The organism is Arenibacterium sp. CAU 1754, from assembly GCF_054482635.1.
Window position 1 is genome coordinate 336,276 of the sequence record NZ_JBTLRG010000002.1, and the last position, 55,168, is coordinate 391,443.

General features: G+C 59.6%; 64 protein-coding genes and 1 tRNA gene (2 of these 65 only partly in view). 56 read left to right on the plus strand and 9 right to left on the minus strand.

Annotated elements, in window-relative coordinates; all coding sequences use genetic code 11:
* Both ACXYMO_RS08325 and ACXYMO_RS08330 read right to left on the minus strand, forming a co-directional pair.
* Positions 1-155: the beginning of an SDR family NAD(P)-dependent oxidoreductase gene (locus ACXYMO_RS08325; protein ID WP_458878233.1), read on the minus strand. It extends 673 nt beyond the left edge of the window; only the first 155 of its 828 coding nucleotides appear in the window; the start codon lies at positions 153-155; its stop codon lies off the left edge, out of view.
* A gap of 224 nt (positions 156-379) precedes the next feature.
* Complete coding sequence (locus ACXYMO_RS08330) at positions 380-1,048, minus strand: SH3 domain-containing protein (RefSeq protein ID WP_458878234.1); 669 nt, start codon at positions 1,046-1,048, stop codon at positions 380-382.
* Positions 1,049-1,278: 230 nt separating this feature from the next.
* Between ACXYMO_RS08330 and parC the strand changes: the two genes are divergently transcribed.
* From parC to ACXYMO_RS08355, 5 genes are all read left to right on the plus strand, one after another.
* Positions 1,279-3,597: a DNA topoisomerase IV subunit A gene (gene parC, locus ACXYMO_RS08335; RefSeq protein ID WP_458878235.1), complete on the plus strand. Its 2,319-nt coding sequence runs from the start codon at positions 1,279-1,281 to the stop codon at positions 3,595-3,597.
* A 244-nt stretch (positions 3,598-3,841) separates the two neighbouring features.
* Complete coding sequence (locus tag ACXYMO_RS08340) at positions 3,842-4,462, plus strand: hypothetical protein (RefSeq protein ID WP_458878236.1); 621 nt, start codon at positions 3,842-3,844, stop codon at positions 4,460-4,462.
* A gap of 285 nt (positions 4,463-4,747) precedes the next feature.
* On the plus strand, positions 4,748-5,350 hold the full coding sequence (locus tag ACXYMO_RS08345) for a hypothetical protein (RefSeq protein ID WP_458878237.1): 603 nt from the start codon (positions 4,748-4,750) through the stop codon (positions 5,348-5,350).
* Positions 5,351-5,459: 109 nt separating this feature from the next.
* A complete protein-coding gene (gene tuf / locus ACXYMO_RS08350) occupies positions 5,460-6,635 on the plus strand; it encodes an elongation factor Tu (RefSeq protein ID WP_458878238.1) in 1,176 nt (391 codons plus the stop codon).
* A 124-nt stretch (positions 6,636-6,759) separates the two neighbouring features.
* Positions 6,760-8,085 (plus strand): tetratricopeptide repeat protein, encoded by a 1,326-nt coding sequence (locus ACXYMO_RS08355; RefSeq protein ID WP_458878239.1) that lies wholly within the window; start codon positions 6,760-6,762, stop codon positions 8,083-8,085.
* On the opposite strand, the gene ACXYMO_RS08360 is transcribed toward ACXYMO_RS08355, so the two are convergent.
* A complete protein-coding gene (locus tag ACXYMO_RS08360) occupies positions 8,082-8,795 on the minus strand; it encodes a lysophospholipid acyltransferase family protein (RefSeq protein ID WP_458878240.1) in 714 nt (237 codons plus the stop codon). The two genes, ACXYMO_RS08355 and ACXYMO_RS08360, sit on opposite strands and share 4 nt — an antisense overlap.
* Before the next feature lie 128 nt (positions 8,796-8,923).
* Between ACXYMO_RS08360 and ACXYMO_RS08365 the strand changes: the two genes are divergently transcribed.
* The 11 genes from ACXYMO_RS08365 to ACXYMO_RS08415 all read left to right on the plus strand — a co-directional run bounded on the left by ACXYMO_RS08365 (position 8,924) and on the right by ACXYMO_RS08415 (position 23,219).
* Positions 8,924-8,999 (plus strand) — tRNA-Trp (locus ACXYMO_RS08365).
* Between the two features lie 150 nt (positions 9,000-9,149).
* Positions 9,150-9,344 carry a preprotein translocase subunit SecE gene (gene secE, locus ACXYMO_RS08370; RefSeq protein WP_458878241.1) on the plus strand — a complete coding sequence of 65 codons (195 nt, stop codon included), beginning with the start codon at positions 9,150-9,152 and terminating at the stop codon, positions 9,342-9,344.
* 220 nt (positions 9,345-9,564) lie between these two features.
* Complete coding sequence (gene nusG, locus ACXYMO_RS08375) at positions 9,565-10,098, plus strand: transcription termination/antitermination protein NusG (RefSeq protein ID WP_458878242.1); 534 nt, start codon at positions 9,565-9,567, stop codon at positions 10,096-10,098.
* A gap of 123 nt (positions 10,099-10,221) precedes the next feature.
* Positions 10,222-10,647 (plus strand): 50S ribosomal protein L11, encoded by a 426-nt coding sequence (gene rplK / locus ACXYMO_RS08380; protein ID WP_458878243.1) that lies wholly within the window; start codon positions 10,222-10,224, stop codon positions 10,645-10,647.
* Position 10,648: 1 nt separating this feature from the next.
* Positions 10,649-11,347, plus strand: coding sequence for a 50S ribosomal protein L1 (gene rplA / locus ACXYMO_RS08385; protein WP_458878244.1), 699 nt, complete (start codon positions 10,649-10,651; stop codon positions 11,345-11,347).
* A 250-nt stretch (positions 11,348-11,597) separates the two neighbouring features.
* The gene (gene rplJ / locus ACXYMO_RS08390; protein ID WP_458878245.1) at positions 11,598-12,113 is read left to right on the plus strand and encodes a 50S ribosomal protein L10; all 516 of its coding nucleotides are present in this window, start codon (positions 11,598-11,600) and stop codon (positions 12,111-12,113) included.
* Between the two features lie 73 nt (positions 12,114-12,186).
* Entirely contained in the window at positions 12,187-12,564 is a 378-nt protein-coding gene (gene rplL / locus ACXYMO_RS08395; RefSeq protein WP_458878246.1) for a 50S ribosomal protein L7/L12, read from the plus strand.
* A 245-nt stretch (positions 12,565-12,809) separates the two neighbouring features.
* Positions 12,810-16,943: a DNA-directed RNA polymerase subunit beta gene (gene rpoB, locus ACXYMO_RS08400; RefSeq protein WP_458878247.1), complete on the plus strand. Its 4,134-nt coding sequence runs from the start codon at positions 12,810-12,812 to the stop codon at positions 16,941-16,943.
* A 49-nt stretch (positions 16,944-16,992) separates the two neighbouring features.
* Positions 16,993-21,234, plus strand: coding sequence for a DNA-directed RNA polymerase subunit beta' (gene rpoC, locus ACXYMO_RS08405; RefSeq protein ID WP_458878248.1), 4,242 nt, complete (start codon positions 16,993-16,995; stop codon positions 21,232-21,234).
* A 296-nt stretch (positions 21,235-21,530) separates the two neighbouring features.
* Positions 21,531-22,337, plus strand: a complete 807-nt coding sequence (locus tag ACXYMO_RS08410; protein ID WP_458878249.1) for a glycosyltransferase — start codon at positions 21,531-21,533, stop codon at positions 22,335-22,337.
* A gap of 3 nt (positions 22,338-22,340) precedes the next feature.
* The gene (locus ACXYMO_RS08415) at positions 22,341-23,219 is read left to right on the plus strand and encodes a DMT family transporter (RefSeq protein ID WP_458878250.1); all 879 of its coding nucleotides are present in this window, start codon (positions 22,341-22,343) and stop codon (positions 23,217-23,219) included.
* Here the strand turns inward: ACXYMO_RS08415 and ACXYMO_RS08420 are convergent.
* Both ACXYMO_RS08420 and ACXYMO_RS08425 read right to left on the minus strand, forming a co-directional pair.
* Positions 23,194-24,249 carry a hypothetical protein gene (locus ACXYMO_RS08420; protein WP_458878251.1) on the minus strand — a complete coding sequence of 352 codons (1,056 nt, stop codon included), beginning with the start codon at positions 24,247-24,249 and terminating at the stop codon, positions 23,194-23,196. The two genes, ACXYMO_RS08415 and ACXYMO_RS08420, sit on opposite strands and share 26 nt — an antisense overlap.
* Before the next feature lie 125 nt (positions 24,250-24,374).
* Positions 24,375-25,184 carry a putative rhamnosyl transferase gene (locus tag ACXYMO_RS08425; protein ID WP_458878252.1) on the minus strand — a complete coding sequence of 270 codons (810 nt, stop codon included), beginning with the start codon at positions 25,182-25,184 and terminating at the stop codon, positions 24,375-24,377.
* Between the two features lie 347 nt (positions 25,185-25,531).
* Here ACXYMO_RS08425 and rpsL point away from each other — a divergent pair, with 347 nt between their 5' ends.
* From rpsL to rplP, 14 genes are all read left to right on the plus strand, one after another.
* Entirely contained in the window at positions 25,532-25,903 is a 372-nt protein-coding gene (gene rpsL / locus ACXYMO_RS08430) for a 30S ribosomal protein S12 (RefSeq protein ID WP_007118826.1), read from the plus strand.
* A 12-nt stretch (positions 25,904-25,915) separates the two neighbouring features.
* Entirely contained in the window at positions 25,916-26,386 is a 471-nt protein-coding gene (gene rpsG, locus ACXYMO_RS08435) for a 30S ribosomal protein S7 (protein ID WP_458878253.1), read from the plus strand.
* 21 nt (positions 26,387-26,407) lie between these two features.
* Positions 26,408-28,528, plus strand: a complete 2,121-nt coding sequence (gene fusA, locus ACXYMO_RS08440) for an elongation factor G (RefSeq protein ID WP_458878254.1) — start codon at positions 26,408-26,410, stop codon at positions 28,526-28,528.
* Between the two features lie 6 nt (positions 28,529-28,534).
* On the plus strand, positions 28,535-29,167 hold the full coding sequence (locus ACXYMO_RS08445) for a hypothetical protein (RefSeq protein ID WP_458878255.1): 633 nt from the start codon (positions 28,535-28,537) through the stop codon (positions 29,165-29,167).
* Between the two features lie 24 nt (positions 29,168-29,191).
* Positions 29,192-30,367, plus strand: a complete 1,176-nt coding sequence (gene tuf / locus ACXYMO_RS08450; RefSeq protein WP_458878238.1) for an elongation factor Tu — start codon at positions 29,192-29,194, stop codon at positions 30,365-30,367.
* A gap of 80 nt (positions 30,368-30,447) precedes the next feature.
* Positions 30,448-30,762: a 30S ribosomal protein S10 gene (gene rpsJ / locus ACXYMO_RS08455; RefSeq protein WP_008756422.1), complete on the plus strand. Its 315-nt coding sequence runs from the start codon at positions 30,448-30,450 to the stop codon at positions 30,760-30,762.
* 18 nt (positions 30,763-30,780) lie between these two features.
* Positions 30,781-31,506, plus strand: a complete 726-nt coding sequence (rplC, locus tag ACXYMO_RS08460; protein ID WP_458878256.1) for a 50S ribosomal protein L3 — start codon at positions 30,781-30,783, stop codon at positions 31,504-31,506.
* Positions 31,503-32,123, plus strand: coding sequence for a 50S ribosomal protein L4 (rplD, locus tag ACXYMO_RS08465; RefSeq protein ID WP_458878257.1), 621 nt, complete (start codon positions 31,503-31,505; stop codon positions 32,121-32,123). The genes rplC and rplD overlap by 4 nt, the downstream gene beginning before the upstream one ends.
* On the plus strand, positions 32,120-32,416 hold the full coding sequence (locus ACXYMO_RS08470) for a 50S ribosomal protein L23 (protein WP_458878258.1): 297 nt from the start codon (positions 32,120-32,122) through the stop codon (positions 32,414-32,416). The genes rplD and ACXYMO_RS08470 overlap by 4 nt, the downstream gene beginning before the upstream one ends.
* A gap of 711 nt (positions 32,417-33,127) precedes the next feature.
* A complete protein-coding gene (gene rplB, locus ACXYMO_RS08475; protein ID WP_458878259.1) occupies positions 33,128-33,970 on the plus strand; it encodes a 50S ribosomal protein L2 in 843 nt (280 codons plus the stop codon).
* 3 nt (positions 33,971-33,973) lie between these two features.
* A complete protein-coding gene (rpsS, locus tag ACXYMO_RS08480) occupies positions 33,974-34,252 on the plus strand; it encodes a 30S ribosomal protein S19 (RefSeq protein ID WP_458878260.1) in 279 nt (92 codons plus the stop codon).
* Positions 34,253-34,255: 3 nt separating this feature from the next.
* Positions 34,256-34,636, plus strand: coding sequence for a 50S ribosomal protein L22 (rplV, locus tag ACXYMO_RS08485; RefSeq protein ID WP_458878261.1), 381 nt, complete (start codon positions 34,256-34,258; stop codon positions 34,634-34,636).
* Complete coding sequence (gene rpsC / locus ACXYMO_RS08490) at positions 34,636-35,346, plus strand: 30S ribosomal protein S3 (protein ID WP_458878262.1); 711 nt, start codon at positions 34,636-34,638, stop codon at positions 35,344-35,346. Before rplV ends, rpsC begins: the two co-directional genes overlap by 1 nt.
* 12 nt (positions 35,347-35,358) lie before the next feature.
* Entirely contained in the window at positions 35,359-35,772 is a 414-nt protein-coding gene (gene rplP, locus ACXYMO_RS08495; protein ID WP_458878263.1) for a 50S ribosomal protein L16, read from the plus strand.
* A 141-nt stretch (positions 35,773-35,913) separates the two neighbouring features.
* Here rplP and ACXYMO_RS08500 read toward each other — a convergent pair whose 3' ends face one another.
* Complete coding sequence (locus ACXYMO_RS08500; RefSeq protein ID WP_458878264.1) at positions 35,914-36,318, minus strand: DUF6636 domain-containing protein; 405 nt, start codon at positions 36,316-36,318, stop codon at positions 35,914-35,916.
* A gap of 175 nt (positions 36,319-36,493) precedes the next feature.
* On the opposite strand from ACXYMO_RS08500, the gene ACXYMO_RS08505 reads away from it, so the two are divergent.
* Positions 36,494-37,117 (plus strand): 2OG-Fe(II) oxygenase family protein, encoded by a 624-nt coding sequence (locus ACXYMO_RS08505; protein ID WP_458878265.1) that lies wholly within the window; start codon positions 36,494-36,496, stop codon positions 37,115-37,117.
* Positions 37,118-37,160: 43 nt separating this feature from the next.
* Here the strand turns inward: ACXYMO_RS08505 and ACXYMO_RS08510 are convergent, their stop codons facing one another.
* Positions 37,161-37,706, minus strand: a complete 546-nt coding sequence (locus ACXYMO_RS08510; RefSeq protein ID WP_458878266.1) for a peptidoglycan-binding domain-containing protein — start codon at positions 37,704-37,706, stop codon at positions 37,161-37,163.
* A gap of 297 nt (positions 37,707-38,003) precedes the next feature.
* Here ACXYMO_RS08510 and rpmC point away from each other — a divergent pair, with 297 nt between their 5' ends.
* The 11 genes from rpmC (at position 38,004) to rpmD (ending at position 42,274) form a co-directional block, all read left to right on the plus strand.
* Positions 38,004-38,207, plus strand: a complete 204-nt coding sequence (rpmC, locus tag ACXYMO_RS08515) for a 50S ribosomal protein L29 (RefSeq protein ID WP_458878267.1) — start codon at positions 38,004-38,006, stop codon at positions 38,205-38,207.
* Between the two features lie 15 nt (positions 38,208-38,222).
* Entirely contained in the window at positions 38,223-38,453 is a 231-nt protein-coding gene (rpsQ, locus tag ACXYMO_RS08520) for a 30S ribosomal protein S17 (protein ID WP_458878268.1), read from the plus strand.
* Between the two features lie 67 nt (positions 38,454-38,520).
* A complete protein-coding gene (gene rplN / locus ACXYMO_RS08525) occupies positions 38,521-38,889 on the plus strand; it encodes a 50S ribosomal protein L14 (protein WP_458878269.1) in 369 nt (122 codons plus the stop codon).
* Positions 38,890-38,891: 2 nt separating this feature from the next.
* Entirely contained in the window at positions 38,892-39,203 is a 312-nt protein-coding gene (gene rplX, locus ACXYMO_RS08530) for a 50S ribosomal protein L24 (RefSeq protein WP_458878270.1), read from the plus strand.
* Positions 39,196-39,759 (plus strand): 50S ribosomal protein L5, encoded by a 564-nt coding sequence (gene rplE, locus ACXYMO_RS08535; protein WP_458878271.1) that lies wholly within the window; start codon positions 39,196-39,198, stop codon positions 39,757-39,759. Before rplX ends, rplE begins: the two co-directional genes overlap by 8 nt.
* Positions 39,760-39,777: 18 nt before the next feature.
* Positions 39,778-40,083, plus strand: coding sequence for a 30S ribosomal protein S14 (gene rpsN, locus ACXYMO_RS08540; RefSeq protein ID WP_458878272.1), 306 nt, complete (start codon positions 39,778-39,780; stop codon positions 40,081-40,083).
* A gap of 13 nt (positions 40,084-40,096) precedes the next feature.
* Complete coding sequence (rpsH, locus tag ACXYMO_RS08545) at positions 40,097-40,489, plus strand: 30S ribosomal protein S8 (protein WP_458878273.1); 393 nt, start codon at positions 40,097-40,099, stop codon at positions 40,487-40,489.
* An 11-nt stretch (positions 40,490-40,500) separates the two neighbouring features.
* Positions 40,501-41,034: a 50S ribosomal protein L6 gene (rplF, locus tag ACXYMO_RS08550; protein WP_458878274.1), complete on the plus strand. Its 534-nt coding sequence runs from the start codon at positions 40,501-40,503 to the stop codon at positions 41,032-41,034.
* A gap of 11 nt (positions 41,035-41,045) precedes the next feature.
* Positions 41,046-41,405: a 50S ribosomal protein L18 gene (rplR, locus tag ACXYMO_RS08555; protein ID WP_458878275.1), complete on the plus strand. Its 360-nt coding sequence runs from the start codon at positions 41,046-41,048 to the stop codon at positions 41,403-41,405.
* A gap of 98 nt (positions 41,406-41,503) precedes the next feature.
* Positions 41,504-42,073: a 30S ribosomal protein S5 gene (rpsE, locus tag ACXYMO_RS08560; protein ID WP_458878276.1), complete on the plus strand. Its 570-nt coding sequence runs from the start codon at positions 41,504-41,506 to the stop codon at positions 42,071-42,073.
* Between the two features lie 12 nt (positions 42,074-42,085).
* A complete protein-coding gene (gene rpmD, locus ACXYMO_RS08565) occupies positions 42,086-42,274 on the plus strand; it encodes a 50S ribosomal protein L30 (protein WP_458878277.1) in 189 nt (62 codons plus the stop codon).
* 77 nt (positions 42,275-42,351) lie between these two features.
* Here rpmD and ACXYMO_RS08570 read toward each other — a convergent pair whose 3' ends face one another.
* The gene (locus ACXYMO_RS08570; RefSeq protein WP_458878278.1) at positions 42,352-43,092 is read right to left on the minus strand and encodes a hypothetical protein; all 741 of its coding nucleotides are present in this window, start codon (positions 43,090-43,092) and stop codon (positions 42,352-42,354) included.
* A 245-nt stretch (positions 43,093-43,337) separates the two neighbouring features.
* On the opposite strand from ACXYMO_RS08570, the gene rplO reads away from it, so the two are divergent.
* From rplO to rplQ, 7 genes are all read left to right on the plus strand, one after another.
* Positions 43,338-43,811 (plus strand): 50S ribosomal protein L15, encoded by a 474-nt coding sequence (gene rplO / locus ACXYMO_RS08575; protein ID WP_458878279.1) that lies wholly within the window; start codon positions 43,338-43,340, stop codon positions 43,809-43,811.
* 109 nt (positions 43,812-43,920) lie between these two features.
* The gene (gene secY, locus ACXYMO_RS08580; protein WP_458878280.1) at positions 43,921-45,288 is read left to right on the plus strand and encodes a preprotein translocase subunit SecY; all 1,368 of its coding nucleotides are present in this window, start codon (positions 43,921-43,923) and stop codon (positions 45,286-45,288) included.
* Positions 45,285-45,929: an adenylate kinase gene (locus ACXYMO_RS08585; protein WP_458878281.1), complete on the plus strand. Its 645-nt coding sequence runs from the start codon at positions 45,285-45,287 to the stop codon at positions 45,927-45,929. The genes secY and ACXYMO_RS08585 overlap by 4 nt, the downstream gene beginning before the upstream one ends.
* 197 nt (positions 45,930-46,126) lie before the next feature.
* Complete coding sequence (gene rpsM / locus ACXYMO_RS08590; protein WP_458878282.1) at positions 46,127-46,495, plus strand: 30S ribosomal protein S13; 369 nt, start codon at positions 46,127-46,129, stop codon at positions 46,493-46,495.
* A 14-nt stretch (positions 46,496-46,509) separates the two neighbouring features.
* A complete protein-coding gene (rpsK, locus tag ACXYMO_RS08595; RefSeq protein WP_458878283.1) occupies positions 46,510-46,899 on the plus strand; it encodes a 30S ribosomal protein S11 in 390 nt (129 codons plus the stop codon).
* 115 nt (positions 46,900-47,014) lie between these two features.
* Positions 47,015-48,031, plus strand: a complete 1,017-nt coding sequence (locus ACXYMO_RS08600) for a DNA-directed RNA polymerase subunit alpha (protein WP_458878284.1) — start codon at positions 47,015-47,017, stop codon at positions 48,029-48,031.
* Between the two features lie 137 nt (positions 48,032-48,168).
* Positions 48,169-48,591: a 50S ribosomal protein L17 gene (gene rplQ / locus ACXYMO_RS08605; RefSeq protein ID WP_458878285.1), complete on the plus strand. Its 423-nt coding sequence runs from the start codon at positions 48,169-48,171 to the stop codon at positions 48,589-48,591.
* Between the two features lie 65 nt (positions 48,592-48,656).
* On the opposite strand, the gene ACXYMO_RS08610 is transcribed toward rplQ, so the two are convergent.
* On the minus strand, positions 48,657-49,103 hold the full coding sequence (locus ACXYMO_RS08610; RefSeq protein WP_458878286.1) for a host attachment family protein: 447 nt from the start codon (positions 49,101-49,103) through the stop codon (positions 48,657-48,659).
* 140 nt (positions 49,104-49,243) lie between these two features.
* Between ACXYMO_RS08610 and ACXYMO_RS08615 the strand changes: the two genes are divergently transcribed.
* The 7 genes in view from ACXYMO_RS08615 to ACXYMO_RS08645 are tightly spaced (at most 34 nt apart) and all read left to right on the plus strand, a layout consistent with a single transcriptional unit that may run on beyond the window.
* Positions 49,244-50,626: a trypsin-like peptidase domain-containing protein gene (locus tag ACXYMO_RS08615; RefSeq protein ID WP_458878287.1), complete on the plus strand. Its 1,383-nt coding sequence runs from the start codon at positions 49,244-49,246 to the stop codon at positions 50,624-50,626.
* A 4-nt stretch (positions 50,627-50,630) separates the two neighbouring features.
* Positions 50,631-51,953, plus strand: a complete 1,323-nt coding sequence (locus ACXYMO_RS08620) for a replication-associated recombination protein A (RefSeq protein ID WP_458878288.1) — start codon at positions 50,631-50,633, stop codon at positions 51,951-51,953.
* A 34-nt stretch (positions 51,954-51,987) separates the two neighbouring features.
* The gene (locus ACXYMO_RS08625; protein ID WP_458878289.1) at positions 51,988-52,521 is read left to right on the plus strand and encodes a hypothetical protein; all 534 of its coding nucleotides are present in this window, start codon (positions 51,988-51,990) and stop codon (positions 52,519-52,521) included.
* A 31-nt stretch (positions 52,522-52,552) separates the two neighbouring features.
* A complete protein-coding gene (gene crcB / locus ACXYMO_RS08630) occupies positions 52,553-52,933 on the plus strand; it encodes a fluoride efflux transporter CrcB (RefSeq protein WP_458878290.1) in 381 nt (126 codons plus the stop codon).
* Entirely contained in the window at positions 52,930-53,973 is a 1,044-nt protein-coding gene (locus tag ACXYMO_RS08635) for an RluA family pseudouridine synthase (protein WP_458878291.1), read from the plus strand. The genes crcB and ACXYMO_RS08635 overlap by 4 nt, the downstream gene beginning before the upstream one ends.
* Positions 53,970-54,656: an HAD-IA family hydrolase gene (locus tag ACXYMO_RS08640; RefSeq protein WP_458878292.1), complete on the plus strand. Its 687-nt coding sequence runs from the start codon at positions 53,970-53,972 to the stop codon at positions 54,654-54,656. The genes ACXYMO_RS08635 and ACXYMO_RS08640 overlap by 4 nt, the downstream gene beginning before the upstream one ends.
* A protein-coding gene (locus tag ACXYMO_RS08645; protein WP_458878293.1) for an ATP12 family chaperone protein crosses the window boundary here: on the plus strand, positions 54,653-55,168 show its 5' portion. The gene runs 195 nt beyond the window's last position; only the first 516 of its 711 coding nucleotides appear in the window; its start codon is at positions 54,653-54,655; its stop codon lies beyond the right edge, outside the window. Before ACXYMO_RS08640 ends, ACXYMO_RS08645 begins: the two co-directional genes overlap by 4 nt.

Sequence of the window (55,168 nt, forward strand, 5' to 3'; positions counted from 1 at the left end):
ATGCGGGGCGCCTCGAACCCCTGTGCGATCAGCCGGTCGCAATCGGCCTGCTGGCGGCAGGATGCGAAAACGCGCCAGCCCCGGTCGCGCAACCCAAGGGCGGCGTCCTCGCCGATGCCCGAACTGCATCCGGTTATCAGAATGGATTTTTGCATTTCGCGGCTCCCGATTGGCTGTGCGCACAGCTATTGCCGGGAAAACGCGGCAAATGCAAAGGGGTGTCATATGTTGGTGTCAGCAAAGCCGTTGGTGTGCCCCTGATACACGAGCTTGCGTCGGGTCGTCGCAGGAAAAGGCCCGCCAAAGGGCGGGCTGGTCCAAAACGGCGTAACGTCAGCGGTGCGCCTCGCCGCCTGTCAGATTGGCAGGGCGCGTCGCCTTAGCGGGTTGGTTCGCTCAGCAGGCGGGCGGCAATCCAACCGACACGGTCACCGGGCAGGGTGCGCAGGCGCAGCCATCCGTCGCCATTGTCCGTGAGGACCTCGACCTTCTGACCGCGGGAAACGCGGGTGATGATGCCATGGGACGTGCCCGGACCGGCGCGCATGTTGACGCGTGTGGCCAGAACCTCGCGCAGGTCAGTGCCTGCGACGACAGGTGCGCGCACGGCTGTTTCAACAGGCTCGACATTGGCATCCGATGCAATCGACGGGGTCGCCAGAGAGGCCAGTTGAATTGTACCGGTGCCGGTGCCCTGATCGATCAGCGGCAAGCCCTGTTGCAGGCTGGCGCGGACCTGAACCAGTTTGGCCTCGTTGTCGGCGGCCGCAAATGCCGCGGCGTTGTCCTTGAGAACATCGGCGGGGTCAGATTTTTTGATTTTTGCTAGGCTTGTTTTGATCGCGGCCTTGGTGACCAGTTTCTTGGCGTCGTCGCGGTTGACTTGCGTCACCAGAATCGGGGCCGGCGCGGCGCGTGCCGGAACAGTCCGGTCCTCGGTCACATCGGCAGTTTGCATGGCAGAGCGCGGTTGGAAATCAGCGCCGCCGCTCATTTCGTAGAACGCCCACCCCATGATGAGAAATGAAAAAATGATATAGCGCGGCATGCTGCACCCCCCTGAACAGATCAATCGTAATTGCTAAACCCAAACCGCAGCAGTTTGGTTCGATAACTGTAGCAGATTCGCGCATCTGGTGCATGGGTTTCGATTCCGCAAAACTTCCCCTGTGGCGGATGAAACGCAGTTCGGGGCCCCGATGACGGTCGTGCGAATTTCACGTTGAAATGCTTCTGCGCCATCTTGCTGCGATCGCGCGGCGCGGCTACACACGATCTATGACCGATTTGGTAGATGACCCCAACATCGAGCGGGACGACAACCCCTCGGAAGTTCTGGAACCGCTGCGCCGCGCGATCGGCGAGCGGTACCTGACCTATGCGTTGTCCACCATCATGCACCGCGCGCTGCCCGATGCGCGCGACGGGTTAAAGCCGGTTCACCGTCGGATCCTTTATGCGATGCGGGAATTGCGGCTGGCCTCGAACGGGGGATTCCGCAAATCTGCCAAGATCAGCGGCGATGTGATGGGCAACTATCACCCGCATGGCGACGCCGCGATTTACGACGCGATGGCGCGTCTGGCACAGGATTTCAACGTGCGTTATCCGTTGGTCGACGGGCAGGGCAATTTCGGTAACATCGACGGGGACAACCCGGCCGCCAGCCGATACACCGAGGCGCGGATGACGGTTGTGGCCGAGGCGCTGCTGGAAGGTCTGAACGAGGACGCGGTTGATTTTCGCGACAACTATGACGGCACGCTGACTGAACCGGTCGTTCTTCCGGCGCAGTTCCCGAACCTTCTGGCCAATGGGTCTTCCGGTATCGCCGTGGGCATGGCAACCAACATCCCGCCCCACAACATTGCCGAACTATGCGATGCCTGCCTGCACCTGATCAAGACGCCCGACGCGCGCGATGACACGTTGCTGAATTACGTGCCGGGCCCCGATTTCCCCACCGGCGGCGTGATTGTCGAACCGCCTGAAAACATCGCCAATGCCTATCGCACGGGGCGCGGATCATTCCGCCTGCGCTGTAAGTGGGAGGTCGAGGATCTGGGCCGAGGCCAGTGGCAGATCGTCGTCACCGAGATTCCCTATCAGGTTCAGAAATCCAAGCTGATCGAAAAGATCGCGGAACTGATCCAGACCAAGAAGATCCCGATCCTCGCCGATATCCGCGATGAAAGCGCGGGTGACGTGCGCATGGTGATCGAACCGCGCAGCAAGAATGTCGATCCCGAGGTTCTGATGGGCATGCTCTATCGCAACTCGGACCTCGAAGTGCGGTTCAGCCTGAACATGAACGTGCTGATCGACGGGCTGACCCCCAAGGTGTGCAGTCTCAAGGAGGTTCTGCGCGCATTTCTTGATCACCGGCAAGAGGTTCTGTTGCGCCGCAGCCGCCACCGGCTGGCCAAGATCGATCACCGCCTTGAAGTGCTGGAAGGTTTCATTGTTGCCTTCCTGAACCTGGACCGGGTGATCGACATCATCCGCTATGACGATGATCCCAAGGCCGCGCTGATGCGCGAAGACTGGGGCGTGGCGCACAAACGCGCGATGGATGAGGCGGATTACGTTCCGCCCGCCCCGTCGAGCGAGGAATCGCTGTCCGAAGTTCAGGTCGATGCGATCTTGAACATGCGCCTGCGGTCGCTGCGCCGCCTGGAAGAACTGGAACTGCTGCGCGAACAGTCCGAACTGATGGAAGAACGCGCCGCACTTGAGGACCTGCTTGAGGACGAAGGCCTGCAATGGGCCAAGATTTCCGAGCAGCTGAAAGAGACCAAGAAGCAGTTCGGCAAAGATTACGAGGGCGGCGCGCGCCGCACCCGGCTGGAAGAGGCGGCCGAGGTCGAGGACGTTCCGCTTGAGGCGATGATCGACCGCGAACCGATCACGGTTGTGTGCAGCCAGATGGGCTGGATCCGGGCGATGACCGGTCACATCGACCTGACGCGCGAATTGAAATTCAAGGATGGCGACGGGCCAAGGTTCATCTTCCATGCGGAAACGACCGACCGGCTGCTGGTCTTCGGCTCGAACGGGCGGTTTTACACGCTCAGCGCGGCCAACCTGCCCGGCGGGCGGGGCATGGGCGAACCGCTGCGCCTGATGGTCGATCTGCCCAACGAGGCCGAGATCGTCGATCTGTTCATTCATGTGCCCGATCGCAAACTGCTGGTGGCGTCCTCGGCAGGGGATGGGTTTATCGTGCCCGAGGCCGAAGTGCTGGCCCAGACCCGAAGCGGCAAACAGGTTCTGAACGTGCGCGGCGACGTGCGCGCCAAGGTTTGCCGCCCTGTCACGGGCGATGCGATCGCCGTGGTCGGCGAAAACCGCAAGGTTCTGGTGTTCATGGCCGATGAACTGCCCGAAATGGGCCGGGGCAAAGGCGTCCGGTTGCAGAAATACAAGGACGGTGGCCTGAGCGACGCCACCAGTTTCACCCTGTCCGAAGGGCTGAGCTGGCTGGATCCGGCCGGGCGCACACGTACCGAAACCGAACTGGCCGAATGGGCCGGTAAACGTGCCAGCGCCGGGCGCATGGCGCCGCGCGGCTTCCCGCGGGACAATACGTTCACCTGATACCGAGCCGCGCACCTTTGACCTAATGGCGGCTTTGCGGACGGAGCTGCCTTTCGCTGCATTCGCTCGAACGTCTGCTTCGCTAAACTATCTCGAAGAGGCTGGCATTGCTGATCCCACCAAAGGCTGAATTCGCTACGGCCTTACTTCCCGTGGGGCACTGAGACATTCCTTTGATTGGCCATTTTTCAAACACAAACTTTGGCAAATCTGCAATTGACATAGCTTTCAAACCGAGGTGGACATGCCAACCGAAGCCTACATTGTTCAATCTGAATGCAAATTTCATGCAGTTGTGACAGCTTCCAGTATCGCCCATGAGAGTGCTCTCGACGAAATCCTTGTCGATTTGGACCGAGCGCTGGATATCCTGAAAGACAACCTTGAGACAGACGGTGTCCTGGCCCATGCGCTCTGCTTGCAAGTTGCCGGCATTGAACCAGACAAGGGCGCCTATAAAAGTGAGGGGATGGGCGATGAATTGCATGATCCGTGGACATCCTTCTGCCCAGCATTCTGGACGAAACTCATAGCCACACCATCGCTGGAGCCAAGACTTGCACAGTTTCTGGAAAAGCTCCGAGGCCTTTTGGAATACGGCAACAACACTTTATGTTTTCCAATGTCCGAAGGCGACGAGACGCAATTTGGAGAGCCACTTTTGGCCCATCTCACACTAACAGATCCTCGTTTTATTCCCAACTACATGGCATTTCTGCGGCTTTGGGACATGGACCACGAGGTCGAAATCTCGGGCGCTATTCTTGAAATTCTTGAAACTTATCCGGACGACGCCAATGCGAAAGCGTTGCGGGAATACTGCTTGGAAGTGTTTGCTGGTACGGATCTTGCCGAGCAGCTTTAGCATGCGGCTTAGCCTTGTGGTGGGGCTCCACGAAGACAAGCCAATTTAGCAGCAAAGAGCGAAGGCGGACATTTGCGTGGTATGCAGAATTCGAGACTTGGGCTCAAACCAGACATTGGGCACTTCCCCGCAGCATAGGTCAAAACCATGTGGCGTTCTCGATCTGGCGCACCAGGTGCTGCTGATCCCAGTTTGGCATGAAATCGCGTGTGTCGGTGGCTGCGGGTTTGCACGGCGCCACGCGGTGGTCTATCAGCAGGTCAGACAGGCCAACGAGAGTGACAAATGACCCGCTTTTTTTCCTTGCTGCCCGTGCTGGGCCTTCTGGCCGCATGCGCCACGACCGACATCAACACCGCGCCGCTGGCCGATCTGGGCGCTTACCGGCTGGGTCATAACGTGGTTGTCGCCTCAAAGGCGCAGCAAGGTCCGATTTCGCGTGATGCCACGCCCGAGGAATGGGTCAGCGTCATGAAATCGGCCGTTGCCAATCGGTTTGGCCAGTATGAGGGCAACCAGCTTTATCATTTCGGCATCAGCGTCGAGGGCTACATGCTGGCCCCGCCGGGCGTGCCGCTGGTTTACAAGCCGAAATCTGTTCTGATTCTGAACGTTACCGTCTGGGATGACGCGGCCAACAAGAAGCTGAATGAAAAAGTGCACCAGATCACGGTGTTTGAGGACACGACGGGCGAATCCTTTCTTGTCGGTTCGGGCCACCAGCGCACCAAGGAACAGCAGATGGCCGGGCTCGCCGCCAATGCGGTCCGTGAAATCGAAAAATGGATGGTCGAGCAGAAAAAGGAAAATGGCTGGTTCCTGCCGCGTCCCGGGGCGGCGACCACCGCGATTGTCGAACGGACCGAAGGCACAGCCGTGCAAGAGTAATCGCGCAAACCAACGTCACTCTTGATTTTCCCAACCGAAACTCATATGTGGCGCGCGCAGAGACAATAACCGGGTCTAGAGACCCCACATTTGAAAAAGGCGCCACGACATGGCAAAGGAAAAGTTTGAGCGTACGAAACCGCACGTGAACATCGGCACGATTGGTCACGTTGACCACGGCAAGACGACGCTGACGGCTGCGATCACGAAGTATTTCGGCGACTTCAAGGCCTATGACCAGATTGACGGCGCGCCCGAAGAGAAGGCCCGCGGGATCACCATTTCGACGGCACACGTCGAGTATGAGACCGAGAACCGTCACTATGCGCACGTCGACTGCCCCGGCCACGCTGACTATGTGAAGAACATGATCACCGGTGCGGCGCAGATGGACGGCGCGATCCTGGTTGTGAACGCGGCCGATGGCCCGATGCCCCAGACGCGCGAGCACATTCTGCTGGGCCGTCAGGTCGGCATCCCGACCATGGTTGTCTACATGAACAAGGTCGACCAGGTTGACGACGAAGAGCTGCTGGAACTGGTGGAAATGGAAATCCGCGAGCTGCTGAGCTCGTATGATTACCCCGGCGACGACATCCCCGTGATCCCCGGGTCGGCCCTGGCCGCCCTGGAAGGTCGCGATCCGGAAATCGGCGAAGAATCGATCCGCAAGCTGATGGCCGCGGTTGACGAATTCATCCCGACGCCCGAGCGCGCTGTTGACCAGCCGTTCCTGATGCCGGTCGAAGACGTGTTCTCGATCTCGGGTCGTGGTACGGTTGTGACCGGCCGTGTCGAGCGTGGCGTGATCAACGTTGGCGACGAGATTGAAATCGTCGGCATCCGCGACACACAGAAAACCACCTGCACCGGTGTGGAAATGTTCCGCAAGCTGCTGGATCGTGGTGAGGCCGGCGACAACATCGGCGCCCTGCTGCGCGGCATCGACCGCGAAGGCGTTGAGCGTGGCCAGGTTCTGTGTAAGCCGGGTTCGGTGACACCGCACACCAAGTTCGAAGCCGAAGCCTATATCCTGACCAAGGATGAAGGTGGCCGTCACACGCCGTTCTTCGCGAACTACCGTCCGCAGTTCTACTTCCGGACGACCGACGTGACCGGCACCGTGACGCTGGCCGAAGGCACCGAGATGGTGATGCCCGGCGACAACGTGTCGTTCGGTGTTGAACTGATCGCGCCGATCGCAATGGAGCAGGGCCTGCGCTTTGCCATCCGCGAAGGCGGCCGCACCGTCGGCGCCGGCGTCGTGTCGAAAATCGTCGAATAATCGGTTTCGGCAGAAGCCGAACCTGATCTTGAACCGGAAAGGCCGCGCACCCAGCGCGGCCTTTCTTTTTGTCGGCCCGGGTGCAGTGTTGAAATCATCCAAAAACCCCGTAACCTGATTTTCCATGTTTTACGGTATTTCTGAACGTCTCGGGGCCCGCATTCTGGCCGTCCTGATCTGCCTTTCACCGGTGCAGGGTCTGGCCAAGCCTTTGCTGAGCAATTCGCAAGACACCTACGCGACCGCCTGCCTTGCCTTTGAAGAAAGCTATGACCGGCTGCGTGACATATGCCTGCAGGCGCTGGAACAGCCCGGCGCATCGCAAGACCAGACGCTGGATATCATGGATTCGCTGGCCTGGGCCTATTACAGACTGGATGACGATGAGGCCGCCGAGGCGGTGTTTCGCGACATCCTGGAAATCAATCCGCAGTCCGAGGACGGGCTGACCGGGCTGGCATGGATGGCCTATGACGACAGCGACTATGACACGGCCGCTGACATGTTCGAGCAGGCCATGAACCGATCCCCCAATGCCGAGGTTCTGGCGGGCCTGGGGGCAAGCCTGTTCTATGCAGATCGCGCCACGGCAAGCGAGGCTTTGACCTATCTGGATGCGGCACTTGCGATCGACCCGGACTATATCTGGGCCTTGCGCCGCAAGGGGTGGGTCTTGACCGATAGCGACCAGCTGTCCGAGGCCGAGGCCGCCTTCCGCACCGTTCTTGACCACAAGGCTGACGATGCAAGCGCGCTCTATGGTGTGGCCTATGTTCTGTCCGAGCGGGAGAAATGGGCCGAGGCGCTGCCTTTCGTGACCCGTGCAATCGAGGCCAGCCCGAATTACATCAGCGCGCTGTCGCGGCGGTCGCTGATCCTGTATTATCTGGACCGGCCCAAACGGGCGCTGAAAGACGCGGATGCGGTGATCAGCGCCCGGCCAGACTGGCACGAAGGATATGTGCGCAAGGCCCGGGTTCTGGCGTCGATGGGACGGCGCGCTGATGCGCTATCGTTGTTGGAAGAGACAGATGAGAAGCTGGGTCACAACGCGTTTCTTGTCTATTGGCGGGCGCGCCTGCTGTTGGACGACGGGCGCAACCGGGATGCGCTGACGCAGATCGACCGCAATCTTGCGTTGGACGGGGCAGACCATTTCGACAACATGTTGCAGGTGCGGATCGCGCTTCGGCTGGAAGATGTCGCATTGGCGCGCAAGGCCATCGACCGCACGCTAAAGATGCGCCCGAAATGGCATTGGGTGCTCTATTACGATGCGTTGGTTCTGGTTGAAGAGGGAAAATACGAAGCTGCCGAAACCCGGTTTGATGCTGCCGTCGACGCGGGTCTGACCCGCGAAAAGCTGCCGGATTTCCTGAAGGCGCTGATCGGTCAGAGCCAGTTCACCCAGGCGGTCCGGATGCGCGCGCGGTATCTGACCCGGGATTAGGGGTAATCCGGTGCGCGCCCGACCGCGTGGTCGCTGGCGTCTGTCACCTCGTTCAGGGCGGCCTGCAGTTGCAGGCGCAAGTCTTCGGTCTGCGACTCGTCCATCTTGCGCGGGACCTCGATATCCCAGGGGCGGCACATCAGAACGCCACGGGTAAAGGGCAGCGGCAGCATGATCTTGTCCCAGGTCGGAAAACGCATGACCCGGCGGGCGGCAAAGGACAGCACGAAAATGCGCTTGCCCGATGCCCGGGCCCAGACCAGCGGCACGGTCGAGGCCTGACGCGCAGGCCCGCGCGGGCCGTCGACCGCGATGCCGACGGTATATCCATCGTTGATCCGGCGCAGCACTTCGCGCGACAGGGACACGTGACGTTTGTGGCTCGACATGGGGACGGTATCAAACCCGAACCGGCCCAGGATCTGCCCCGCCAGCCGCCCGGCCCGTGCCGATGACGTCAGGGAACAGAATTTGCCCAGCGACGTGTCAAACATGTAGGGGGCCATCAACAGGCGCTGATGCCAGAGGGTAAAGATGACCGGCTCGCCTTTGCGCAGCTCATCCTCCATCGCCTCGAATCCGGATTTCTCCCACCGCGAGGTGGCATAGGCAAAGCGGATGTAGGCGGCGAAGGCCCCTTCGACCGCGCGATTCACACGGGGACTGTCTGCTATTTTCTTGCGCAGGCTCAACCTGGGTCCCTCGTCCATTTCATCAATCACGGTGCCATGACGGCATGCACGGCAGCGTTACTACGGGAAATCGGAGCGCAGGCAAGGGGAGGGCGCAATTATCTCTTGCCCCTTTCTGCGCGCTGTCATAGGACATGCGCGGCCTTAGGGGTATAGCTCAGTTGGTAGAGCGACGGTCTCCAAAACCGTAGGTCGCGGGTTCGAGCCCTGCTGCCCCTGCCATTTTCCTTCAGAACAGTCTGCTTGCGCCTTTCCGACTCGACCCCTTGGGCAACAAGGCACCGGGCCGGCGGGCATGTCGATCTGAACCCTTGAATTTGGCGGGCAGGGCCGTTATGTGGCGCCTTACCCGAAAGAAGAAAGAGCCCCGATATGGCCACCAATCCGATCCAGTTCGTCAACCAGGTCCGCGCCGAAGTTTCCAAGGTCGTTTGGCCAACGCGGCGTGAAGTTTTCCTGACGACAGTCATGGTCTTCATCATGGCGGCGCTGACGGCTGTCTTCTTTGCGCTGGTCGATCTGACGATCCGCGGCGGTCTGCAGGCCCTTCTGGGGATGTTCGGCTGACATCGGCACGGCGTTGCCCGCGTGGCCGAAATGCGGCCAAGGGTCTTGAACTATTGGCAATTGGCGGTTAGGTGACAGCCTACCTTGGATAATGGCGTGCGGCGATTCGTGTTGCGCGCCGCTTTTTATTCCGGGCAGTGACGGTTTAACCGTTTGAAAAATCTTAAAGAAATCGGTGCTCCTGCGGGATTCGCCGAACAGAACAAGGACGGCACACGTAATGGCGAAGCGGTGGTATTCGGTCAGCGTTCTCTCGAATTTCGAGAAGAAGATCGCAGAACAGATCCGGACATCGGTTGCCGAGCAGGGCCTTGAAGATGAAATTGACGAGGTTCTGGTGCCCACCGAAGAGGTGATCGAAGTGCGCCGGGGCAAGAAGGTCACAACCGAGCGCCGGTTCATGCCGGGCTATGTTCTGGTGCACATGGAAATGTCGGATCAGGGCTATCACCTGATCAACTCGATCAACCGCGTCACCGGTTTTCTGGGCCCGCAAGGCCGCCCGATGCCGATGCGCGATGCCGAGGTCAACGCGATCCTGAACCGCGTGCAGGAAGGTGAAGAAGCGCCGCGCACGCTCATCCACTTTGAAGTGGGTGAAAAGGTCAAGGTCAACGATGGCCCGTTCGAAGACTTCGACGGCATGGTCGAAGAGGTGGACGACGAGAACGAACGCCTCAAGGTGACCGTATCGATCTTTGGCCGGGAAACCCCGGTCGAACTGGAATTTACTCAGGTCAGCAAGCAGGGCTGAGTTCAAGCGTGGGAGGTCAGGCGCCGCGGTGACCGGACCGGACCACGACAACCGAGTGACCAAGGGGCGCGCCCTGAGGTCGTTGTAGGGTGAGCTCGCTCACCGCATTGAAGGAGAAGGCTCATGGCCAAGAAGCTCGTCGGCTCTATGAAGCTGCAAGTGCCTGCCGGTCAGGCAAACCCGTCGCCGCCCGTTGGTCCGGCGCTGGGTCAGCGCGGTATCAACATCATGGAATTCTGCAAGGCGTTCAACGCCAAGACCGCAGATATGGAGCCCGGTGCACCGTGCCCGACCGTGATCACCTACTATCAGGACAAGTCCTTTACCATGGACATCAAGACGCCCCCGGCGTCGTACTACCTGAAAAAGGCCGCCAAGGTGAAATCGGGCGCGAACAACCCGTCGCGCGAAACCGTTGGCACCGTGACCGCCGCACAGGTCAAAGAAATCGCGGAAGCCAAGATGAAGGATCTGAACGCCACTGATATCGAAGGCGCAATGCAGATCATCCTCGGAAGCGCCCGTTCCATGGGCATTGAGGTGAAGTAAGATGGCTAAGCTTGGAAAACGTACCCGCGCTGCGCGCGAAGCTTTTGCTGGCAAGGACAACCTGTCGGTAGAAGAAGCTGTTGCCCTGGTGAAAGGCAATGCAAACGCCAAATTTGACGAAACCGTTGAACTGGCCCTGAACCTGGGTGTTGACCCGCGTCACGCCGACCAGATGGTCCGTGGTGTTGTTGGCCTGCCCAACGGGACCGGCAAAGACGTTCGCGTCGCCGTGTTCGCCCGTGGCGCCAAGGCAGAAGAAGCTCAGGCCGCTGGTGCAGACATCGTCGGCGCCGAGGACCTGATGGAAACCGTGCAGGGCGGCAAGATCGACTTTGATCGCTGCATCGCAACCCCGGACATGATGCCGATCGTCGGCCGTCTGGGTAAGGTTCTGGGTCCGCGCAACCTGATGCCGAACCCCAAGGTTGGCACCGTGACCATGGATGTCGCCGAAGCCGTCAAGGCGGCCAAGGGCGGCGAAGTCCAGTTCAAGGTGGAAAAAGCCGGTGTCGTGCACGCAGGTGTTGGCAAGGCGTCGTTCGACGAAGCCAAACTGGTCGAAAACGTCCGGGCCTTTGTTGGTGCGGTCGCCAAGGCCAAGCCGGCTGGCTCGAAGGGCACCTACATGAAAAAGATCGCAATCTCCTCGACCATGGGTCCGGGCGTGAGCATCGACGTCGAGAACGCAACCGGCGAATAAGCCGCGCGCGCGACGCACAAGAATTTGACGCCTCGGCGTCAAATGGCAGGGCCACCCAATTCGGCCCTGTCCTGTCCGAGACGGAGGGTTCAGAGCATCCGCTTTGAATAATTCCTTCCTGAGATGGGAAACGAGACATTTTACGCCTTCGGGTGGTTTTGGCTCGGGACCCTGAAATTGGACCCGAACCCCTGGCGCAAGTCAGGGAAAATGAGAGCCGGGGGGCAACCCCCATACTTGGAGTGAAACTGTGGATAGAGCCCAGAAAGAGAAAGTGGTCGAGGAACTCGGCCAGATCTTCGAAAGCTCTGGCGTCGTCGTGGTAAGCCACTACGTCGGACTGACAGTTGCTGAGATGCAGGACCTGCGCGCGCGTGCACGCGAAGCGGGTGGGTCTGTGCGTGTTGCCAAGAACAGGCTCGCCAAGATCGCCCTCGAGGGTAAGCCATGTGAATCGATCACCGGGCTCCTTTCGGGCATGACCGTTCTGACCTATTCCGAGGATCCTGTGGCTGCGGCCAAGGTTGCCGAGGATTTCGCCAAAGAGAATCCCAAGTTTGAGATTCTCGGTGGTGCAATGGGTGAGAACGCTCTGGACCGGGCTGGTGTTCAGGCCGTGTCGAAAATGCCTTCGCGCGAGGAGCTTATTGCTTCGATCGTGGGCTGTATCGGCGCACCTGCAAGCAACATCGCCGGGGCCATTGGCGCACCTGCTTCGAACATCGCGTCCATCTTGTCCACGATCGAGGACAAGGCGGCCGCCTGAGCACTGTAAGTCCGGCACGTGATGAACACGCGTCGTTGGAACACATGAACTGAAAACGGAAAGAGCTGATAAAATGGCTGATCTGAAAAAACTGGCAGAAGAGATCGTTGGTCTGACCCTGCTGGAAGCACAAGAACTGAAAACCATCCTGAAGGATGAGTACGGCATCGAGCCCGCCGCTGGCGGCGCTGTGATGATGGCAGCTGGTGGCGACGCCGCCGGTGGTGCCGCCGAAGAAGAAAAGACCGAATTCGACGTCGTTCTGAAGAACGCCGGCGCTTCGAAGATCAACGTGATCAAAGAAGTTCGCGGAATCACCGGTCTGGGCCTGAAAGAAGCCAAAGATTTGGTCGAAGCCGGTGGCAAGATCAAAGAAGGCGTCAGCAAGGACGAAGCCGAAGAGATCAAAGGCAAGCTGGAAGCAGCTGGCGCCGAGGTCGAGCTGGCCTAAGTGCCTGCCGGACCCTTTTCGGGGTCCATCGAACAAGGCTGGGTGCGGGAAAACCGCGCCCAGCCGAACACGTCTTAGAAAGGGCCCCCGAATGGGGCGTTTTCTAAGGCGCGGTTCACCGGATCGGGAGGCAACCATTGGGACGGTTGCCGTGAATTGATCCGAACCCGCTGTCTCGTATGGGCAAGGTGCCGGGGCCCGACGGCATTCTTGACCGGTGAGAAATTCGAAAGGTGACACCTGACATGGCTCAATCGTTCCTTGGCCAGAAACGTCTGCGTAAATACTACGGCAAAATCCGCGAAGTCCTGGAGATGCCGAACCTGATCGAGGTGCAAAAATCCTCGTATGATCTGTTCCTGAATTCTGGCGATGCGCCCTTGCCCACCGATGGTGAAGGCATCATGGGCGTGTTCCAGTCGGTCTTTCCGATCAAGGATTTCAACGAAACCAGCGTGCTGGAATTCGTGAAATACGAATTGGAAAAACCGAAATACGACGTTGAGGAATGTCAGCAGCGCGACATGACCTACAGCGCACCTCTCAAGGTGACGCTGCGCCTGATCGTGTTCGATATCGACGAAGACACCGGCGCCAAGTCGGTCAAGGACATCAAGGAACAGGACGTGTTCATGGGCGATATGCCCCTGATGACGCCGAACGGGACGTTCATCGTGAACGGCACCGAACGTGTGATCGTGTCCCAGATGCACCGGTCGCCCGGCGTGTTCTTTGACCACGACAAGGGCAAGACGCACTCCTCGGGCAAACTGCTGTTCGCCTGCCGGATCATTCCTTATCGCGGCTCGTGGCTCGATTTCGAATTTGACGCCAAGGACATCGTGTTCGCCCGTATCGACCGTCGCCGCAAACTGCCGGTGACGACGCTGCTCTACGCTCTTGGTCTCGACCAGGAAGCGATCATGGACGCCTATTACGACACGATCAATTACAAGCTGAAGAAGAACAAGGGCTGGGTCGCCCCCTTCTTCCCGCAGCGTGTGCGCGGCACCCGCCCGACATATGATCTGGTCGATGCCAAAACCGGCGAAGTGATTGCCGAGGCTGGCAAGAAAGTCACGCCCCGCGCGGTCAAGAAACTGATCGACGAAGGCAAGGTGTCCGAACTGCTGGTGCCGTTCGAGAACATCGTCGGAAAATTTGTTGCCCGTGACATCATCAACGAAGAAACCGGCGCGATTTATGTCGAAGCCGGTGATGAACTGACGCTGGAATATGACAAGGACGGCGACCTGATCGGTGGTACCGTCAAGGACCTGATCGATGCCGGCATCACCGACGTCCCGGTTCTGGACATCGACAACGTCAACGTCGGCCCCTACATGCGCAACACCATGGCGCAGGACAAGAACATGAACCGCGACACCGCGCTCATGGATATCTACCGAGTCATGCGCCCGGGCGAGCCGCCCACCGTCGAGGCCGCTTCGGCCCTGTTCGACACGCTCTTCTTTGACAGCGAGCGCTATGACCTGTCCGCCGTTGGCCGCGTGAAGATGAACATGCGCCTGGCACTGGATGCCGAAGACACCCAGCGCACCCTGCGCCGCGAAGACATTGTTGCCTGTGTCAAGGCACTGGTCGAACTGCGCGACGGCAAGGGCGATATCGACGATATCGACCACTTGGGTAACCGCCGCGTCCGTTCGGTTGGCGAACTGATGGAAAACCAGTACCGCGTTGGTCTGTTGCGGATGGAGCGCGCGATCAAGGAACGCATGTCGTCGGTCGAAATCGACACCGTCATGCCGCAGGATCTGATCAACGCGAAACCGGCGGCCGCCGCCGTGCGCGAATTCTTTGGGTCCTCGCAGCTGAGCCAGTTTATGGACCAGACCAACCCGCTGTCCGAAGTGACGCACAAACGCCGCCTGTCGGCGCTTGGGCCGGGCGGTCTGACCCGCGAACGCGCCGGGTTCGAGGTGCGCGACGTGCACCCGACCCACTATGGCCGGATGTGTCCGATTGAAACGCCGGAAGGCCCGAACATCGGCCTGATCAACAGCCTGGCGACTTTTGCCCGCGTCAACAAATACGGGTTCATTGAAACCCCGTACCGCGTGGTCAAGGAAGGTCACGTGACCGACGAAGTGCACTATATGTCCGCGACCGAGGAAATGCGCCACACCGTGGCGCAGGCCAACGCCTCGCTGGATGACAAGGGCAACTTTGTGAACGATCTGGTTTCGACCCGTCAGTCTGGCGATTACACGCTCGCACCGCGTGAAAACGTGGACCTGATCGACGTGTCACCGAAGCAGTTGGTTTCGGTTGCTGCCTCGCTCATTCCTTTCCTTGAAAACGACGACGCCAACCGCGCCCTGATGGGATCGAACATGCAACGTCAGGCGGTTCCGCTTTTGCGGGCCGAGGCGCCGCTGGTCGGGACCGGGATCGAAGAAGTGGTGGCACGCGACTCGGGCGCGGCGATCATGGCCAAGCGCGCTGGCATCATCGACCAGGTCGATGCCCAGCGTATCGTGATCCGCGCAACCGAGGATCTGGAACTGGGCGATGCGGGCGTCGATATCTACCGCATGCGCAAATTCCAGCGGTCCAACCAGAACACCTGCATCAACCAGCGTCCGCTGATCAAGGTGGGTGACACGGTGACCAAGGGCGAAGTGATTGCTGACGGTCCGTCCACCGATATCGGTGAACTGGCTTTGGGTAAAAACGTGGTCGTCGCGTTCATGCCGTGGAACGGGTACAACTACGAAGACTCGATCCTGATCTCGGAGCGTATCGCGCGGGACGACGTGTTCACGTCGATCCACATCGAAGAGTTCGAAGTGGCCGCACGTGATACCAAGCTTGGTCCAGAAGAGATCACCCGCGACATTCCCAACGTCGGTGAAGAAGCGCTGCGCAACCTCGACGAGGCGGGCATCGTTTACATCGGCGCGGATGTCGAACCGGGCGATATTCTGGTCGGCAAGATCACCCCCAAGGGCGAAAGTCCGATGACGCCGGAAGAAAAGCTTCTGCGCGCCATCTTTGGTGAGAAAGCATCGGACGTTCGCGACACCTCGCTGCGTGTGAAACCGGGCGATTTCGGCACCGTTGTCGAGGTCCGCGTGTTCAACCGCCACGGTGTAGAAAAAGACGAGCGTGCCCTTCAGATCGAGCGGGAAGAGGTCGAGCGCCTTGCCCGTGACCGTGATGACGAGCTGGCGATCCTGGACCGCAACATCTATGCGCGTCTCAAATCGATGGTTCTGGGCAAGACTGCCGTCAAGGGTCCGAAAGGCGTCAAAGCCGGGTCCGAAATCACCGAAGAGCTGCTGGATACGCTGAGCCGTGGCCAGTGGTGGCAACTGGCGCTGGGTGAAGAATCCGACGCCCAGATCGTCGAAGCCTTGAACGAGCAGTACGAGGCGCAGAAACGCGCACTGGATGCCCGTTTCGAGGACAAGGTCGAAAAAGTCCGCCGCGGCGACGACCTGCCCCCGGGCGTGATGAAGATGGTCAAGGTGTTCGTCGCGGTGAAGCGCAAGCTGCAGCCGGGCGACAAGATGGCCGGCCGTCACGGCAACAAGGGTGTGATTTCGAAAGTGGTGCCGATGGAGGACATGCCGTTCCTCGCCGACGGGACCCCGGTCGATTTCTGTCTGAACCCGCTGGGTGTTCCTTCGCGTATGAACGTCGGTCAGATCCTTGAAACGCACATGGGCTGGGCCGCGCGCGGTCTGGGCGTCAACATCGACGAAGCGTTGGGTGAATACCGCCGTTCCGGCGATCTGACCCCTGTGCGTGAGGCGATGAAACTGGCCTATGGCGATGATGTCTATGAAGAAGGCATCGCCGGCATGGACGAAGGCCAACTGGTCGAAGTCGCCGGTAACGTCATCAACGGCGTGCCGATCGCAACACCAGTCTTTGACGGTGCAAAAGAGGCGGACGTCAACAACGCCCTGATGCGCGCCGGGTTCTCGGAATCGGGTCAGTCGATCCTGTTTGACGGCCGCACAGGTGAGCAGTTTGCCCGCCCCGTGACCGTCGGGATCAAGTACCTGCTGAAGCTGCACCACCTGGTCGACGACAAGATCCACGCGCGTTCAACCGGTCCGTACTCCCTCGTCACACAGCAGCCGCTGGGTGGTAAGGCACAGTTCGGTGGCCAGCGTTTCGGGGAAATGGAGGTCTGGGCTCTCGAAGCTTATGGCGCCGCCTATACCCTGCAGGAAATGCTGACCGTGAAATCAGACGACGTGGCCGGCCGGACCAAGGTGTACGAGTCGATCGTCAAGGGCGAAGACAACTTCGAAGCGGGCGTTCCGGAATCGTTCAACGTTCTGGTGAAAGAAGTCCGCGGCCTCGGCCTGAACATGGAACTCCTGGATGCGGAGGAAGAGTAGGGGCGGTCACGCCCCAAACTCATCCCATCCCAATTTGTAAGGACGCAAAATGAACCAGGAACTGACAAACAACCCGTTCAACCCGCTAACGCCGCCCAAGGTGTTTGACGAGATCAAGGTATCGCTGGCTTCGCCCGAACGGATCCTGTCGTGGTCGTACGGTGAGATCAAAAAGCCGGAAACGATCAACTATCGGACGTTCAAACCTGAACGTGACGGTCTGTTCTGTGCGCGTATCTTTGGCCCGATCAAAGACTATGAATGTCTCTGCGGCAAATATAAGCGCATGAAATATCGCGGCGTTGTCTGCGAAAAATGTGGTGTCGAAGTGACGCTGCAAAAGGTCCGTCGCGAGCGTATGGGCCACATCGAACTGGCCGCGCCGGTCGCGCATATCTGGTTCCTCAAGTCGCTCCCGTCGCGGATCGGCCTGATGCTGGACATGACCCTGCGTGATCTGGAGCGTGTTCTCTACTTCGAAAATTACGTTGTGATCGAACCCGGTCTGACGGACCTCACCTATGGTCAGATGATGACCGAGGAAGAGTATATGGACGCCCAGGATGCCTATGGCATGGACGCGTTCACCGCCAATATCGGTGCCGAAGCGATCCGCGAAATGCTGGCCGCCATCGACCTTGAGGCCGAAGCCGAACAGCTGCGCGCCGATCTGAAAGAGGCGACCGGCGAACTGAAGCCCAAGAAGATCATTAAGCGCCTGAAGGTGGTTGAATCCTTCTTGGAATCCGGCAACCGCCCCGAGTGGATGGTTCTGACCGTGATCCCCGTGATCCCGCCGGAACTGCGCCCGCTGGTGCCGCTGGACGGCGGCCGTTTCGCGACCTCGGATCTGAACGATCTGTACCGTCGCGTGATCAACCGGAACAACCGTCTGAAGCGTCTGATCGAACTGCGCGCACCTGACATCATCGTTCGCAACGAAAAGCGGATGTTGCAGGAATCGGTCGATGCGCTGTTTGACAACGGCCGCCGTGGTCGTGTCATCACAGGGGCCAACAAGCGCCCGCTGAAGTCGCTGTCCGACATGCTGAAAGGCAAGCAGGGTCGTTTCCGTCAGAACCTTTTGGGGAAACGCGTCGACTTCTCGGGTCGTTCGGTCATTGTGACCGGCCCGGAACTCAAATTGCATCAGTGCGGCCTGCCAAAGAAGATGGCGCTCGAACTGTTCAAGCCGTTCATCTATTCCCGGCTTGAGGCCAAGGGTCTTTCCTCGACCGTCAAGCAGGCCAAGAAACTGGTCGAAAAGGAACGTCCCGAGGTTTGGGATATCCTGGACGAGGTTATCCGCGAACACCCCGTCATGCTGAACCGTGCGCCCACGCTGCACCGTTTGGGGATTCAGGCGTTCGAACCGGTCCTGATCGAAGGCAAGGCGATCCAGCTGCATCCGCTGGTCTGTTCGGCCTTCAACGCCGACTTTGACGGCGACCAGATGGCCGTGCACGTCCCGCTGAGCCTTGAGGCCCAGTTGGAAGCGCGCGTTCTGATGATGTCGACAAACAACGTTCTTTCGCCTGCCAACGGCGCGCCGATTATCGTTCCCTCGCAGGATATGATCCTGGGTCTCTACTATGTGACCCTGGAACGCGAAGGCATGCCCGGCGAAGGCATGGTGTTTGGTTCGATCGAGGAAGTTCAGCACGCGCTGGACGCAGGCGAAGTGCACCTGCACACCAAGATCACCGCGCGGATCACCCAGATCGACGACGAAGGCAACGAAGTCCAGCAACGGTTTGAAACCACACCGGGCCGCGTGCGCCTGGGCGCGTTGCTGCCGCTGAACGCAAAGGCGCCGTTCGAACTGGTCAACCGTCTGCTGCGCAAGAAGGAAGTGCAGCAGGTCATCGACACCGTCTATCGTTATTGCGGTCAGAAAGAGAGCGTCATCTTCTGTGACCAGATCATGACCATGGGCTTCCGCGAGGCGTTCCGGGCCGGTATTTCGTTCGGTAAGGACGACATGTTGATCCCTGACACCAAGTGGCCGATCGTGGACGAAACCCGCGATCAGGTTAAGGATTTCGAACAGCAGTACATGGACGGCCTGATCACTCAGGGTGAAAAGTACAACAAGGTTGTCGATGCCTGGTCCAAGTGTAACGACCGCGTCACCGAAGCGATGATGGGGTCGATCTCGGCCAGCCGCCGGGATGAAAACGGCGCCGAAATGGAGCCGAACTCGGTCTACATGATGGCCCACTCCGGTGCGCGTGGCTCGGTCACCCAGATGAAACAGCTGGGCGGTATGCGCGGTCTGATGGCCAAGCCGAACGGCGACATCATCGAAACGCCGATCATCTCGAACTTCAAGGAAGGTCTGACCGTTCTTGAATACTTCAACTCGACCCACGGCGCCCGTAAGGGTCTGTCGGACACCGCGTTGAAAACGGCGAACTCGGGCTATCTGACCCGTCGTCTGGTGGACGTGGCGCAGGATTGCATCGTGCGCATGATCGACTGTGGCACCGAAAACTCGATCACGGCCGAACCGGCGGTGAACGACGGCGAAGTCGTGGCCACGTTGGCCGAGCGTATTCTGGGTCGCGTCGCGGCCGAGGATATCCTGCGCCCCGGTACCGAAGAGGTTCTGGTGACGCATGGTCAGCTGATCGACGAACGTCTGGCAGACAGCATCGACGAAGCGGGCGTTGCCTCGGCACGTATCCGGTCGCCGCTGACCTGTGAGGCCGAAGAGGGCGTTTGCGCGACCTGCTATGGTCGTGACCTGGCCCGTGGTACGATGGTGAATACCGGCGAAGCCGTGGGCATCATCGCGGCGCAGTCGATCGGTGAACCCGGCACACAGCTGACGATGCGGACCTTCCACATCGGCGGCGTTGCGCAAGGTGGTCAGCAGTCCTTCCTCGAGGCCAGCCAGCCCGGCAAGATCAAGTTCGAAAACGCGCAGACCCTGGAAAACGCCGCTGGCGAGATCATGGTCATGGGCCGGAACATGAAACTGCTGATCCTGGATGATAACGGGGAAGAGCGTTCGAGCCACAAGGTTGGTTACGGTTCCAAACTGTTCGTCAAGGATGGCGCGACGGTTGCCCGCGGCGACAAGCTGTTTGAATGGGACCCGTACACGCTCCCGATCATCGCGGAAAAGGCGGGTACCGCAAAATTCGTCGACCTGGTTTCGGGCATTGCTGTCCGCGACGAGACCGACGAAGCCACCGGTATGACCCAGAAGATCGTGATCGACTGGCGCGCAGCCCCGAAAGGGAACGAGCTGAAGCCTGAAATCATTCTGGTTGATCAGGACGGCGAACCGGTGCGCAACGATGCGGGCAACCCGGTCACCTATCCGATGTCCGTGGACGCGGTCATGTCGGTCGAAGATGGTCAGGAAATCCAGGCCGGCGACGTTGTTGCGCGTATCCCGCGTGAAGGCGCCAAGACCAAGGACATCACCGGTGGTCTGCCGCGCGTTGCGGAACTGTTCGAGGCCCGCCGCCCCAAAGACCACGCGATCATCGCGGAAATCGATGGGTACGTGCGGTACGGTCGCGACTACAAGAACAAGCGCCGGATCAGCATCGAACCCGCCGACGAAAGCATGGAGCCCGTCGAATACATGGTGCCCAAGGGCAAGCACATTCCTGTTCAGGAAGGTGATTTCGTCCAGAAGGGTGACTACATCATGGACGGGAACCCCGCCCCGCATGACATCCTGTCGATCATGGGTGTCGAGGCGCTGGCCGATTACATGATCAACGAGGTGCAGGAGGTCTATCGTCTGCAAGGCGTTAAGATCAACGACAAGCACATCGAAGTGATCGTGCGTCAGATGCTGCAGAAGTGGGAAATCCAGGACAGCGGTGACACAACGCTGCTCAAGGGCGAACACGTCGACAAGCAGGAATTCGACCAGGCCTGTGAAAAGGCGATCGCCAAGGGCGGCCGTCCGGCACAGGGCGAACCGATCCTGCTGGGTATCACCAAGGCGTCGCTGCAAACCCGCAGCTTCATCTCGGCGGCGTCGTTCCAGGAAACAACCCGCGTTCTGACCGAAGCATCGGTTCAGGGCAAAAAGGACAAGCTGGTTGGCCTGAAAGAGAACGTCATCGTGGGTCGCCTGATCCCTGCCGGGACCGGTGGCGCAACGCAGCTTGTGCGCCGCGTCGCACAGGAACGCGATAACGTGGTGATCGAAGCGCGCCGCGAAGAAGCCGAAGCCGCAGCCGCGCTGGCCGCGCCGATGGAAGAAGACATCATCGACAACGACGGTTTCGACAGCCTGGTGGATACACCCGAAAGCCGCGACTGATCTTTCGAAATGAGACAGCAGGCCCTCGCACCGAAAGGTGCGGGGGCTTTTTCATGTCTGGCCCTGTCCTTTGAGAGGGCAAACTCGCCTTATGTTGTGGGCAACCGGCCAAAGGATGCGTTGGCCGCATTGCGCGGTTTTGTCCAGTCAATATTGGTTTGTTTATACCGGTGCGTGCGGCCATTGCCGTGCCGCTTTGTCAGGACCTTGGGCAAAACGTTCGCCTGTGCAGATCGGTTCTTTTCATTATGCGGCAGGCAGTGTTTCTTAGGCGCATGGATCAGGGAGGTCGCGACATGGAACGCCGCGTGAAGACAATCGGGGTGTTGCGGTTTTCGGTTCTGACCCCGACCTATTATTCCGAGAAATTCGATACGCTGGACAAGACCGCGGCGCATCTGTTCTCCCCCGAGCGGATGGAGCTGCGGTTTCGGCTGTTTGAAAACCTGTGCCTGCCCTCCCTTGTGCGCCAGACGGACCCGGATTTCGTGGCGCTTGTGCTGACGGCCGAGTCGATGCCCGAGCCATATTTGCAGCGGCTGGCCAGTCTTGTCGAAGGCCTGCCCAATATCGCCGTTGTTCCGGTGGGGACCGGAAACCATTACGGGATGCTGAAGGAGGCCTATAATTCAGTGCCCTGTGAAGACTGCACCCATCGCATCCTTTTCCGGCTGGATGATGATGACGCGGTCGACAAGAATTACATCAAGCGGACCAAGCGGCTGGCCAACGGGATGCTGCGCCTGCAGGGGCCCAAGACACCGACGATCATCGCCTATAACCGCGGTTTTTATGTGCGCTGTCAGGACGGCGAGAACGAAGTGTTCGATGCCTGCGAACGCGCGCCGCTGTCGACCGGCACGGCACTGGTTGCGCCGGTCGATTTTCCGGCCAACCCTTACCGTTTTGTACATCGAAAGCTGGCGCAGCATTACAATACGTACTCGGACATTTCGGTTCCCGGTTTCATCCGGACGATTCATGGAGACAACAAATCGAACCCGTCTGTCATGGGGATCACGCACAAGATGAAACCCCATGCCATGGCGCGCAGTCTTCGGGATCATTTCGATGTCAGTATCGACGACTTGCAGGCGCTCTGAGCAATGCAGGCTAATACCCGCGCCGCGTTTCTGATGATGGCCAGCATGGCGGCGTTCACGTTGAACGACACCTGTGTGAAACTTACCGGCGGAGCGTTGCCCCTGTTCCAGCTGGTCACACTGCGTGGTATTCTGGCCAGCCTGTTGATCTATGCCCTGGCCCGGTCTCTGGGCGCGTTGCGGTTCAACCTGTCGCGCCATGACTGGGCGCTGGTGGCCCTGCGCGGGACCAGCGAGGCCGGGGCCACCTATTTCTTTCTGACCGCCTTGCTGAACATGCCGCTCGCGAATGTGTCGGCGGTTCTCCAGGGGTTGCCGCTGACCGTCACCCTTGGCGCGGCCTTGTTTTTCGGTGAGCGGGTCGGATGGCAACGGATCGTGGCCATTGCGATCGGGTTCGCAGGCATGCTGCTGATCGTGCGCCCGGGGCCAGATGGGTTCAGCATCTATTCGCTTTACGCGCTGGGGGCGGTTGCCTGTGTCACCCTGCGCGATCTGTTGACCCGGCACATGTCGGCGGAGGTGCCGTCGATGACCGTGACGCTGGTGTCCTCCCTGTCGGTGCTGGGCTTTGCGGCCGTGTCGTCGACCCAGGTCACATGGGTTCCGGTCAATGCCTGGCTGGCCCTGTTGTTGTGCGGGTCGGCCCTGTTCATAATCGGCGGGTATCTGTTCAGCATCATGGTCATGCGCGCGGGCGAAGTCTCGTTCACGGCGCCGTTCCGGTATACTGGTCTTGTCTGGGCGCTGGCCCTGGGATGGCTGGTCTTCGATCACTGGCCTGACGGTCTGACCCTGATCGGGGCGGGCATCGTTGTCGGGTCGGGGTTGTTCGCGCTGTACCGTGAACGGGTCGTCAAACGCGCCGTTGCAGACGTTTGACGGTATTGCGGAGCAAGGTGGCGACCTTTGCGGTGGCGACACCCAGTTCAGAGGCCGACAGGATGGCCTCGGCGCGCGACAGGTCCAGTTCGAACGCGTCTTCGACGCGCAGCGGATGTTCGGGCACGCCGGGGTGCGCGCCCAGCTGGTCATAATCGACGTCCTGGAAGGTGATGCCATGCACATCGCACAGCCATTTGGCGTCGCGGTTGGTTTCCATCGCGTGCTCGATTGCACGGGGCGTCAGGCGCGGCGCCGAGGCGCCTTCGATGCGGGTGTCGGTGCGGGCGATGACGTTCGAGATATGCGGCCATTCGGGGTGGTCTACCGGGGCATTTGGATCGATCCCCTTGACCTCGGCGATGGCTTGCAGCGCCCAAAGCGCTTCGGCGGAGAGGGATTTGTTCAGCGCTTCGGGCTGTGTGACATCCAGTTGCGGACAGAAATGATGGGCAAAGTCATGCAGGACATCGCCGCCCGTCAGTTGAGCCCGCTCAAACGGGCGCAGGGTCAGCGGGCCGGGGCCATGTTCGCGATAGGCGGTCAGAGTGGGTTTGTAATAATACCCGCGGGGCCGCACCGGGACGCCGCGCATCTTCATGCTTTGCTGATAGTTCGACGCATAAAGCGACACCGGGCTGCGCAGATAGGCGACCACGCTGACCTCGGAGGTTTTGCGCGTCAGAAGGTCCGACATCCGGCGCAGCTGCGCGGGCTTCTTGATCGTGAAGAACCCCTCACCGCTGAGAATGACCAGTTCGGGGCGCAGGTCGCGCATCTGTTCGCGCACGCTTTGCCAAAACAGGCGCGATGTTTCCGGCACCGATCCGCCCGGCCAGTGAGGCGGGAAATGACAGTCTGCCGTGTGCGTCTTTACCCGTGTCAGATGCGGGATCAGGACCGAGTGCTGTTCCCAGTCCTCGGCCGTTTTGGGGTAAAGCACGCCGGCCTTTGCCAAGTGATCGGATTGCGTGTGCAGCAGGTGCTGCAACGACGTGGTCCCGGTCTTAGGCTGGCCGATATGAAGCACGAGCCGTGGCTGCTTGGTTTTTCGTTTAGGGTTTTCCACGGACACTCATTCAAAAGTCGGAATTTGGCACTGTTTTACCAGATACACCCAAGGTTCATGCGTTTCCAGCCCGCTTTCGGTGCATGTCAGCGATCCGCAAAGACGTGCCGAACGTGGTCGGCCCTGATGTTGTAAGTGGTTTCAAACAGCTCTTCGCCCGCGCTGTCCAGCGGCGTCAGGCGGACCGGTTTGATTCCGGGGCCCTGACGGGAATCGTTGTAATCGTTATGGCCGCGCAACATCATGTCCTCGGAGCTGAAGGACAGTGTGGGCATCTTGCGGCCAACCGACATGTGCGAAAAATTCATGATCGTCGCGTTGACGCCGGGGCGAAACATGATGGCCAGCCCGGCAGTCCACAAGGGTTTGCGGATCGGGGTTGCAGCAATCCCCTCGGGGCCGGGGCGCGCGATATAACCCTGGTTGAAATCGATCGCGACATGGCGGTGATCTTCCAGCAGCCCGGCCACCTGACCGGCGGCGATGCGCAGCTTGGCAACGAAGGTGATGGCCACCGCATCGTCGTCATCCAGACGGAACTGAACGCTGGGCGATTTCGCGTCCGTCTTGACAGAATTGATCGCGGTTTTCATGACGTCGCGATGTTTGCAGGGCGGGTGCGACTGGATCACCACCTGCGGCACGTCGGCGACCAGATTTTCCAGCCGTTTGCGATGCCTGTCGGGCAGGCTGTCGCCAATCACGACAAGAAAGGTGAAATCCGGATCAAGCTGGCCGCGGATCGAGGGCAGGGTGAAGGTTTCAAAGAACCTGAACCGTTCTTCGAGCCGTTCCTCGGCATAAAGAAAGGCGATCCGCTCGTCGAGCGTGTCGTGTTCGATTTGAAATCCGCCCAGACCGGGGTAAGAAAACCGGCAAAGTCCGATAACCTGCAATTGACGCCTCCGGGTCGTGACGTTTAATGGCACTTGTCCGCCGGTTGGCACCTAAGCAGGCCGCGCCCGCCAAGGCAAGCAAGGCGGCTGTTGACACGCCCCGCGACTCCCCCTATACGCCCGCTATCTCGGCATCGGGGGTCGCCCCAAGCGCCGACATCTATACCAAGTGGTCATGATCCGGGCACCTTTATCGCCCCGATCCTCTGAATACCCGCCGCGTCGTTCACCTCGGAATGGGAACGATTGCGGTTTTTGCGCTTGCGGACGCGTAAGTTGCGATGAATTTGAACCGCACGCACATGCGTGCACTGACACATGTGTTGCGAAACGGGGAACTAACCGGAATGCCAACGATCCAACAGCTGATCCGCAAGCCGCGGCAGCCCAAAGTAAAACGCTCGAAATCCATGCACCTGCAGGAGTGCCCGCAAAAGCGCGGCGTCTGCACACGCGTTTACACGACGACGCCGAAGAAACCGAACTCGGCCATGCGGAAGGTTGCCAAGGTGCGCCTGACCAATGGTTTTGAGGTCATCTCTTACATCCCGGGTGAAAGCCACAACCTTCAGGAACACTCGGTGGTTCTGATCCGGGGCGGTCGTGTAAAAGACCTTCCCGGTGTGCGTTACCACATCCTGCGCGGTGTTCTGGATACCCAGGGCGTCAAGGACCGTAAGCAGCGTCGTTCGAAATACGGCGCCAAGCGCCCCAAATAAGGAGAGAGCGAGATGTCACGTCGTCACGCCGCGGAAAAACGCGAAGTCCTGCCCGACGCCAAGTATGGCGATATCGTGCTGACCAAATTCATGAACAACCTGATGATCGACGGCAAGAAGTCGGTCGCAGAGAAAATCGTCTACAACGCGATGGATCGTGTTGAGACCAAGATCAAACGCTCGCCGCTGGAAGTCTTCCACGAGGCGCTGGACAACATCCAGCCGTCCGTCGAAGTCCGGTCGCGTCGTGTTGGTGGTGCCACCTACCAGGTTCCGGTCGAAGTGCGCCCCGAGCGCCGTCAGGCCCTGGCCATCCGCTGGCTGATCAACGCATCGCGCGCCCGCAACGAAAACACCATGGAAGAGCGGCTGGCAGGTGAACTGCTGGATGCCGTCCAATCCCGTGGTTCCGCTGTGAAAAAGCGCGAAGACACCCACAAGATGGCAGAGGCCAACAAGGCCTTCTCGCATTACCGCTGGTAACTCCTTAGAGGCAACTGAACCATGGCACGCGACTATCCGCTCGAACGCTATCGCAATTTCGGCATCATGGCCCACATCGATGCAGGTAAAACAACCTGCTCGGAACGGATCCTGTATTATACCGGCAAATCCCACAACATTGGTGAGGTGCACGATGGTGCGGCCACCATGGACTGGATGGAGCAGGAGCAGGAACGCGGGATCACGATCACCTCGGCTGCGACCACCACATTCTGGGAGCGTACAGAGGACGGCGAAACCGCCGACACTCCGAAGCACCGGATGAACATCATCGACACTCCTGGCCACGTGGACTTCACCATCGAAGTCGAGCGTTCGCTGGCGGTTCTGGATGGCGCGGTTGCCGTTCTGGACGCCAACGCAGGTGTTGAACCCCAGACCGAAACCGTTTGGCGTCAGGCCGACCGCTACAAGGTCCCGCGCATCGTGTTCGTCAACAAGATGGACAAGATCGGCGCCGACTTCTTCAACTGCGTGCGCATGATCGAAGACCGTACCGGTGCGACCCCGGCCCCGATCCAGATTCCGATCGGCGCCGAGAACGAACTGGAAGGCATGGTTGACCTGGTCACCATGGAAGAGTGGGTCTGGGCCGGCGAAGACCTGGGTGCGACCTGGGAAAAACGCCCGATCCGCGACAGCCTGAAGGCGACCGCAGATGAATGGCGTGCCAAGCTCATCGAGACTGCGGTCGAGATGGACGACGACGCCATGGAAAATTATCTGATGGATGGCGCCGAGCCGGATGTTGCGACACTGCGTTCGCTGATCCGCAAGGGGACGCTGGCAATCAAGTTCATTCCGGTTCTGTGTGGGTCCGCCTTCAAGAACAAAGGTGTGCAGCCGCTGCTGAACGCCGTGATCGACTATCTGCCCAGCCCGCTGGACGTTGTCGATTACATGGGCTTCAAACCCGGTGACGAAACCGAAACGCGTAACATCCCGCGCCGCGCGGATGATGACATGGCGTTCTCGGCTCTGGCGTTCAAAATCATGAACGACCCGTTCGTCGGTTCGCTGACCTTTACCCGCATCTATTCCGGCAAGCTGGATAAAGGCGACTCGCTCCTGAACTCGACCAAGGGCAAGAAAGAGCGCGTTGGCCGGATGATGATGATGCACTCGAACGACCGGGAAGAGATTTCCGAAGCGTTTGCAGGCGATATCATCGCGCTGGCTGGTCTGAAAGACACCACAACCGGTGACACGCTCTGCGCCGTCAACGATCCTGTGGTTCTGGAAACGATGACTTTCCCCGATCCGGTGATCGAGATCGCGGTCGAGCCCAAGACCAAAGCCGACCAGGAGAAGATGTCTCAGGGTCTGGCCCGTCTGGCCGCCGAAGATCCGTCGTTCCGCGTCGAAACCGATTTGGAATCGGGTCAGACCATCATGAAGGGCATGGGCGAACTTCACCTCGACATTCTGGTGGATCGTCTCAAGCGTGAATTCAAGGTCGAAGCCAACATCGGTGCGCCGCAGGTGGCCTATCGCGAGACCATCGGCCACGAAGTCGAACACACCTACACCCACAAGAAACAGTCGGGTGGTTCGGGTCAGTTTGCCGAGGTTAAACTCATCATCTCGCCGACAGAGCCGGGCGAAGGCTACTCCTTCGAAAGCCGCATCGTTGGTGGTGCCGTTCCCAAGGAATACATCCCTGGCGTCGAAAAAGGCATCAAATCGGTCATGGACAGCGGCCCTCTGGCTGGCTTCCCGGTGATCGACTTCAAGGTTGCGCTGATCGACGGTAAGTTCCACGACGTTGACTCGAGCGTTCTGGCCTTTGAAATCGCGGCCCGTATGGGCATGCGTGAAGGCATGCGCAAAGCCGGCGCCAAGATGCTGGAACCGATCATGAAGGTCGAAGTGATCACACCGGAAGACTACACCGGCGGTATCATCGGCGACCTGACATCGCGTCGGGGCCAGGTGACCGGTCAGGAACCCCGCGGCAACGCCATCGCAATCGACGCGATGGTGCCGCTGGCCAACATGTTCGGCTACATCAACACCCTGCGTTCCATGTCTTCGGGCCGCGCGCAGTTCACGATGCAGTTCGATCATTATGATCCGGTTCCGCAAAACATCTCGGACGAGATTCAGGCGAAGTACGCGTAATCCATGATGGAACGGCGATCCCTTCTTCTGTCTCTTGGGGCAACGCTTCTGGCGGGGTGCGATACCAGCACCCCGGCAACCAAGCGTGCATCGAGGGAACCGGTTTACGGCCATGGCGTCGTGAAACCCGGTGGATCGGATGCGTCTGCTCTGGCTTCGGGAGATGCCGGGACAAAGACGAATGACGATGGGGGGACTTCAAACCTCCAGGTTGTAGATGTTTCGGTGGACACTTCGGCGATCGACGGCGTTGAGGGGGGGCGTGAAATCGCGGTTCCGCCCGCCCAGATCAAGACAGATCTGCGCAATGCTTTGCTTGGAACACTTCGTTCCGCCAATTCTGGAGGCCGGCCGGTCAAGGTCAACCTCTTGATCGAGCGGGTCTACCTAGTGTCACCTGGGCAGTCGATGATGATTGGCGGTGTGAGCACCATCCGGGGAACGCTTTGGATCACTGACGCCAAAACAGGTGCGGTCGTCCTGAAGCAGACCAAAGTTCAGGGAACTGCCAAGGGCGGTTACGTCCTGGGCGGGGTGATCGGGGTCGCATTGACCAAGTCGCCGCAAGACGATTACCGGGCCACCGTGGCCGGATTCGCGGCAGATGTAAAAAAACGCCTTTTGGGCAAACAGACATAACTCATAGTTGGAAGGACTAGCACTATGGCAAAGGAAAAGTTTGAGCGTACGAAACCGCACGTGAACATCGGCACGATTGGTCACGTTGACCACGGCAAGACGACGCTGACGGCTGCGATCACGAAGTATTTCGGCGACTTCAAGGCCTATGACCAGATTGACGGCGCGCCCGAAGAGAAGGCCCGCGGGATCACCATTTCGACGGCACACGTCGAGTATGAGACCGAGAACCGTCACTATGCGCACGTCGACTGCCCCGGCCACGCTGACTATGTGAAGAACATGATCACCGGTGCGGCGCAGATGGACGGCGCGATCCTGGTTGTGAACGCGGCCGATGGCCCGATGCCCCAGACGCGCGAGCACATTCTGCTGGGCCGTCAGGTCGGCATCCCGACCATGGTTGTCTACATGAACAAGGTCGACCAGGTTGACGACGAAGAGCTGCTGGAACTGGTGGAAATGGAAATCCGCGAGCTGCTGAGCTCGTATGATTACCCCGGCGACGACATCCCCGTGATCCCCGGGTCGGCCCTGGCCGCCCTGGAAGGTCGCGATCCGGAAATCGGCGAAGAATCGATCCGCAAGCTGATGGCCGCGGTTGACGAATTCATCCCGACGCCCGAGCGCGCTGTTGACCAGCCGTTCCTGATGCCGGTCGAAGACGTGTTCTCGATCTCGGGTCGTGGTACGGTTGTGACCGGCCGTGTCGAGCGTGGCGTGATCAACGTTGGCGACGAGATTGAAATCGTCGGCATCCGCGACACACAGAAAACCACCTGCACCGGTGTGGAAATGTTCCGCAAGCTGCTGGATCGTGGTGAGGCCGGCGACAACATCGGCGCCCTGCTGCGCGGCATCGACCGCGAAGGCGTTGAGCGTGGCCAGGTTCTGTGTAAGCCGGGTTCGGTGACACCGCACACCAAGTTCGAAGCCGAAGCCTATATCCTGACCAAGGATGAAGGTGGCCGTCACACGCCGTTCTTCGCGAACTACCGTCCGCAGTTCTACTTCCGGACGACCGACGTGACCGGCACCGTGACGCTGGCCGAAGGCACCGAGATGGTGATGCCCGGCGACAACGTGTCGTTCGGTGTTGAACTGATCGCGCCGATCGCAATGGAGCAGGGCCTGCGCTTTGCTATCCGCGAAGGCGGCCGCACCGTCGGCGCCGGCGTCGTGTCGAAAATCGTCGAATAAGAAAACCTCCGGGTTCGACGAGGGCCAGCGGATGAGCCGCTGGTCCTCCTATCAACTCCAAGCCCTTGAAAGGCTGAATAATGCAAAGCCAAAACATCCGTATCCGGCTGAAGGCGTTTGACTATCGTGTGCTGGACGCCAGCACGCAGGAGATCGTCAACACCGCCAAGCGGACGGGCGCCAACGTACGTGGCCCGATCCCGTTGCCGAACAAGATCGAGAAGTTCACCGTTCTGCGTGGTCCCCACGTTGACAAAAAATCCCGTGACCAGTTTGAAATCCGCACGCACAAGCGCCTGCTGGATATCGTTGATCCGACCCCCCAGACCGTGGACGCGCTGATGAAGCTCGACCTGGCCGCTGGTGTGGACGTCGAAATCAAACTGCAATCTTAAGGCTGGAGGGTATAACAGATGCGCTCTGGAATAATCGCAAAGAAAGTCGGCATGACCCGGCTGTTCATGGAAGACGGAAAGCAGATCCCTGTGACCGTTCTTCAGCTGGACAAGCTGCAGGTCGTCGCACAACGCACCGCTGACAAAGACGGTTACACCGCTGTTCAGCTGGGCGCCGGTTCACCCAAGGTGAAGCGCGTCAGCCAGGCCATGCGCGGCCACTTCGCCGCCGCCAAGGTCGAGCCCAAGCGCAAGGTCGCTGAATTCCGCGTGACCGCAGACAACCTGATCGGTGTTGGCGAGGAAATCTCGGCAGAACACTTCCTGGAAGGCCAGAAAGTGGACGTGTCGGGCACCTCGATCGGTAAAGGTTTTGCCGGTGCCATGAAACGCCACAACTTTGGCGGTCTGCGTGCCTCGCACGGTGTGTCGATCAGCCACCGTTCGCACGGTTCGACAGGTCAGTGTCAGGACCCCGGCAAGGTGTTCAAAGGCAAGAAGATGGCCGGTCACATGGGTGCTGCCCGTGTCACAACCCAGAACCTGGAAGTTGTGCGTACCGATGCCGACCGTGGCCTGATCATGATCAAGGGCGCCGTCCCGGGATCAAAAGGTGGCTGGGTCACCGTCAAGGATGCGGTCAAGAAAAAGCTGCCCGAAGGCGTGCCGTTCCCGGCCGGCCTGAAATCGGCTGCAACCGAAGCACCTGCGGAAGAAGCTCCCGCGGAAGGTGGTGAAGCATGAAACTTGATGTGATCAAACTGGACGGCAAGAAAGCCGGCTCCGTCGATCTGGACGAGGCCCTGTTCGGGCTTGAACCGCGCGCGGACATTCTGCACCGTGTGGTCCGCTGGCAGCGTAACAACGCGCAGCAGGGGACCCACAAGGTCAAGACGCGTTCGGAAACCAGCTATTCGACCAAGAAGATCTATCGCCAGAAGGGAACCGGCGGCGCACGCCACGGTGACCGTAACGCGCCGATCTTCCGCAAAGGTGGTATCTACAAGGGCCCGACACCGCGTTCGCACGGTCACGACCTGCCCAAGAAGTTCCGCAAGCTGGGTCTGAAGCACGCCCTGTCCGCCAAGGCGCAAGCCGGTGAACTGGTTATCATCGAAGACGCCGCCGCGACCGCGGGTAAGACCTCGGCTCTGGCCAAGCAGGTTGCAAACCTGGGCTGGAAGCGCGCGCTGATCATCGATGGAGCGTCGGTTGACGAAGGGTTCGCCAAGGCGGCCCGCAATATCCAGGGTCTGGATATTCTGCCGACCATGGGCGCAAACGTTTATGATATCCTCAAGCGTGACACCCTGGTGATCACAAAGGCGGGTATCGAAGCACTGGAGGCTCGTCTGAAATGAGCGCGAAAGCAGAACATTACGACGTGATCCGCAAGCCGATCATCACCGAAAAGGCCACCATGGCGTCCGAAAATGGCGCGGTCGTCTTTGAAGTGGCGATGGACAGCAACAAGCCGATGATCAAAGAAGCGGTCGAGGCCCTGTTCAACGTCAAGGTGAAGGCCGTCAACACGACCATCACCAAAGGCAAGGCCAAGCGGTTCCGCGGCCAGATGGGCAAGCGGAAAGACGTCAAGAAGGCGTATGTGACGCTGGAAGAAGGCAACACGATAGACGTGAGCACCGGTCTCTGATCTGAAGTTGTCTTTCTGAATTTTGGACCCCGGCTGCGAAAGTGGCCGGGGTTTTCCATTTCTAGGTTGCTGCGCATTGACGTATTGTCTTCAGCTTGGAGCAGTGGCGCCGACTGGAGTGTCTTGGTGAAACCTGAGTGTCCACGCCCTTTCTATGCGGGTCCAGGTTGATGAAAGGGTGGCAATTTCGTGGGTTAGTCGCGGAATTTTTTGCGATGCAGTCCATCATACAAATTTTGCGGTGATTTTCATTTCCAGTTCTTTTGGGCTATGTGGATGTGCTTCAATCCGCGCGGGAAAAGGCCGAAGGCCGCCGCGCGATCGCCGACGCGCCCCCACGCGGCGGCGATTTGGCTGGCGTTGGTCCGCCGCTTGCATGTTTCAGGGATGTTGCGGCCATAAATTGCCCCGTACACCCGTCAGGATCGCCCCCGCGCGCGTCGCCGATCGCGCGGCTTGGAGTAAAGGGCAGCTGGGCATTTATATCCTGATACAACCGGCATAGAGTACCGCAACGGGGCGGCTTCCCTTTGCTATAGACACCCATCCCCAACCCCGCTATATCCCCAAAATCCTGAGGCCTCGGATTCGTTCCGGGGCCCACGATTTTTTGTTATCGGGGACCTTCGGGGCCCTATACCTTTGGCACCTACGGGGGCCTTCAAACATAGGCGGGAATACCCGCCGTTAGCTAAACGGAAGACAGAAAGCATGGCACTCAAGTCGTATAAGCCGACGACGCCGGGCCAGCGCGGGCTGGTGCTGATCGACCGTTCGGAGCTGTGGAAAGGACGTCCAGTCAAAGCCCTGACCGAGGGTTTGACGAAATCGGGCGGCCGGAACAACACCGGACGTATTACCTCGCGTCGTCGCGGGGGTGGGGCGAAGCGCCTCTATCGGATCGTTGATTTCAAACGGAACAAGTTTGATGTCGCGGCAACCGTCGAACGGATCGAATATGACCCGAACCGGACCGCGTTCATCGCACTGGTCAAGTACGACGATGGCGAGCAGGCATACATCCTGGCCCCTCAGCGTCTGGCGGTTGGTGACAAGGTAACGGCGTCGGCCAAGGCCGACATCAAGCCGGGCAACGCAATGCCGTTTTCGGGCATGCCCATCGGTACGATCGTTCACAACATCGAAATGAAGCCGGGCAAGGGCGGTCAGATCGCACGCGCCGCTGGTACCTATGCACAGTTCGTGGGCCGCGATGGCGGTTACGCTCAGATCCGTCTGAGCTCGGGCGAATTGCGTCTGGTGCGTCAGGAATGCATGGCCACCGTTGGTGCCGTCAGCAACCCCGACAACTCCAACCAGAACTACGGTAAAGCCGGCCGCATGCGTCACAAGGGCATCCGCCCGTCTGTGCGTGGTGTCGTGATGAACCCGATCGACCACCCGCACGGTGGTGGTGAAGGCCGGACATCGGGTGGTCGTCACCCGGTCACGCCCTGGGGCAAGCCGACCAAGGGTGCGCGCACCCGCAACAAAAACAAAGCGTCCAGCAAGCTGATCATCCGCTCGCGGCACGCCAAGAAGAAGGGGCGTTAAGATATGTCTCGCTCTGTTTGGAAAGGCCCCTTTGTCGACGCTTACGTGTTGAAAAAGGCCGAAGCGGCCCGCGAAGGCGGTCGTCACGAAGTCATCAAAATCTGGTCGCGCCGCTCGACGATCCTGCCCCAGTTCGTGGGCCTGACGTTTGGCGTCTACAACGGCAAGAAACACATTCCTGTCAACGTCAGCGAAGACATGATTGGTCAGAAGTTCGGTGAATATTCGCCGACGCGGACCTATTACGGTCATGCCGCCGACAAAAAAGCGAAGCGGAAATAAGCCATGAGCAAGGATAAGAATCCCCGCCGCGTGGCAGACAACGAAGCAATGGCAAAACTGCGCATGCTTCGCACGTCGCCGCAAAAGCTGAACCTGGTTGCCGCAATGATCCGCGGCAAGAAGGTCGACAAGGCCCTGACGGACCTGACCTTCAGCAACAAGCGGATCGCCGTGGACGTGAAGAAATGCCTTCAGTCCGCAATTGCGAACGCCGAGAACAACCACAACCTGGACGTCGATGAACTGATCGTCGCCGAGGCTTATGTGGGCAAGAACATGACCATGAAGCGCGGTCGCCCGCGGGCCCGTGGTCGTTTCGGCAAGATCATCAAGCCGTTCTCGGAGCTGACCATCAAAGTGCGCCAAGTTGAGGAGCAAGCCTAATGGGTAACAAAGTCAATCCGATTGGCATGCGCCTGCAGGTGAACCGCACCTGGGACAGCCGCTGGTACGCCGACACCAAGGATTACGGTGATCTTCTGCTGGAAGATCTCGCCATCCGCGATTTCATCAAGGAAGAGTGCAAGCAGGCCGGTATTGCCCGCGTGATCATCGAACGTCCGCACAAAAAGTGCCGCGTTACGATCCACACCGCACGTCCCGGCGTGATCATCGGCAAAAAAGGCGCTGACATCGAAACGCTGCGCAAGAAAATTGCCGCGATGACCGACAGCGAACTGCACCTGAACATCGTCGAAGTCCGCAAGCCGGAATTGGACGCTGCTCTGGTCGGTGAGTCCATCGCTCAGCAGTTGGAACGCCGTGTATCTTTCCGTCGCGCGATGAAGCGTGCCGTTCAGAACGCCATGCGCATGGGCGCCCTGGGTATCCGGGTGAACCTTGCTGGCCGTCTGGGGGGTGCTGAAATTGCCCGTACCGAATGGTACCGCGAAGGTCGTGTGCCTCTGCACACACTGCGCGCCGACATCGATTACGCCCACGTGGAAGCCAAGACGGCTTATGGTATCATCGGGATCAAGACCTGGATCTTCAAAGGTGAGATCATGGAGCATGACCCGGCCGCACGTGACCGTAAGGCACAGGAACTCCAGGATGGCCCTGCACCCCGTGGTGCTGGTGGCGGTCGTCGCTAAGGAGACGAAACAATGCTTCAACCAAAGCGTACTAAATTCCGCAAACAGCATAAGGGCCGCATCCGCGGTCTGGCCAAGGGCGGGTCTGATCTGAGCTTCGGCACATACGGTCTCAAGGCTTTGCAGCCCGAGCGCGTTACCGCCCGTCAGATCGAAGCGGCACGTCGTGCAATGACGCGTCACATGAAACGTCAGGGTAAAGTCTGGATCCGGATCTTCCCGGACCTGCCGGTCACCTCCAAGCCCACCGAAGTCCGTATGGGTAAGGGTAAAGGTTCGGTCGACTTTTGGGCCGCCAAGGTCAAACCCGGCCGCGTGATGTTCGAAATCGACGGCGTCAATGACGACATCGCCCGCGAGGCCCTGCGCCTGGCTGCGATGAAGCTGCCGATCAAGACCCGCATCGTGGTTCGCGAAGACTGGTAACCGGCGCGCATGCGCGCCGCGTGCGGTATAGCGAATGGCGAAGCCATTTGCGGGCCGTCACCCGGTAAAAACAGAGAGCCCCTGCCGATACATCGGTGGGGGTTTTGCTTTGCATGGGGCTGCAACCCTGTCGGTGCGCGATCAGAACACTGTCTGGCGTGCGCGGGACAGGAAAAACCCATGCCCGTCCAGATTGCTGCATTGCAGGCCGCTGCGTGAACTGTGGCAGGTGAAGCCGCCGAATGTTCCGGTCACGCCGTAATCCGCCCGGTCGAATCCGCCCCGGTTGCGGCTGAACCGTTCGCAAACCATCTGCACCGGCCCACGGTCCCGCATGAAAAAACTATGCCCCCAATCCTGCGTGCAGCCTGCTGGTCGGGGTGCAGCATCCGGCCCGTGCCGTTCGATGATCACGCAAAAGAGGTCGGACCCGGCCCCGTCTTCGCCGACGCTGCACTGGATGTTTTCGGATGGGGTTTCGAAGGTCCAGACGTCGGCCAGGGACGGGGTGGCGATACAACACAAAATGACCAGCAACCCGCGCATGAGAAATCTCCTGAAAAGCAAAAAACGAATTCCGAGCAGGATACCCGGAATCAGCGCGAAAGTCATCGAACCGGGGCTTGGCGCAGGACTGGCACCGTCCAACCGCGCGCCAATTCCCACGCCGTGATCGCTATGCCGCACTGTCGTCGTGCATCGGATCGGGGTATGACGCGGCATGTCAAAAATCGAATCTCTCTTTGTCACCCGCCTCTATCGCGCCGCCTTGTCCGAGTTTGATCCGGCCATTGATGCGCAGGAACTTGAAACCTCCTGCTATTCCATCGCCGAGGATGATGAGGCCGGTCAGGACTGGTGCGAGGAAAACGGGTATCCCGGATATACCTCCTATGCTTCGCTGACTGATCTGGGGTGGCGGTTTCCGATATTTGCCGATCTCATCAAGGTTCTGGATCAACATGTCGCGGCCTTTGCCCGCGATCTGGAATTCGATCTGGATGGCAAAGAGCTGAAGCTTGAGGATATCTGGATCAATATCCTGCCCGAGGGCGGCATGCATGCCAGCCACATCCACCCGCATTCGGTGATCAGCGGTACGACCTATGTGGCCATGCCCGATGGGGCCAGTGCCCTGAAACTGGAAGACCCGCGTTCGGCGATGATGATGGCGGCCCCCGTGCGCAAGAAAGGTGCCCGCCGCGAAATGCAGAATTTCATCTATGTCGCGCCCGACGTGGGGGACGTTCTGTTGTGGGAAAGCTGGCTGCGCCATGAGGTGCCGATGAACATGTCTGAAGAGGACCGCATCAGCGTCAGTTTCAACTACCGGTGGGACACCTGACACCGGCAGGACCGTGGCGGCGTGACCGCCGCCACGGGATTGATTACGAGAACCAGCCCTTCATCTTGCCCCAGACCGATTTTTCCTCGGGCACTTCGGTGGTCGCGCCGGCGACCACGTCGCTTCCCTTGATTTCGGGCAGGGGTTCGCTTTCGAAATGTGTTTCGTCGGGCTGAACAGCAGCCTTGGCCGCGACTTCGGGGGTCATCTCTTCGAAGGTGTCCAGCTTGGCCAGCGTTTCAGGCCCGGCCAGCCCGTCGGCATCCAGACCGTTGGCGGCTTGGAATTCCTTGACCTTGGCCTCGGTGCCCGAACCGAAAATCCCATCGGCGCCGATGCCCAGACCTTCCTGCAATTTCTTGACCGCCGCGCCGCGCGATCCTTTGCGCAGCAGGATCAGTTCGTGCAGACCCATCGCGGTGAACGTGTCCGGCCCCGCGATCCCGTCGACGGCCAACCCGTTGGCCGCCTGAAAGTCGCGCACGGCTTTTTCCGTGCCGGGGCCGAAATCACCATCGGCAGCAATGCCCAGCTTTTCCTGCAGACGCTTTACCGGCGCGCCCTTGAGGCCTTTTTTCAAGATCGACATGTCTCATCCTTTCGTTGTTGCGGGTCTTGCCCGTTGATATGACCTTAGCCACCGTCGTTTGTGGAAGCGAGGGTAGAAATTCGCGCTATTCCCCCCACGTGCAAAGGGGCATGACAAGACGCGGACCCGTCTGTATCCACCGGCTAAAATCCGCTGTTTCCGCCGCGTTGCATGAATCCGGGAAACAAGGGTTGCTTTATTCACGCATGGGGCGTAAACGGCCTCTTCATCATGAACTCCACTGGAATCAGGGTGACCCTACTGGGGCCTGCCAGTGATGTTGAAAGGAAGAGGCGCATGAACGCCAAAGAACTGCATGACAAGACTCCGGACCAGCTCCGCGAGGAATTGGCCAACCTGAAGAAAGAAAGCTTTAATTTGCGCTTTCAGCAGGCGACCGGCCAGTTGGAAAACCCGGCCCGCATCAAGGCGGCCCGCCGTAATGCTGCACGTGTGAAAACCGTGCTGAACCAGAAAGCCGCGCAAGCGGCGACAGAATAAGGGAGCCTGAGAGTTATGCCCAAACGTATCTTGACCGGCACCGTGACCAGCGACGCCAACGCACAGACCGTAACCGTTTCGGTCGAACGTCGTTTCACACACCCCGTTCTGAAAAAGACCATCCGTAAGTCCAAGAAATACCGGGCTCACGATGAGAAGAACACATTCAAGACCGGCGACACCGTTCGCATCATCGAATGTGCGCCTAAGTCGAAAACGAAACGCTGGGAGGTTCTGGAGGCGTAAGCCAAAAGAACCTTTCGGTTTGAGCGAAACCCTGGGGCAGTAGTCCCCAAAGGTCGGGAGAAACCATATGATCCAGATGCAGACCAATCTGGATGTTGCTGACAATAGCGGCGCCCGCCGTGTTCAGTGCATCAAGGTCCTGGGTGGTTCCAAGCGTAAATACGCATCCGTCGGCGACGTCATTGTCGTGTCGGTCAAGGAAGCCATCCCGCGCGGCCGCGTAAAGAAAGGTGACGTCCGCAAGGCCGTCGTCGTACGCACCGCCAAAGAAGTCCGTCGCGACGATGGCACCGCCATCCGGTTCGACCGCAACGCAGCCGTTATTCTGAATAACAACAATGAGCCGATCGGCACCCGTATCTTTGGGCCGGTTGTTCGTGAACTGCGCAGCAAGAACTTCATGAAAATCATCTCGCTGGCTCCGGAGGTGCTCTGAACATGGCTGCTAAACTCCGCAAAGGCGACAAGGTCGTCGTGCTGACCGGCAAGGACAAGGGCAAAGAGGGAACAATTTCCTCGGTTGACCCCAAGTCGGGCAAGGCTGTCGTGGACGGTATCAATATCGCCATTCGCGCAACCCGTCAGAGCCAGACCAGCCAAGGTGGCCGCATCCCCAAGGCGATGCCGATCCAGCTGAGCAACCTGGCCCTGGTCGATGCCAACGGCAAGCCGACCCGCGTCGGTTTCAAGATGGAAGGCGACAAGAAAGTGCGCTTTGCCAAAACCACGGGGGACGTGATTGATGCTTGATACAGCAAACTACACCCCGCGCCTCAAGGCCGCGTTCAACGACACGATCCGCGCCGCCATGAAGGAAGAGTTCGGGTACAAGAACGACATGCAGATTCCGCGCCTGGACAAGATTGTCCTGAACATCGGCGCCGGGGCCGAAGCCGTTCGTGACAGCAAAAAGGTCAAATCCGCACAGGAAGACCTGAGCGATATCGCCGGCCAGATGGCCGTTGTGACCAAGGCCAAGAAATCCATCGCTGGCTTCCGCGTTCGCGAAGACATGCCGCTGGGCGCCAAGGTAACCCTGCGTGGCGACCGCATGTATGAATTCCTGGACCGTCTGGTCACCATCGCACTGCCCCGTGTCCGCGACTTCCGCGGCGTTTCGGGCAAATCGTTCGATGGTCGTGGCAACTATGCCATGGGCATGAAGGAACACATCGTATTCCCCGAAATCGACTTTGATAAAGTCGACGAAACTTGGGGAATGGACATCGTTATCGCCACCACAGCGAAGACCGACGATGAAGCAAAGGCGCTGTTGAAGCATTTCAACATGCCCTTCAATTCATAAGCGCGGGAAGGATTAGACATGGCTAAGAAAGCAATGATCGAACGCGAAAAGAAGCGCGAGAAGCTGGTGGCGAAATATGCCGCCAAGCGGGCCGAGCTGAAAGCGATCGTAAGCGATGAATCCAAGCCGATGGAAGAGCGCTTCCGCGCCTCCCTGAAGCTTGCAAAACTTCCGCGCAACAGTTCGGCCACTCGGCTGCACAACCGTTGCCAGCTGACGGGGCGTCCGCACGCCTATTACCGTAAGCTGAAAATTTCGCGGATCGCGCTTCGGGACCTGGGCTCAGCTGGCCAGATCCCCGGCATGGTGAAATCGAGCTGGTAAGGGAGAGACAGATATGAACGATCCTATCGCAGATATGCTCACCCGAATCCGCAACTCGCAAATGCGCGGTAAGTCGACGGTCATGACACCGGCGTCGAAACTGCGTGCGTGGGTTCTGGATGTTCTGGCCGACGAAGGTTACATCCGCGGCTACGAAAAGGTGACTGGTGCCGACGGCCATCCGGCTATCGAAATCAGCCTCAAGTATTACGAAGGCACCCCCGTCATTCGCGAGCTCAAGCGGGTCTCCAAGCCCGGTCGCCGCGTTTACATGGGCGTCAAGGACATCCCGCAGGTTCGTCAGGGCCTGGGTGTGTCGATTGTCTCCACCCCCAAGGGTGTGATGTCGGACGCAGCAGCACGCGACGCCAATGTTGGCGGCGAAGTGCTCTGCACGGTATTCTAAGGAGGTCTGGAATGTCTCGTATTGGTAAGAAACCGGTCGAGCTGCCCAGCGGTGTCACCGCAAACGTTTCGGGCCAGACCGTAGAAGTGAAAGGCCCCAAGGGGACCCGCAGCTTTACCGCCACCGACGATGTCACAATCTCGGTTGAAGACAATGTCGTCAAAATCAACCCGCGTGGCAAATCCAAGCGCGCTCTTCAGCAGTGGGGCATGTCCCGCACCATGGTTGCTAACCTGGTGACCGGTGTGACCGACGGCTTCAAGAAGCACCTGGAGATCAACGGCGTGGGTTACCGGGCTCAGATGCAGGGCAACACCCTGAAACTGAACCTGGGCCTGAGCCACGATGTCGATTTCGTTGCACCCGAGGGCGTCACCGTTACCGCGCCCAAGCAGACCGAAATCGTTGTCGAGGGTATCGACGAACAACTCGTCGGTCAGGTCGCAGCCAACATCCGTGCCTGGCGCAAGCCCGAGCCCTACAAAGGCAAAGGCATCAAGTACAAAGACGAGTACATCTTCCGCAAGGAAGGCAAGAAGAAGTAAGGACCAGCAAAATGGCAAACAGCAAAAGAACCCTGTTTCTGAAGCGCCGCTTGCGCGTCCGGAACAAACTTCGCAAGGTCAACGCCGGGCGTCCGCGCCTGAGCGTTCACCGCTCGAACAAGAACATCAGCGTTCAGCTGATCGACGATGTGAACGGTGTAACCCTGGCTTCGGCGTCTTCCCTGGAAAAGGGTCTGGGCGTTGTTGGCAAGAACAACATCGAAGCGGCCGCCAAAGTGGGCGTCGCCATCGCGGAACGTGCCAAGAAGGCCGGTGTCGAAGAAGCATATTTCGACCGTGGCGGCTTTCTGTTCCACGGCAAGGTGAAGGCTCTGGCCGACGCCGCGCGTGAAGGCGGTCTGAAAATCTGAGAGCAGGCGGCCTTTTGGGGCCGCCTCGATGATCCGGGGGCTTTTGCCCACCTGGATTGAGAGACAAAGGGCCTGATGCCCGACATGAAGGAGGCCACATGGCCAGAGAAGATAATCGCCGGGGCGGCCGTCGCGACCGCGACGAGACCCCCGAATTCGCAGATCGCCTGGTTGCGATCAACCGTGTGTCCAAGACCGTGAAGGGTGGTAAGCGTTTTGGCTTTGCCGCACTTGTGGTTGTTGGGGATCAGAAGGGCCGCGTCGGTTTCGGCAAAGGCAAGGCGAAGGAGGTCCCCGAGGCCATTCGCAAGGCCACCGAGCAGGCCAAGCGCCAGATGATCCGCGTTCAGCTGCGCGAAGGCCGCACGCTGCACCACGACATCGAAGGCCGTCATGGCGCCGGCAAGGTCGTCATGCGGACAGCACCTGAAGGTACCGGTATCATCGCCGGTGGCCCGATGCGTGCCGTTTTCGAAATGCTGGGCGTCAAGGACGTCGTTTCGAAATCGATTGGGTCGCAGAACCCTTACAACATGATCCGCGCCACCATGGACGGGCTGAAAAAAGAATCCAGCCCTCGTTCGGTTGCACAGCGTCGTGGCAAAAAGGTCGCCGACATCCTGCCCAAGCGGGACGACGCACCGGCCCCTGAAGCAGCAGAAGCGTAAGGAGAGCGGACAATGGCAAAAACCATCGTAGTCAAGCAGATCGGCTCGCCGATCCGCCGCCCCGCCAAACAGCGCCAGACGCTGATCGGCCTGGGCCTGAACAAGATGCACAAGACCCGTGAACTGGAAGACACCCCCGCCGTGCGCGGCATGGTGAACTCCATCCCCCACATGGTCGAGATCATCGAAGAAAAAGGTTGAGGTTGCGGTGGGGAACTCCCCGCCTGACCGGAACTAGAGACGCCCTCGGGAAACCGGGGGCGTTTTTCTGTCTTGGGTCAATGAAATTTGTCTGGTTTTCTCGGCCATCGGGGAAAGGACATCCGATTTGACCGCGGTCGTTGCTTTCTAATCAAGTCCGCTACTTCGGCAACCCGTTTGTCCCATGTGTCCCAAACGTTTTCGGCCTGTCCCAATGGAACCAATTCGAGCGTTGGATGCGTCATTACAAAAGAAAAAATACGGGCATTGTGATTGTCGTGATGAAATTTGCCGTTGGCGGCGGATCTATCGAAAATTTCCCTTAGGTCGACATTCATATGTTCCTTGATCGTTTCGCATTGGTAGTCGGTAAGTTTCAGGTCAGCAAAAAATGCGTGGCCGACACCGGCCAGTAAATGTAATGGGTTATCGTCTTCTTCCAAAAGTTGCAGAGCATGTTTGCCGACCAGAGATAGCCACTCCAACTCGGCCTTGAATGGGTTCGCTGCCCGGAAATTCCAATTCAGCCGCTCAGCACCCGCATCCGCGGCTTTTAGAAACGCGACAGTGAATTCCAAACCTTCCAAGGCGACCAAATTGCGCAGGCTGGTCCGTGACCCGTTTGAGCGCAACCCACCGCACGCTGTGTTCAGTGTGCCAACTTCACGAAAATCATCGGGCATTTCGTGCCAGCCGATTCCGTTCTGTTCAAGCCCCGACAAAAATAGCCCAAGCCCAGATGACGCGTCGTACAGATTAGCATCAGGGTTTCTGACATTATCTGGAATTAGAAGTGGAATGGGAACTGTATCGGCCATAACGCGCTCCAAGGGACTAGCGGGCACAAGTCTAGAGTTGAATTGAGAACAGTTACAAGGTGAGCAAATGGGTACCCTTGTCGCAGTCGTTCGCAAGGCCCGTTCCCATGGGATTACGCTTGATCCAACCACGATCCTGGCCTATACGCCCCCGGTGGTCCCTCGTGGATCCAGAATCAATCAAGAAACGCCGTGTTCGGCCGCTCCCGTCGCTGGGGGCCGCATCCGGCAAAGGAGAAGCGACAATGAAACTGAATGAACTGCGTGACAATCCTGGCGCAACCAAGAAACGCAAGCGCGTTGCCCGTGGTCCGGGCTCGGGCATGGGTAAAACGGCCGGCCGGGGTATCAAGGGTCAGAAATCCCGTTCGGGTGTGGCCATCAACGGCTACGAAGGCGGCCAGATGCCGCTCTACCAGCGTCTGCCCAAGCGTGGCTTTAACAAGCCGAACCGCAAGGCATTTGCCGTTGTGAACCTGGGCCTGATCCAGAAATTCATCGACGCCAAGAAACTGGACGCCAAGAAGGCCATCACCGAGGATGCGCTGATCGACAGCGGTCTGGTGCGTCGCAAGCTGGACGGTATCCGCGTTCTGGCCAAGGGCGATTTTTCCGCCAAGGTCGACCTGGAAGTGACAGGCGCTTCGAAATCGGCCGTGGACGCGGTCGAAAAGGCTGGCGGCTCGCTGAAGGTCACAAACGAGGCGAAAGCCGACTAAACGGGTTGTGAGCGGTCCAATGGCCGCTTACATAGACCTGAGTTTTCCTTAGCGCCGCCCGAGCCGGAAGACGGTTCAGGGCGGCGTTTTCACAAAAGAGACCGTTTTCATGGTATCAGCAGCAGAACAAATGGCGGCGAACACAAGCTGGGCCGCCCTGGGCAAAGCCACCGATCTGCGCAACCGCATCCTGTTCACCCTTGGCCTTTTGATCGTGTACCGTCTGGGCACGTTCGTTCCGGTTCCGGGGATCGATGGTTTGGCCTTGCGCGAATTCATGGAGCAGGCCGGGCAGGGCATCGGGGGCATGGTGTCCATGTTTACCGGTGGCGCGCTGGGCCGGATGGGCATCTTTGCTCTGGGGATCATGCCGTATATTTCGGCGTCGATCATCATTCAGTTGCTGACCTCGATGGTTCCTTCGCTGGAACAGTTGAAGAAAGAGGGCGAACAGGGCCGCAAGAAGATCAACCAGTACACGCGCTATGGCACCGTGGCGCTGGCCACCGCACAGGCCTATGGCATCGCGGTGTCGCTTGAATCCGGCGATCTGGTGACCGAGGCCGGGCTGTATTTCCGCCTGTCCTGCATGATCACGCTGGTTGGCGGCACCATGTTCCTGATGTGGCTGGGCGAACAGATCACCTCGCGCGGGATCGGCAACGGTATCTCGCTGATCATCTTTGTCGGCATCATCGCCGAAGTGCCCGCCGCTATCGCACAATTTTTTGCCTCGGGCCGCAGCGGGGCCATCAGCCCGGCGGTGATCGTCGGTGTGATCATCATGGTGATATCGGCGATCACCTTCGTGGTGTTCATGGAGCGCGCACTTCGAAAGATACACATCCAGTATCCGCGCCGTCAGGTGGGCATGAAGGTGTATGACGGCGGCTCGTCTCACCTGCCGGTCAAGGTGAACCCGGCGGGCGTTATCCCGGCGATCTTCGCCAGTTCGCTGCTGCTGCTGCCGGTGACGATCTCGGCCTTCTCGGCCAACGCGGCATCGGGCCCGATCATGTCGTGGCTGCTGGCCAACTTTGGCCCCGGACAGCCGCTGTACCTGTTGTTCTTCGCGTCGATGATCGTGTTCTTCTCGTATTTCTATACGTTCAACGTGGCGTTCAAACCCGATGACGTGGCCGACAACCTGAAAAACCAGAACGGCTTTGTGCCTGGCATCCGCCCAGGCAAGAAAACGGCCGAGTATCTGGAATACGTCGTCAACCGCGTGCTGGCTCTGGGGTCGGCCTATCTGGCGCTGATCTGTCTGCTGCCGGAAATCGTGCGCGGCCAGTTCGCCATTCCGTTCTACTTTGGCGGGACATCTGTTCTGATTGTTGTGTCCGTGACCATGGACACGATCCAGCAGGTCCAGAGCCATCTGTTGGCGCATCAGTACGAAGGCCTGATCGAAAAGTCGCAACTGCGCGGCAAAGGCAGCAAAAAACGGGGCAAACGGGGCCCGGCACGTCGATGAACATCATTCTTCTTGGGCCTCCCGGGGCCGGTAAGGGCACGCAGGCCCGTCATCTGGTCGAAACACGCGGCATGGTGCAGCTGAGCACAGGCGACATGCTGCGCGCCGCCAAGGACAGCGGCACCGAAATGGGCAAGCGCGTCGCAGACGTCATGGCCCGCGGTGAATTGGTCACGGATGAGATCGTCATCGGTCTGATCCGCGAACAGTTGGAAAGCGGCAAGGGCACCGGGTTCATCTTTGACGGGTTCCCGCGCACGCTGGCCCAGGCCGACGCATTGGGGGACCTGCTTGAGGCAACCGGCCAGACGCTGGATGCCGTGATCGAAATGGAAGTCGATGATGACGCGCTGGTCAGCCGCATTACCGCCCGGTCCACCTGTGGCAATTGCGGTGAGGTCTACAACGACATCACCAAACCACAGCCCGCCGATGGCAAGTGCTCCAATTGCGGCGCGTCCGACTTCAAACGCCGAGCCGATGACAACGAAGAAAGCCTGCGCACGCGGCTGATGGAATACTACAAAAAGACCTCGCCGCTGATTGGCTATTACTATGCCAAGGGTCAGCTGACCAAGGTCAACGGATTGGGCGAGATCGCCGACGTTCAAACGGCAATTGCCGAGGTGCTTGACAAATAGTCTGGCGGGCCTTGACGGGTAACGCAAAACCCAATATCGACCACCATCTCGCAAGAGAATCAAATTGTGCGTGTCCGGGTCCGGGTGCGTGCAGAGATCACCTCAAAATGCGTGGCCCGCTGGCGGCACTGCCAAGGTCAGGCGTTGTGAAAAAAGGTTCCGGGACTACGGAACCGCAACGAAAAGGAAAGTGACACGTGGCACGTATTGCCGGCGTAAATATCCCGACTGCCAAGCGGGTTCCAATCGCCCTGACTTATATTACCGGAATTGGCAACACATCGGCCAAGGCCATCTGCGATGCCGTAGGCATTGATCAGTCCCGCCGAGTGAACGAACTGAGCGACAGCGAAGTTCTGCAAATCCGCGAACACATCGACGCCAACTATAACGTCGAAGGTGACCTGCGTCGTGAAACGCAGATGAACATCAAGCGTCTGATGGATCTGGGCTGCTACCGCGGTCTGCGCCATCGTCGTAACCTGCCTGTCCGTGGACAGCGGACCCACACCAACGCTCGTACTCGCAAAGGCCCCGCAAAGGCCATTGCCGGTAAGAAGAAATAAGGGGGGTCTGATCAATGGCACGCGATAAGACACGCACAAAGAAAAAAGAGCGCAAGAACATCGCCGCAGGTGTGGCGCATGTGAACAGCTCGTTCAACAACACCAAGATCCTGATCTCGGACGTTCAGGGCAACGCGATCTCGTGGTCGTCGGCTGGTACAATGGGTTTCAAAGGGTCGCGTAAATCGACACCTTATGCCGCCCAGATGGCTGCCGAAGATGCCGGCCGCAAGGCGCAGGATCACGGCGTGAAAACGCTGGAAGTCGAAGTGCAGGGCCCCGGTTCGGGTCGCGAAAGCGCCCTGCGCGCTTTGGCGGCTGTCGGGTTCAACATCACTTCGATCCGCGACGTGACCCCGATGGCGCACAATGGCTGCCGCCCGCCGAAGCGTCGCCGCGTCTAAGTACAGATTACCAAGCTGGGGTTGTGCAATTTCGCACGGCCCCAGTACGTCATTTTAAACCTCGGGCGTCTGCACCTTTCTGGACATGGGGCGCAGACAGGAATGGAGGGACCGCATGATCCATAAGAATTGGGCAGAACTGATCAAGCCGACTCAGCTTGACGTGAAGCCGGGCAATGACCCCGCACGTCAGGCGACCGTCGTGGCCGAACCACTTGAGCGCGGTTTCGGTCTGACGCTGGGCAACGCCCTGCGCCGCATCCTGATGAGCTCGCTGCAGGGTGCAGCGATCACGTCGGTTCAGATCGACAACGTTCTGCATGAATTTTCGTCGGTTGCCGGTGTGCGTGAAGACGTCACCGACATCATCCTGAACCTCAAGGGCGTCAGCCTGCGCATGGAAGTCGAAGGCCCCAAGCGCCTGTCGATCAATGCCAAGGGCCCGGCCGTTGTCACCGCCGGTGACATCAGCGAAAGCGCCGGTATCGAGGTTCTGAACCGTGACCACGTCGTCTGCCACCTCGACGATGGCGCCGATCTGTTCATGGAACTGACCGTCGACACCGGCAAGGGCTATGTCGCCGCAGAAAAGAACAAGCCGGAAGACGCGCCCATCGGCCTGATCCCGATCGATGCGATCTTTTCGCCGGTCAAGAAAGTCAGTTATGATGTGCAGCCGACCCGCGAAGGTCAGGTTCTGGACTATGACAAGCTGACCATGAAGATTGAAACAGACGGTTCGCTGAGCCCGGATGACGCGGTGGCCTTTGCCGCGCGTATCCTGCAGGACCAGCTGTCGATCTTCGTCAACTTCGACGAGCCCGAGGCCGCTGGCCGTCCGGACGAAGACGACGGTCTGGAGTTCAACCCGCTTCTGCTCAAGAAAGTGGACGAGCTGGAACTGTCGGTACGTTCGGCAAACTGCCTCAAGAACGACAACATCGTTTACATCGGCGATCTGATTCAGAAAACCGAAGCCGAGATGCTGCGCACGCCGAACTTTGGCCGCAAGTCCCTGAACGAGATCAAGGAAGTGCTGTCGGGCATGGGCCTGCATCTGGGTATGGACGTCGAGGACTGGCCGCCCGATAACATCGAGGATCTGGCGAAGAAGTTCGAAGACTCGTTCTGAGAATCCGGGGAGGGCGTCAGCCCTCCTCACAATGCCCGGGCCTGCCGGGGACATAATGGGCAATACCGCCCCAAGGAGAGGGACTGACCCGCATCGGTCTCCAGACAAAGTATAAACCTGTAGAAGGATACTAGAAAATGCGTCACGCACGTGGATACCGCCGCCTGAACCGGACACATGAGCACCGCAAGGCTCTGTTCTCGAACATGGCAGGCTCGCTCATCGAACATGAGCAGATCAAGACAACTCTGCCCAAGGCAAAAGAACTGCGCCCGATCATCGAAAAGATGATCACGCTGGCGAAACGCGGCGACCTGCACGCCCGCCGTCAGGCCGCGGCAAAGCTGAAAGAAGACCAGTACGTCAGCAAACTGTTCGACGTTCTGGGCCCGCGCTACAAGGACCGCCAGGGCGGTTATGTGCGCGTTCTCAAGGCTGGTTTCCGCTATGGCGACATGGCACCGATGGCGATCATCGAATTCGTTGATCGTGACCGCGACGCCAAAGGCGCGGCCGACAAGGCCCGCGTTGCCGCAGAAGAGGCCGCAGCCGACGAATAAGTCCGGCCCAGGCGATCAGAATTCAAAGGCGCTGCCCAGATCGGGCAGCGCCTTTTTCGTTGCGGTTACTGGCCGTCGAGTTCGGCTTTGATCAATGCCTCGAGCTGACGCACCGGGTGGTTGGTCAGGGTCTTGGGAATTTCCGCGATGATCCTCTTTTCGACTTCGCTGTGCAATTCGAGACGCAGCGCGCCCAGCAATTGCGGCGCGGCGGCAATAACAAGGTTATCAAAGGCGCCCTTGTGCGCATGCGAATAGAGCAGATCCGACAGATCCTTGGCGAACCCGTCGCGCGCAAGTGCGTGCCAATCGGTCCCCTGCATCGCCGATTTTGCGCCCGGAGCCGTATCCGCATTGCGCCCCGGCTGGTCGGCCGGTTCGTTGGCGGGGGTCTGATCCTCACGCCCGATGATTTCAAAATGCGGGTCCTCGTCGTCCGTGACGTTGCGCATCAGCAGCGCCTTTTCACTGTCCGCGACGACGATCCAGGTTCCGTTCTTCAGTTTCGCCATTTTCCTCTCCTAATTAGAAAACCGTTGCAGCCACTTGACCAGATCAAGGAATGCCCGACCATGATCTGGCGCAATATGACGGTTGTCTTGCATTCGCGCGGTGGCGCGCGCATATCCGGACCAACGTAGAAGGAGACGACATGTTCCGCCAGCTTGTGATCGCACTGACTGTTTGTCTGGCTCTGCCTGCCCTCGCCGAAACGCGCGTCCCACAAACACGCGCCGAAATTTCGCTGGGTTTCGCCCCCTTGGTCAAGATGGCAGCACCGGCGGTTGTCAACATTTACGCGCGCCGGGTGGTGGAAACCCAATCCAACCCCTTTGCTGGGGATCCCTTTTTCGAAGATTTTTTTCGCGGCTTCGGTACGCCGCGTAAGCGGGTGCAGAATTCGCTGGGCTCCGGTGTGATTCTGTCTGCGGACGGAATCGTCGTGTCCAATTACCACGTCGTCGGCATGGCCACGGACATTCGCGTGGTCATGGCCGACCGGCGCGAATATTCAGCCAGCGTCATTCTTGCCGATCAGGAAAGCGATCTTGCTATCCTGCGCATGGACGACGCGGAGAACTTGCCGTTTTTGCCGCTGCGCGATTCCGACCGGGTCGAAGTGGGCGAACTGGTGCTGGCAATTGGCAACCCCTTTGGGGTCGGCCAGACCGTCAGCAGCGGCATTGTCTCGGGTCTGGCGCGCTCCGGGGTCGCGACCGGGAACGCGCGGGGGTATTTCGTACAGACCGACGCGCCCATCAACCCGGGCAATTCGGGCGGTGCGTTAATCGACGTGAATGGCAAGCTGATCGGCATCAACACGTCGATTCTCAGCCGATCGGGCGGGTCCAACGGGATTGGGTTTGCGATTCCCAGCAATCTGGTGGCCGAGTTCGTGAAACAGGCCCGCGCGGGAAATGAAATGTTCGAACGGCCCTGGGCCGGCATGGCGGGCCAGCCGGTCGACAGCGATCTGGCGGCCTCGCTGGGGCTGAGCGTTCCCGAAGGGATCGTCATATCAGACCTGCATCCCGATAGCCCCTTTGCGGCAGTCGGGTTCAGTGTGGGCGATGTGATCACCCATGTGGGCAGCGAGCCGGTGAATTCCCCCTCTGAGATGGTATTCCGCATGACGATCACCGGCATTGGTAACACCGCACGGATCACCCGGGTCCATGACGACGAGGAAAGCATTGTCGACGTTGCCATGATCGCCGCGCCCGATGACCCGCCCGCAGAGGAAATCACGCTGGATCAGACCACGGCGCTGCCCGGTCTCAGGGTGGCGCGGGCAAACCCGGCCATCATCGCGCGATATGGTCTGCCGCTGCGTCTGCGCGGTGTTCTGGTGACCGACGCCGGATCATTGGGCGCGCGCGCCGGTCTGCAACCGCTTGACGAAATCGTCGCGATCAACGGGCGCGTTATGGAACGTACCGGCGATGTGCGCGATGCGCTGACCAATCCGGGCCGCCGGGTGCGGATCGAACTGATCCGCAAGGGGCGCCGGATCGCCCTGCAGTTTCGGATGTGACCGGATGGCGGACCTGTTTGATACCGCAGAACCGGCCGAACCCGCCCGCAACAGGCCATTGGCCGACCGGCTGCGGCCTGCCTCGCTGGATCAGGTCATCGGGCAGGGCCATGTTCTGGGTCCAGACGCGCCATTGGGGGCGATGCTGGCCTCGGGCAGCCTGAGCAGTTTGATCCTTTGGGGGCCGCCGGGCGTGGGCAAGACCACGATCGCACGTCTTCTCGCGGATGAAAGCGATCTGCATTTCGTGCAGATCAGCGCGATTTTTACCGGTGTTCCGGACCTCAAAAAGGTATTCGAGGCGGCGCGGATGCGCCGGCAGAACGGGCAGGGCACGCTGTTGTTCGTCGATGAAATCCACCGGTTCAACAAGGCGCAACAGGATGGGTTCCTGCCGCATATGGAGGACGGGACGATCCTGTTGGTCGGGGCGACCACGGAAAACCCGTCTTTCGAACTGAACGCCGCGCTGCTGAGCCGGGCACAGGTTCTGGTGCTGGAGCGGTTATCGCTGACCGATCTGGAACTGTTGACCCAACGCGCTGAAAAGGAGTTGGGCCGTGCCCTGCCGCTGACCGGGGCGGCGCGCGATGTGCTGCATGAAATGGCGGACGGCGACGGGCGCGCGTTGTTGAACCTGATCGAACAGGTGAGCGCCTGGAAAACCGACAAACCGCTGGATACCGATGCGCTGGCCACGCGTCTGATGCGCCGGGCCACGAAATACGACAAATCGGGCGAAGAGCATTACAACCTGATCTCGGCCCTGCACAAATCAGTGCGCGGATCCGATCCGGACGCGGCCCTTTACTGGCTGGCACGGATGCTAAAAGGCGGCGAAGACCCGCGTTACCTCGCGCGCCGCATCACCCGCATGGCTGTCGAAGACATCGGGTTGGCCGATCCGCAGGCGCAGACCCTGTGCCTGCATGCCTGGGAAACCTATGAGCGCCTGGGCAGCCCTGAGGGCGAACTGGCGCTGGCACAGGCGGTTGTCCACCTGGCGCTCGCGCCGAAATCGAATGCCGCCTATGTCGCCTACAAACAAGCGATGGCGCTGGCCACGCAAACCGGCAGCGCCCCGCCGCCCAAACATATCCTGAATGCGCCGACCTCGATGATGAAGGAACAGGGATATGGCGCCGGCTATGCCTATGATCACGATGCAGAGGACGGGTTTTCCGGGCAGAATTATTTCCCTGACGATGTGAAGCGCCCGGTCCTTTATGCCCCGGTCGAACGCGGGGCGGAGCGCGAATTGAAGAAGCGGCTCGATTGGTTCGCCAACCTGCGGGAAAAACGGGCGCGCGACGGGTCAGCGTCGTAGATGCGCGCCGGTGTCAGCAACAGCGGGGGGGCGGATGCGGATTCCTGACTTTCGCGGCGATTGTCACAACTGTCTGGGCCTGTGCTGCATGGCCTTTGCTTTTGATGCGTCCGACATGTTCGCCTATGACAAGCCCGCCGGTCAGCCCTGCCGCCATCTGACGGGCGACTATGGCTGTGCCATCCATGATCAGCGTGTGGCCAAAGGCTTCGCCGGGTGCCTGAGATACGATTGTCTGGGGGCGGGACAACGCATTTCCCAAACCGTATTCGCCGGAAAATCCTGGCGCGACTCAAAAGAGACGAACCGCCAGATCATCGACGCCTTTCGCGCCCTGCGCCAGGTGCATCGCCTGCTTGAACTTGTGCTGGCGGCGGGCAAGCTGCCCCTTGATGCGGCGCAGCGCGCTGAGCATGAGGTTCTGCTGTCGGCCCTTATGCCCGAAGCGGACTGGACTGCGGCCACTCTCGCCTTGTTCGAGGACGGGCCAATCCCTGCGCGGGTCCATCGGTTTCTGGCCGGGCTGAGCGCCTTGGTCGGCAATGCCGCGGCAGGCGGCTCGGCTTGACATCACGGACAGCGCGCGCGACAGACAGCGTATGATTTCAACTCTGTCTCTCGTGGCGCTTGGCGGCGCAATCGGTGCATCGATGCGCTATCTGACCGGTGTCGGTGTGATGCGGCTTTTCGGGCCGCAGGAATTCCCGATCGCGATCATTACGGTGAATGTGCTTGGCTCGTTCCTGATGGGGGTCTTTGTGGTGGCGGCGGCCCATCGCGGTCTGACCCATCTGAGCCCTCTCATCATGACCGGCATTCTTGGCGGGTTCACGACGTTTTCCTCGTTTTCGCTCGAAACCATGACCCTGTTTGAACGCGGCGACACAACGCAGGCGGCCATTTATGTCGTGATCTCGGTCGGTGTCTCGGTTGCGGCCCTTGCCTTGGGTATGATCGTCACTCGCGGTGTGTTCGCATGAGCGGCGTTCAAATCCTGACCGTGGCAGAGGATGACGGTGATCAGCGGATCGACCGCTGGCTGCGCCGCATGTACCCGCACATCAGCCAGGGCCGCGTCGAAAAGATGTGCCGCAAGGGCGAAATTCGCGTCGATGGCGGCCGCGTCAAGGCATCGACCCGGATCGAAGCCGGGCAGCAGGTGCGCATCCCGCCTTTGCCCGACAGTGACGCAAAACCGGCCCCTATCCGCACCCGCGTGTCCGAGGCGGATGCCAAGATGATCCGGTCCTGCGTGATCTACCGCGACGATCACCTGTTGGCGCTGAACAAACCCCCCGGCCTTGCCGTGCAGGGCGGCAGCGGCCAGACCCGCCATGTCGATGGACTGGCCGAGGCGCTGTGTTTCGATCTCGATGAAAAACCGCGGCTGGTGCACCGGCTGGACAAGGATACATCGGGCGTTCTGCTGCTGGCGCGCACCCGCGCGGTGGCCGCCGCGCTGACCGCCAATTTCCGCCACCGAGAAACCCGCAAGATTTACTGGGCCGTCGTCGCCGGTGTGCCCCACCCAAAGGCGGGCACGATCAAGACGGGTCTGGTCAAGGCCCCCGGCCACGGCGCGGGCGGCGAGGGTGAAAAGATGCTGAACGTGCACCCGCGCGACATCGACGACACGCCCGGGGCAAAACGCGCGGTGACGGAATATGTCGTGATCGAAGCGGCCGCCAAACGTGCCGCCTGGGTCGCGCTCAACCCCATCACCGGGCGGACACACCAGTTGCGCGCGCATATGGCCGAACTTGGTCACCCGATCGTGGGCGATGGCAAATACGGTGGCTCGTCCCAGGATAATCTGGGCGATGGCTGGGGCGCGCATCTGGGCGGGGATATTTCCCGCAAGCTGCACCTGCATGCCCGGTCGCTCACGGTCGAACATCCGGTCACCCGCGCGCGTCTGCACCTGACCGCGCCGCTTCCCGAGCATATGAAACACACCTGGGACACGTTCCAGTGGGACACATCGGATGTGCCCGAGGATCCGTTTGCCGAGGAAGAATGACCACCCCTTTGCGTCTGATCCTGTTTGATGTGGATGGCACGCTGGTTGACAGCCAGGGCGCCATTGTTGCCGCGATGACCGATGCTTTCGGGGCGCTGGGCCTGACGGTGCCGGCACGTGCGGCGATCCTGTCGATTGTCGGTCTGTCGCTGGACCATGCGATGTTGCGGCTGGCGCCGGATCAGCCCGAACCGCGCCGCGCGCAACTGGTGCAGGCCTATAAGGATGCCTATCAGGCCCGCCGTTTGGCCGAAGGCGCGGCCGCAGGGTCGCCCTTGTTTCCCGGGGCCTTGGCGCTTCTGGAACATCTGAACGGGTTTGATGATCTGGTCATGGGTGTTGCAACGGGCAAATCGCGCCGTGGTCTGGATGCCCTGATCGAAGGGCACGATCTGGCCCGATTCTTTGTCACGCGCCAGGTGGCGGACGATCACCCGTCCAAACCGCACCCGTCGATGATCTTGACGGCCATGGCCGAAACCGGCTGTGACGCCAGTGATACGGCCATGATCGGGGATACGACATTTGACATGGAAATGGCCCGTGCGGCGGGCGTTCATGGCATCGGGGTGGAGTGGGGGTATCACTCGCGGGATGCACTGGCGCCCCATGCACACTATATGACCGATGACTTTGGCGCGATTCGTCCCGTGCTTGATGAAATCTGGAAGGTGTCTGAATGAGCGAATGGAAACAGCGTCGGTTCTGGAAAGAGGTAGCTGTAAATCCGACAGAGGACGGGTTTGGCGTGCAACTGGACGGGCGGCAGGTGAAGACACCGGCCAAGGCCGTTCTGGCTCTGCCGACGCACGAGATGGCCCAAGCCGTGGCGCAGGAATGGGACGCACAGCAGGGCACAGTCAATCCGCTGACGATGCCGTTCACCCGCTCGGCCAATGCGGCGATCGACAAGGTGCGCCACCAGCACGGCGAAGTGGCCGACATGTTGGCGGCCTATGGCGACAGCGACCTGTTGTGCTATCGCGCTGAAATGCCTGCGGAACTGGTGCAGCGTCAGGCCGATCAATGGAACCCGGCGCTGGACTGGGCCAAAACCGAACTGGATGTGGTGCTGAACGTTCATGCCGGGGTCATCCACCGGGCCCAGCCGGCGGACGCGTTGCAGCGGCTTTCGGACCGCGTGCACAAAATGACGGCATTCGAACTGGCCGCCTTTCACGATTTGGTGAGCCTT

Coding starts and splice junctions, on each gene's coding strand:
- ACXYMO_RS08330 (WP_458878234.1), bottom strand. CDS start 1,048: ATGCCGCGCTATATCATTTTTTCATTTCTCATCATGGGGTGGGCGTTC.
- parC (WP_458878235.1), top strand. CDS start 1,279: ATGACCGATTTGGTAGATGACCCCAACATCGAGCGGGACGACAACCCC.
- ACXYMO_RS08340 (WP_458878236.1), top strand. CDS start 3,842: ATGCCAACCGAAGCCTACATTGTTCAATCTGAATGCAAATTTCATGCA.
- ACXYMO_RS08345 (WP_458878237.1), top strand. CDS start 4,748: ATGACCCGCTTTTTTTCCTTGCTGCCCGTGCTGGGCCTTCTGGCCGCA.
- tuf (WP_458878238.1), top strand. CDS start 5,460: ATGGCAAAGGAAAAGTTTGAGCGTACGAAACCGCACGTGAACATCGGC.
- ACXYMO_RS08355 (WP_458878239.1), top strand. CDS start 6,760: ATGTTTTACGGTATTTCTGAACGTCTCGGGGCCCGCATTCTGGCCGTC.
- ACXYMO_RS08360 (WP_458878240.1), bottom strand. CDS start 8,795: ATGGACGAGGGACCCAGGTTGAGCCTGCGCAAGAAAATAGCAGACAGT.
- secE (WP_458878241.1), top strand. CDS start 9,150: ATGGCCACCAATCCGATCCAGTTCGTCAACCAGGTCCGCGCCGAAGTT.
- nusG (WP_458878242.1), top strand. CDS start 9,565: ATGGCGAAGCGGTGGTATTCGGTCAGCGTTCTCTCGAATTTCGAGAAG.
- rplK (WP_458878243.1), top strand. CDS start 10,222: ATGGCCAAGAAGCTCGTCGGCTCTATGAAGCTGCAAGTGCCTGCCGGT.
- rplA (WP_458878244.1), top strand. CDS start 10,649: ATGGCTAAGCTTGGAAAACGTACCCGCGCTGCGCGCGAAGCTTTTGCT.
- rplL (WP_458878246.1), top strand. CDS start 12,187: ATGGCTGATCTGAAAAAACTGGCAGAAGAGATCGTTGGTCTGACCCTG.
- rpoB (WP_458878247.1), top strand. CDS start 12,810: ATGGCTCAATCGTTCCTTGGCCAGAAACGTCTGCGTAAATACTACGGC.
- rpoC (WP_458878248.1), top strand. CDS start 16,993: ATGAACCAGGAACTGACAAACAACCCGTTCAACCCGCTAACGCCGCCC.
- ACXYMO_RS08410 (WP_458878249.1), top strand. CDS start 21,531: ATGGAACGCCGCGTGAAGACAATCGGGGTGTTGCGGTTTTCGGTTCTG.
- ACXYMO_RS08415 (WP_458878250.1), top strand. CDS start 22,341: ATGCAGGCTAATACCCGCGCCGCGTTTCTGATGATGGCCAGCATGGCG.
- rpsL (WP_007118826.1), top strand. CDS start 25,532: ATGCCAACGATCCAACAGCTGATCCGCAAGCCGCGGCAGCCCAAAGTA.
- rpsG (WP_458878253.1), top strand. CDS start 25,916: ATGTCACGTCGTCACGCCGCGGAAAAACGCGAAGTCCTGCCCGACGCC.
- fusA (WP_458878254.1), top strand. CDS start 26,408: ATGGCACGCGACTATCCGCTCGAACGCTATCGCAATTTCGGCATCATG.
- ACXYMO_RS08445 (WP_458878255.1), top strand. CDS start 28,535: ATGGAACGGCGATCCCTTCTTCTGTCTCTTGGGGCAACGCTTCTGGCG.
- tuf (WP_458878238.1), top strand. CDS start 29,192: ATGGCAAAGGAAAAGTTTGAGCGTACGAAACCGCACGTGAACATCGGC.
- rpsJ (WP_008756422.1), top strand. CDS start 30,448: ATGCAAAGCCAAAACATCCGTATCCGGCTGAAGGCGTTTGACTATCGT.
- rplC (WP_458878256.1), top strand. CDS start 30,781: ATGCGCTCTGGAATAATCGCAAAGAAAGTCGGCATGACCCGGCTGTTC.
- rplD (WP_458878257.1), top strand. CDS start 31,503: ATGAAACTTGATGTGATCAAACTGGACGGCAAGAAAGCCGGCTCCGTC.
- ACXYMO_RS08470 (WP_458878258.1), top strand. CDS start 32,120: ATGAGCGCGAAAGCAGAACATTACGACGTGATCCGCAAGCCGATCATC.
- rplB (WP_458878259.1), top strand. CDS start 33,128: ATGGCACTCAAGTCGTATAAGCCGACGACGCCGGGCCAGCGCGGGCTG.
- rpsS (WP_458878260.1), top strand. CDS start 33,974: ATGTCTCGCTCTGTTTGGAAAGGCCCCTTTGTCGACGCTTACGTGTTG.
- rplV (WP_458878261.1), top strand. CDS start 34,256: ATGAGCAAGGATAAGAATCCCCGCCGCGTGGCAGACAACGAAGCAATG.
- rpsC (WP_458878262.1), top strand. CDS start 34,636: ATGGGTAACAAAGTCAATCCGATTGGCATGCGCCTGCAGGTGAACCGC.
- rplP (WP_458878263.1), top strand. CDS start 35,359: ATGCTTCAACCAAAGCGTACTAAATTCCGCAAACAGCATAAGGGCCGC.
- ACXYMO_RS08500 (WP_458878264.1), bottom strand. CDS start 36,318: ATGCGCGGGTTGCTGGTCATTTTGTGTTGTATCGCCACCCCGTCCCTG.
- ACXYMO_RS08505 (WP_458878265.1), top strand. CDS start 36,494: ATGTCAAAAATCGAATCTCTCTTTGTCACCCGCCTCTATCGCGCCGCC.
- ACXYMO_RS08510 (WP_458878266.1), bottom strand. CDS start 37,706: ATGTCGATCTTGAAAAAAGGCCTCAAGGGCGCGCCGGTAAAGCGTCTG.
- rpmC (WP_458878267.1), top strand. CDS start 38,004: ATGAACGCCAAAGAACTGCATGACAAGACTCCGGACCAGCTCCGCGAG.
- rpsQ (WP_458878268.1), top strand. CDS start 38,223: ATGCCCAAACGTATCTTGACCGGCACCGTGACCAGCGACGCCAACGCA.
- rplN (WP_458878269.1), top strand. CDS start 38,521: ATGATCCAGATGCAGACCAATCTGGATGTTGCTGACAATAGCGGCGCC.
- rplX (WP_458878270.1), top strand. CDS start 38,892: ATGGCTGCTAAACTCCGCAAAGGCGACAAGGTCGTCGTGCTGACCGGC.
- rplE (WP_458878271.1), top strand. CDS start 39,196: ATGCTTGATACAGCAAACTACACCCCGCGCCTCAAGGCCGCGTTCAAC.
- rpsN (WP_458878272.1), top strand. CDS start 39,778: ATGGCTAAGAAAGCAATGATCGAACGCGAAAAGAAGCGCGAGAAGCTG.
- rpsH (WP_458878273.1), top strand. CDS start 40,097: ATGAACGATCCTATCGCAGATATGCTCACCCGAATCCGCAACTCGCAA.
- rplF (WP_458878274.1), top strand. CDS start 40,501: ATGTCTCGTATTGGTAAGAAACCGGTCGAGCTGCCCAGCGGTGTCACC.
- rplR (WP_458878275.1), top strand. CDS start 41,046: ATGGCAAACAGCAAAAGAACCCTGTTTCTGAAGCGCCGCTTGCGCGTC.
- rpsE (WP_458878276.1), top strand. CDS start 41,504: ATGGCCAGAGAAGATAATCGCCGGGGCGGCCGTCGCGACCGCGACGAG.
- rpmD (WP_458878277.1), top strand. CDS start 42,086: ATGGCAAAAACCATCGTAGTCAAGCAGATCGGCTCGCCGATCCGCCGC.
- ACXYMO_RS08570 (WP_458878278.1), bottom strand. CDS start 43,092: ATGGCCGATACAGTTCCCATTCCACTTCTAATTCCAGATAATGTCAGA.
- rplO (WP_458878279.1), top strand. CDS start 43,338: ATGAAACTGAATGAACTGCGTGACAATCCTGGCGCAACCAAGAAACGC.
- secY (WP_458878280.1), top strand. CDS start 43,921: ATGGTATCAGCAGCAGAACAAATGGCGGCGAACACAAGCTGGGCCGCC.
- ACXYMO_RS08585 (WP_458878281.1), top strand. CDS start 45,285: ATGAACATCATTCTTCTTGGGCCTCCCGGGGCCGGTAAGGGCACGCAG.
- rpsK (WP_458878283.1), top strand. CDS start 46,510: ATGGCACGCGATAAGACACGCACAAAGAAAAAAGAGCGCAAGAACATC.
- ACXYMO_RS08600 (WP_458878284.1), top strand. CDS start 47,015: ATGATCCATAAGAATTGGGCAGAACTGATCAAGCCGACTCAGCTTGAC.
- rplQ (WP_458878285.1), top strand. CDS start 48,169: ATGCGTCACGCACGTGGATACCGCCGCCTGAACCGGACACATGAGCAC.
- ACXYMO_RS08610 (WP_458878286.1), bottom strand. CDS start 49,103: ATGGCGAAACTGAAGAACGGAACCTGGATCGTCGTCGCGGACAGTGAA.
- ACXYMO_RS08615 (WP_458878287.1), top strand. CDS start 49,244: ATGTTCCGCCAGCTTGTGATCGCACTGACTGTTTGTCTGGCTCTGCCT.
- ACXYMO_RS08620 (WP_458878288.1), top strand. CDS start 50,631: ATGGCGGACCTGTTTGATACCGCAGAACCGGCCGAACCCGCCCGCAAC.
- ACXYMO_RS08625 (WP_458878289.1), top strand. CDS start 51,988: ATGCGGATTCCTGACTTTCGCGGCGATTGTCACAACTGTCTGGGCCTG.
- crcB (WP_458878290.1), top strand. CDS start 52,553: ATGATTTCAACTCTGTCTCTCGTGGCGCTTGGCGGCGCAATCGGTGCA.
- ACXYMO_RS08635 (WP_458878291.1), top strand. CDS start 52,930: ATGAGCGGCGTTCAAATCCTGACCGTGGCAGAGGATGACGGTGATCAG.
- ACXYMO_RS08640 (WP_458878292.1), top strand. CDS start 53,970: ATGACCACCCCTTTGCGTCTGATCCTGTTTGATGTGGATGGCACGCTG.